The following is a 57,192-nucleotide window of genomic DNA, read 5'->3' as shown; positions in this document are numbered from 1 at the left end:
TGTAGCTCCGTCTCGTGGGCTCGGAGATGTGTATAAGAGACAGCCCTCCACCCCGCTGCACACCACCCCACCGCACACCGCACCATCGCGAACCCCTGGAGCACCGATGCCCCTCGTCGCCGGCGTGGACACCTCCACGCAGTCCTGCAAGATCGTCGTCCGCGACGCCGCCACCGGTGAGCTGGTCCGGTCCGGCTCGGCCAAGCACCCGGACGGGACCGAGATCGGTCCCGACCACTGGTGGACCGCGTTCACCGAGGCCGCCGACGCCGCGGGTGGTCTTGCCGACGTCGCCGCGATCGCCGTCGGCGGGCAGCAGCACGGCATGGTCGTGCTCGACGCCGAGGGCCAGGTGATCCGTGACGCGCTCCTGTGGAACGACACCCGTTCCGCGGACGCCGCCGAGGCGCTGATCTCCGAACTCGGTGACGGTGACCGTGCCGCGGGTGCGCAGCGCTGGGCGGACGCCGTCGGCTCCGTGCTCGTCGCGTCCCTCACCGTGACCAAGCTCCGCTGGCTGCACGACGCCGAACCGGAGAACGCCGCGAGGGTCGCGGCCGTCGCGCTCCCCCATGACTGGCTGTCCTGGCGCATCGCCGGCTACGGCCCGGCCGGCGACCCGAGCGCCCCTCTCGGCCCGGACCTGAACGCGCTGTTCACGGACCGCTCCGACGCGTCCGGTACCGGCTACTACGACGCTCAGGGCGCGGACGGCGCCGGCGAGTACCGGCCGGACCTGCTCCGCATGGCACTCGGCCGGGACGACGTCGTGCTGCCCCGCGTGCTCGGTCCCGCCGAGTCCGGCGGCGTCGCGCACCCGTCGGTGGCAGGGGCCGACGTCGAGGGTGGCGCCCTCCTCGGCCCCGGCGCCGGTGACAACGCGGGCGCCGCCCTCGGTGTCGGCATGACGACGGGCGACGTCGCGATCTCGATCGGCACGTCGGGCGTGGTCTCCGCGGTCGCGCCCCGGCGCACCGCCGACGGGTCCGGCGCGATCAACGGCTTCGCGGACGCCACCGGCAACGCGCTGATGCTCGCAGTCACCCTCAATGCCGCCCGCGTGCTCGACGCCGCCCGCGAGGTGCTCGACGCCGGCTTCGACGAGCTCGCCTCACTCGCCCTGCGGGCGCCCGCCGGATCGGACGGCTTGGTTCTCGTCCCCTACCTGGAGGGCGAGCGCACCCCCAACCGGCCCGACGCTACCGGGACGCTGCACGGCATCCGCCTGGCGACCTCCACCCGGCCGCACCTCGCGCGCGCCTACATCGAGGGCATGCTGTGCGGACTCGCGGACGGCCTGGACTCCCTGAAGGCGCAGGGTGTCCCCGTCGAGCGCGTGCTGCTGATCGGCGGCGCCGCCCAGTCCCCGGCCGTGCAGGAGATCGCGCCGCAGGTCCTCGGCCTGCCGATCGCGATCCCGGAACCGGGCGAGTATGTGGCCGACGGCGCGGCCCGCCAGGCGGCCTGGGTGCTCGCCGCGACCGGCACCGCTGCCGGCGCCGAGCACCCCGCGCCACCGGCCTGGTCGACGACGATCACCGCGACGCTGGACGCCGACCCGCGGCCGGTGATCCGGGAGCAGTACGCGGCGGTACGCGACCTGGTCTGACACCAGGAGCCATGCCTGACCGGGGAACTCCGGCGAGCGCGGCGCGTTCTCCGGCGACCGCATCCGTGCGGCGCCGGACGCGAGGACGGAGGAAGGTCACACCCGGACGTAGGTGGCTTCGAACGTCCACGCCGGGTCGGCCGACTCGCAGAACGCCTGGGCCCGGACGGCGAGCGAGCCGTCCGGGGCCCAGGCCAGGCGGAACCTCCAGGTGGCCAGGTCCTCGCCGTGCACCGCGCAGCGGACATCGAGGGTGGACGGGTCCGGGCAGCCGGCGGTGACGACGGCGGGATCGCCGCCGATCCGGGTACTGACGGGTCCGTCGAGCCGCAGCTCGACGGACCAGTCCGGCTCACGGTGGCCGGACGTGGCGCTCAGGCGGCCGACGCCGCCGCCGTGGCCGCCGTCGCCGAGCACCAGGGCGAGCTCCGCGGGACCAGGGCCGTCCATGACGTTCCGGTAGGTTCCGGCGACCACGGACGCCGGGGCACCCGCGCGGGCAGGTGGAGGTGCACCCGTCCCCCCGGACGTGTCGGCCTCCGCCCGGACACGACCCGGGGCCGGCCACTCGAGGCGAAGGCCGGACACACCACCGGCGGACGCGCCACCACCGGACACGCCACCATCGATCGCACCACCATCGATCGCACCACCGTCGATCGCGGCGGTGAGCGGGTCCACCAGCCGATCCATGACGTCGTCGAGCAGGCGCTGGTCTCCCCCGGTGCAGGCCTGGGCGTCGGCGGTGACGACGACGGCGAGGCCTCGCGCGGGGTCGCCGTACACGATCTGCCCGCCGAGCCCGAACATCAGCCAGCCGCCACGCGCCGGAAGCCACGTCTGGTACCCGTACCCGCCCCGGAGCGTCCCGCCCCAGGTCAGCTGGGTCGTGTCGGCCTGCGGGCGGAAGGTGTCGCGCAGGTGGCCCGCGGGGATCAGGCGAACGCCGTCGTGCACGCCGTCGGCGAGGAGCAGGTGAGCGAGACGCAGCAGGTCCCGCGGCGTGCAGATCAGGCCCGACCCGCCGTGGGAGATCCCGTCGGGTCCGGTGAGGAATCTCAGGTCCGGGCCGACACCGAGCGGGTCGGACAGGCGCGGGCGCAGATAGTCGGCGAGAGAGGCGCCGGACAGGCGCTCCACGAGCGCGGCGAGCGTGTAGGCGGCGGAGGTGTCGTAGGTGAACAACGTGCCCGGCGGGTGCGTCGGCGGCACACGGAAGTACGACGCGAGCCAGTCGCCCTCGGTCAGCCTGTAGGTGGTGGACCTGTGCGGGCCGCGCATCGTGAGCAGGTGCCGGATGGTGGTGGCCTCCAGCCACGGGTGCACCGGCGACATCTCGGGGAAGTGCGCCGTGATCGGGTCGTCGGCGCTCAGCGCGCCCTCCGCCTCCAGGAGCCCGACGGCCAGGCCCGTGACCGTCTTCGACACCGAGTACATGCGCTGCGGCACGTGGGGGCCACGCGGGGCGCAGGCGGCATGCGCGACGAGCTCGCCGCGGACGCTCACCTCGACGGTGTGCAGGGCGATATCCAGCGCGGCAGCCCTGCGCGCGACCAGGCCGACGGCCTCGGCGGCGACGGCCCTGGTGGACGGCGTCGGCCCGCCGCCGGCTCCCGTCCCGGCGGGCCGAGCGGTCGTGGTCATCCCTTCACCGACCCGATCAACGCGCCCTTGACGAAGAAGCGCTGGATGAACGGGTACACGATCAGCATCGGCAGCGTCGCCACGACGATCACCGCCATCTTCACCGACTGCGCGGGCGGCACCACGTCCACGGCCGACGCGTCGGCGTTCATGCCGCTCGCGACGATGACCACCTGACGCAGCAACACCTGGACGGGCCACTTCGACGAGTCGTTGATGTACAGGATCGCGTGCTGGTAGGTGTTCCAGTAGGCGACCGCGTAGAACAGGCCGATCGTCGCGATCGACGCCAGCGACAGCGGCAGCACGATCCGCAGGAACACACCGATGTCGGAGCAGCCGTCGATGCGCGCCGCCTCCTCCAGACTGTCGGGGATCGCCTGGAAGAAGCTGCGCATGATCACGAGGTTGAAGGCGTTGATCGCCACAGGGAGGATCAGCGACCACAGCGAGTCGATCAGGCCCAGGTGCTGCACCACCACGAACGTGGGGATCATGCCGCCGCTGAACAGCATCGTGAACACGACCAGGAAGTTGATCACCCGCCTCCCCCGCAGGTACCGCTTCGACAGCGCGTACGCCATGAACGAGGTGAGCAGCAGGCTCACGAACGTCCCGACCACGGTCACGAACACCGATACGCCCAGAGCCCGGAAGATCGTCCCCGTGGAGAGGATGTAGCGGTACGCGTCCAGCGTGAACGTCTCGGGGACGACGACGAACGGCTTGGTCGCCAGTTCCCCCGGCGTCGCGAGCGAGCTCCCGAGCACGTTGAGGAACGGCAGCACGCACAGCAGCGCGAACCCGGTCAGGACGACGGCGTTGACCACGCGGAAGACCCGCGTTCCCGTCGATGGGCGCCGGAACCCGCCGGTACGGAACCCGCCGGTGCGTGCCTCACGGTCGAGGCGCACCGTCGGCGCCGGGCCGGTGACGGTCATGTGATTCTCCCTACGTCGGTGGACCGGTCGCCACGGCGCGACACGAACAGGCCCGCACCGGCGAAGAAGAGGAACGCGACCGGGTACAGGATGAGCTGGCTCCCCACCAGGCAGACCAGGCCCGCCGCGGCAAGCAGCCAGCCGGTGGCCCGGCGCCCCGGGGCCCGCCGGGCGGCGAAGATCCCGGCGGTCCCGAGTGCGAGCACGCCCAGCAGCGTGAACCCGAACCAGGCTCCGAGCGTCCGGGCAGCCGTGTAGGGGTCACCGGCGGCGCTCAGGTCGAGGCCCGCATCCCGCAGAACGGGACCCAGGGCGCCGTCGAACGCGCTCCGGTCGATCCCGTTGACCACCACGGAGAACCCTCCGAGGAACACCCCGGACAGCACCATGCCGCACACGGTGATCCACACCTCGGCCGACCGGCCGGGCGGCGCCGGCTCCGCGGCCGTCGCCGTGTCGGCCACGGTCCCGTCAGCCGTCGTCGTCGGCCCTGCCATTGATCCTCACCCCCGACCGGCGCAGCGTGGGGCTCTCCTCCACGACGAGGCCCGGGCCGTCGCAGCCGTCCACGCGGAGCCGGCGGAGGTCGGAGTCGGCGACGTAGCCGAGGTGGAACCCTCGCCGTGCCATCAGCTCCACGCCGCCGGCCATCGCCGGATGATCCGGCTTCGGGTGGTCGGCGTACGAGACCACGACGTCGTCCAGCGTGAGCTCGGTGACCGGCTGTTCCGGCAGCCCGTACACGTGGGCGGCCGCGGCGTGCACGCCCCTGGCGGTGACATGGGCGACGTGGATGCGGCGGAACGACGGTGTCGAGTCGTCGACGGGGTGCGGATCCCGGTCGGCGACGTGCGGCTCCTTGCCGTCCGGGCCGCAGAAGTAGAACGGGTTGACCACCAGCGGGCACATCACGTCGCTCATGACGAGGTCGCTCACGCGCACGTCCTCGACCACGCCGCCGCGGCCGCGCCGCGCCTTGACCCGGATCCCCCGGTCGGTGCCCTGGAAGACGCAGGCGCTGATCACCACGTTCCGCACGCCCCCGCTCATCTCGCTGCCGATCACCACGCCGCCGTGACCGCGGACCATGGTGCAACCGGTGACGGTGACGTTCTCGCACGGCACCCGCTGCGGTGAGCGCTCCGTGCCGGACTTGATCGTGATGCAGTCGTCTCCCACGTCGATGTGGCACCCGCTGATCCGGACGTTGCGGCACGACTCCGGGTTGATGCCGTCCGTGTTCGGCGAGTCGGCCGGGTTGTGGATGCGCACCCCGGAGACGGACACGTCCTCGCACAGCAGCGGATGTACCGTCCACGACGGCGAGTTCCGCAGCGAGACGTCCCGGATCGTCACCCGCTCGCACTCGTGCAGCCCGATCAGGGTCGGCCGAGGGTGGTCGAGGTCCGCGGGAGAGTTCCGGAACGTGTCCCACCACGGTGCCCCTCCGCCGTCGATGGTGCCGAGGCCGGTGATCGCGACGTCGGTGGCGCCGTTCGCGTACAGGCAGGGTGAGTGCACGACGGCGGGCGCCCCCTCCCAGCGGGCCTCGACCGGCGGGTAGAGGGCCGGGTCGGGCACGAACTCCAGGCGCGCCCCGGACTCCAGGTGCAGCTCGACGTGGCTGCGCAGGCGCAGGGCGCCGGTGCGGTGCACCCCGGCCATGACGGTCACGGTGCCGCCGCCCGACCGGGCCGCGGCGTCGATCGCCTCCTGGATCACGGTGGTCTCGAGTGTGCCGCCGGCGGCGTGCACGGTGTCGTCGACCGTCATCGATCAGCCGTTCGCCTCGGCGTACGAGGCCGAGTACTCGTCGACGATCGCGTCCAGGCCCTGCCCGCGGAGGCTCTCGATCGTCGCCTCGTAGTCCGCCATCTCGATCTGTCCGGTGATGTACTGGTTGTAGGCGTCGTTGAGCTGCTGCTCGAGCGTGGACCACTGCCGGTCGAACGTCTCGGACGTGAGCGACTGTGCCGGGTTGGCGACCATGTACTCGGCGTTCTGGGCCATGAGCTCGTTGCCGAGGTTCACGTACTCGTCCGAGCTCTGGTACGTCGTGACCAGCTCCGACGGGCGGGACGAGCTGAAGGGCTGGACCTCCTGCTCCCACGCGGTCTGGTCGATGACGGTCACGACGCCGTCCGCGTCGGTCTCGAAGTGCTCCCCCTCGATGCCGTTCGTCATGAGCTCGAAGGCCTCAGGATCCATGAGCTTGTCGATGAACCCGAGCACGGCCCGCAGGTCGTCCTCGGTCTCGACCTCCGTGGTGGGGATCGCGAGCCAGCCGCCCATGCCGCCGTTGGTGTCGGACAGGATGCGGCGCGGGACGTCGTCGTACGTGATGTCGTTGACCAGGGCCCATTCCATCGGGGTGTCCGGGTCCGCGGAGCGTGCCAGCGCGTTGTAGTTCTTCGCCTCGAACAGGCCGGTGACGACGATGCCGCCCTTGCCCTGGGCGATGCCGTCCTGCTGGTTCTGCTTCTGGACGGTGACGAACTCCTGGTTGACCCAGCCGCCGGCGTACACGCCGCGGTACCACTCCATCGCCTCCTTGAAGGCGTCGGTGGTGGCGGCGGGGACCACCTGGCCGTCGTCGGTCACCTCGAACTGCTGGCCGGCGCCGAAGTAGCCCGCCAGGGAGCGGAACCCGACGCGGAAGCTCTCCTCGCGGTCGTAGAACCCGACCGTGTCGTCCTTGCCGTTGCCGTCCGGGTCGTCCTCCGTGAACGCGCGGGCGACCTCCGTGAGCTCGTCGATGGTGTGCGGCACCTCCAGGCCCAGGTTGTCCAGCCAGTCCTGGCGTACGACGACGCCGTAGCGCGCGGCGGGCTTCTGGTACGGGACTCCGTACAGCTCGCCGTCGATGCGTGCCGCGTCCAGCGTCGCGTCCGGGATCCGGGCGAGGTTCGGGAACTCGTCCAGGTAGTCCTCGACGTCCCAGAACATGCCCGAGGTCAGCGCGGACCGCACCTGGGTGTCGTCGATGACGGTCAGCGAGACGAGGTCGGCGAGCTCGCCCGAGGCGAGGGCCGCGTTCAGCTTCTCCTCCTTCGACGCGTCCGGCACCCACTGGAACTCGATGTCCATCCCGGTGTGCTCCTCCAGGGCCGTCTCGATGACGCCGCCCTTCTCCGGCGTCGTCGGGGTGTGAAGCATGGTCATCCAGGTCAGGCTGTCCTTCGGCCCACCGTCGCCGCCGTCGGCAGAGCTGCCGCACGCCGCCGTGGTGAGTGCCAGCGCGGTCGCCGTGGCCACCGCTGTTCCGATCCTGGCCTTGTTCATGGGGCCGTTCCTTCCGTGAGGTGAGGTGTTGCCGTGTGAGGGGTCGGGGGCGCCGGATCGTCGGATCCCGGGCCGCCGGATCCCGGGCCGTCGGATCCCGGGCTGTCAGGTCTCGGGCCGTCAGGTCTCGGGCCGTCAGGTCTCGGGCCGCCGGAACGCAGGGCCGTGCGGATGCCCGGGCCGCCGGGATGGCGGATGGTCTGGACCCGGAGCGGGGAACGGGGTGCGTCAGCGGCCGACTCGGCGGTCAGGCCGCGGAAGACCTGACGGGTCACGAGGCCCGTCGCGAACGCGGGGATGCCCACGCCGAACAGGACGAGCAGCGGCAGCGCGTACTGCCACAGCAGCCACGTGGTGAGGCCGACGACCGTCGCGCCCAGGACCGTCCGGTGCAGGGAGCCGAACCCGATCAGCAGGGCGGCGGCGAGCTGGCGGGGGACGGTCGGCAGGTCCGTGGCGGCCATCACGGGGTACACGTACGACGCCGTGACCGCGAGCACCGCGAGCGCGCCGAGGTTGGCGGCCCGCACGGACCAGTGCGGTGCGAGGAACAGGTTGCCGACGACGACGCCTCCGGCCGCCAGCAGGATCCAGGCCACGAGCGTGGAGCGCCAGGGCCGGTGGCGGGCATGCCGCCAGAACGCCCGGGCCACCGGGGGCGTCTCTCCACATCGCAGCCAGCGGTCCAGATAGGCGGCCAGGGCGTAGGAGGCGGGGCCGATGCCCAGGAGGCCGAGGCCGAGCAGCGTCGTCGCGAGCCACAGCAGGTTGAGGTACGCCACGCGGTAGACGGCCACGAGGAACGTGTTGATCCGGACAAAGCCTTCGAACGAGAACACGGTGCCCCCCGGCCGCTCTAGTAGACGCCTTCTTCGCCGAACCGCTTGGCCAGCCGGTTCGCCATGACCACGAGCAGCAGCCCGACCAGCCCCTTGAAGAGGCCGACGGCGGCCGCGTAGCTGAGCTGCCCGTTCTGGATGCCGGCGGTGTAGACGTAGGTGTCGAAGATCTCGCCGACCTGACGGTTCAGGGAGTTCATGACCAGGAACATGTGCTCGAAGCCGAGCTCCAGGAAGTCGCCGATGGCCAGGATGAACATGACGACGATCGTCGGGCGGATGGCGGGGAGCGTGACGTGCCAGGTCTGTCGCAGCCGGTTGGCGCCGTCGAGCTCGGCGGCCTCGTAGAGCTGGACGTCGACGGCCGTCATGGCGGCCAGGTAGACGATGGTTCCCCAGCCCGCGCCCTTCCAGATCTCCTGCCCCACGTACAACGGCCGCAGCCAGTCCGGGTCGGTGAGGAACGGGATCGGTTCACCGCCCGCGGCCACGACGAGGTTGTTGACGGAGCCGCCGTCGGTCGACAGCAGCACGTAGAAGATCGACGCGACGATCACCCACGACAGGAAGTGGGGCAGGTAGATCACCGACTGGACGGTGCGCCGGAAGGCACGGGTGCGCACCTCGTTGAGCAGCAGCGCCAGGACGATTGGCACGGGGAACGCGAACACGAGCAGCAACAGCGAGACCACGACGGTGTTGCGCAGCAGCACGAGGAAGGTGTCCTCGGTGAAGAGCCGCACGAAGTGGTCGAACCCGACCCACGGACTGCCGCCGATGCCCAGGAACGGCATGTAGTCCTGGAAGGCGATCACGAGCCCGCCCATGGGGGCGTACTTGAACAGGAGGAAGTAGAGGATGCCCGGGACGGCCATCAGGTAGAGGCCGTGGTGCCGCAGGAGCGGCGACCGGCGGCGCGGGCGCGGTGGAGCCGGCGCCGGTTCTGTCGCAACCACCATCGGCATGCGCCCTCCTGCTCGTCGTCGAGCTGACCACCGGTGACGCCGCGAAGGCGACGCCGGTAACCGGTTTCTCGGGAACGTACCCGACATCGGTGAAACGTCGCAAGAGGCCGGGCGGAATTTCTGGAAAGCGCTTGCTAGGGTGAGCCGGGCTGGCAGCCGCTCGGCTGCTGCCGTGCGGTCGGCCCATCCGCATCCACATCGACATCCGCATCGACATCCGCATCGACATCGACCCACCGCATCAGTGACGACGCGACGGAGGCACCGCCATGGCGGACTACGAGAACCCGGTGCTCGATGCCGACTGGCCGGACCCGGACGCGATCCGCGTCGGTGACGACTTCTGGATGGTCGCGTCGAGCTTCAACCGCGCGCCCGGGCTCCCGGTGCTGCACTCACGCGACCTCGTGGCATGGGAACACGTCGCCAACGCCCTGCCTGCCGTCCCCCCACGGGAGCACTACTCCTTGCCCCGGCACGGCTCCGGGGTCTGGGCACCGAGCCTGCGCTACCACGACGGGCGCTTCGTCATCGTCTACCCCGATCCCGACCACGGGATCTTCGTGCTCACCGCCGCCGACCCTCGCGGGCCGTGGTCCGACCCGTGGTGCCTGCTGCCCGGACGCGGGCTGATCGACCCGTGCCCCCTGTGGGACGACGACGGCCGCGCCTACCTCGTGCACGGCTGGGCCGCCAGCCGCGCGGGGATCAAGAACCGCCTCACCGTCGTGGAGGTCGACCCGGGGCTGCGGCGCGTCACGGGGACCCCTCGGATCGTGGTCGACGGCGACGCGCTGCCCGGTTTCGGCACCCTCGAAGGCCCCAAGCTGTACAAGCGCGACGGCTGGTACTGGATCTTCGCCCCTGCCGGAGGCGTGGCGACCGGATGGCAGACCGTGTTCCGGTCCCGATCCGTCTGGGGTCCGTACGAGCATCGCGTGGTGCTGGAACAGGGCGGGACACCGGTCAACGGACCGCATCAGGGCGCGTGGGTGGACGCGCCGGACGGCTCCGACTGGTTCCTCCACTTCCAGGACCGCGGGCCGTTCGGCCGGGTGGTGCATCTCCAGCCGATGACGTGGGACGGCGGCTGGCCGCAGATGGGCGAGGCGCTTGCGGTGGGGCCGGGCCCGGCGACGGGTGACGGCGAACCGGCGACGGACCCGGCGTCCGGACGTGGGCGCCCGGTGCTCCGGCATCCCGTGCCGCTGCCCGCGGTCGGCGCCGAGCAGCGCGAACCGGCTCGCAGCGACGACTTCTCCGCCCCGGGGCTCGCCACGCGCTGGCACTGGCAGGCCAACCCCGAACCGGCGTGGTGCGTGGCAGCGGGCGGCGGCTCGATCCACCTCCCCGCGCAGGTCGCCCCCCTCGGCAACCTGCGCGAGCAGGGCGCCGTGCTGTGCCAGCAGCTTCCGGGCCGCGCGAGCACCTGGACCACCCGCGTCACGCTCCGGGGCGAAGCGCCGGGGCTGCGTGCCGGGCTCGTCCTGCTCGGCCGCGAGTACGCCTGGACCGGCCTGCTCCGCACGCCCGCAGGCGTCGAGGTGGTGTGTGCACGAAGCGCTCCAGGAGGCCGGGAGGAGGCCCTCGGGCGCGCCCCCGCTCCAGCCACGACACTTGACCTGCGGATCGCCGTCGACGACGACGGCACGGCACGCTTCTCCTGGCGCGCCCGCTCGGGCGCGGACGCGCAGCGCGGCGGCGCATCCGGCCGCGCCACCAGCGGGGACGACTCCAGCGACAGCCACGAGGGCGGGCCCGGGAACGCAGCCGCCGGCGGCACGCCGACCGGCGACACGGTCGGCAGCGCAATACCCGGCAGCGGCGGGACCAGAGGCAGCGACGGGACGTGGCACGAGTTCTCGGCCCTGTGGACCGCGATGCAGGGGCACTGGATCGGGGCCGAGGCAGGCCTGTTCGCCAACGCCCCGCTCGGCGCACACGTCGCGGAGGGCGACGGCGCCACGTTCGGCCCCGTCGACGTCGTAGTCGCCGGCAGGAGCGCCTGAGGACGGCCGCGTGGACCTGTGCAGACCGTCAGCGGCTGCGAGCGCTACGACCGCCGCGCGTGGTGCCGCCGCCCTCCCGGTCACCACCGCCCGCTGCCACGATCAGGCGCGGCGGTAGGTGACGTGCCGGAAGCGGGTGCCCGACGTCGACGCCGTCCAGTCCCCCGTCGAGACCGGCCTCCAGGCCGCCGGGTCGACGGCGGGGGCGAACGTGTCGCCCTCCACGCGGAGGTCCACCTCGGTGATCTCCAGACGGTCCGCGATCCTCATCGCCTCCGTGTAGACGCGCGAACCGCCCATCACCCAGACCTGGTCCCCGCCGGGAGCGTCAGCGGCGAGCGCCAGGGCCTCGCCGAGTGTTCCCGCCACCTCGACCACCGTGGGCGGGGTGGTCGCGCCCTCACCGTGCGTGGGTACGGCCGCCATGCCGATCACCGCGCCGAAGCTGGTGATCACCACGTTGGTGCGCCGTGGCAGCGGTCGTTTCGGGAGGGACTCCCAGGTGAGGCGCCCCATCACGACAGGATGTCCGGAGGTGGTCGCCTTGAAGTGGGCGAAGTCCTCCGGGATGTGCCAGGGAATCGCTCCCTCGGCGCCGATCACGGGCCGGCTGGCGGCATCGTGAGCCTGTGCCCAGATCAGACCGATCATCACGGGTGCCTCTCGTCCTGGGCGGTCGCCGTCGTACGCACGAACCCGATCACGTTCAGACCGCGATCGGGGCCTTGATGCCCGGGTGGGAGACGTAGTCCAGGACCTGGATGTCCTCGTACTCGTAGTCGAAGATCGAGTCGCGGGGCGCGAGACGGAGAATCGGGTACGGGTAGGGGTCACGCGTGAGCTGCGTGGTGACCTGCTCGACATGGTTGTCGTAGATGTGGCAGTCGCCGCCCGTCCAGACGAAGTCGCCGGCGTCGAGCCCGGCCTGGGCCGCGACCATGTGGGTGAGCAGGGCGTACGAGGCGATGTTGAACGGCACGCCGAGGAACAGGTCCGCCGAGCGCTGGTAGAGCTGGCAGCTGAGCTTCCCGTCGGCGACGTAGAACTGGAACATCGCATGACAGGGCGGCAGGGCCATGTCGTCGACCTCGGCCGGGTTCCACGCGGTGACGATGTGGCGGCGCGAATCCGGGTTGGTGCGGATCTGGTCGACCACCTTGGCGATCTGGTCGATCTGCCCGCCCGACGGCGTGGGCCACGACCGCCACTGGACGCCGTAGACGGGGCCGAGCTCGCCGAACTCGTCGGCCCACTCGTCCCAGATGGTGACACCGTGCTTCTGCAGCCAACGCACGTTGGACTCGCCGCGCAGGAACCACAGGAGCTCGTACACGATCGACTTGAGATGCACCTTCTTGGTGGTGACCAGCGGGAAGCCCTGGGAGAGGTCGTACCGGAACTGCCGGCCGAAGACGCTCCGCGTCCCGGTGCCCGTGCGGTCGCTCTTGCGCGTGCCGGTGGCGAGCACGTCACGCAGCAGGTCCTCGTACGGGGTGGGGATCGCGCTCATGCCGCCCACCCTACGCGCCGCGCGCCGACCTCTGGCGGTGGGCCTCGTACAGCATCACCGTCGCGGCGCCGGCGGCGTTCAGGGAGCTGGCGGATCCTGCCATCGGGATGCTGACCGTCACGTCCGCGATGTCGCGCCACGTGTTCGAGAGTCCCGCGGTCTCGTTGCCGATCAGGAGGAGCACGGGCTGCGTCAGGTCGAACTCGGCGACGCCCGCGTCCCCGTGCTCGTCGGTCGCGACCACCGTCACCGGCACGCCACCGGAGCGCTGCGTCTCGACCCATGCGGCCACGTCCCTGGGCGACGCCGCGCGCACCACCGGCGTGGCGAAGAACGAGCCGGTCGAGGCGCGGACGGACTTCGGATCGTACGCATCCGCGGCGTGCCCTGTGGTGATCACACCGTGCGCCCCGAACGCGTCGGCCGAGCGGACGATCGATCCGATGTTCCCCGGCTGGGTCGGCCGGTCGAACACGACCCCGAGGAAGTCGTGCGGCACCGGGATGCGCTCCAGGTCGTCCGGGCGCATGGCGACCACCGCGAGGATCTCGGCCGTGCCGTCGGCCTTCTCGCTCAGTTCGGCGAGCAGCCCGGGCGCCATGGCGATCTGTTCCGCGGTCGGGTTTCCGGCGAGCAGGCCGCGTGCCCACGAGGACAGCGACCGCTCGGCGTCGTACAGCAGTGCTCGGATGTCCCACCCGAACTGGACGGCCATCGAGACGGGCCGGACACCCTGGACGATGAACTCCCCCGCACGGTGACGCTTGGTCCGGTTGTGCAACAGCGTCTGCAACACCTGGAACCGGGCGTTGCGTGAAGTGATCCGAGTAACAGCCACCATGCCTCCCAAGACGCGGCCACGGACCGCGCCGCCCAGACTACTGGGCGATCCCGGCAGCGCGGTGCCGACCCTGCGGGCAGGAGCCCTCCCCGGCTCAGGTCACTTCGTGAGGTCGGCGTCCTTCGCCTTCAGCTCCTTCAGGCGCTTCCCCCGGAACCTGAACCAGCCGATCAGGCCGGTCAGCCCGAGTGCCAGGACCCCGCCCACGACCGCACCGGCGGCCGAGGCACCCCGGAACGCCGGCGCGTCCACGTCCATGATGCGGTTGCCGGCGTGCGCCGCGTTCGACGAGCCGAGAGCCACCGCCATCGTCAGCAGGTTCGGGGCCGCGCACACGACGGCGAACACCAGCAGGGCCGTCCGGACGGCCCCGGACCGCTTGCCGGGCCACACGGCCAGCGCGAGCAGGACGACCGGCGCGGCCGTGAAGACGGCGCCGATCAGGAAGCCCCACCACGACCCCGCCGCGAACGAGCCGTCCACGGCGTTGCCGATCGTCTGCGCCCACCAGCGGGGCAGGAACGCCGCCAGGAACTGGTACACCAGCCACATCGCGATGATCAGGCCGACGGCCAGAGCCAGTCGCTTGACCCAGCCCCGCCAGTCCCGCCAGTCGTCGCCCGGCGCCCCCTCGGTGGCGCCGGCCCCCGGGGCGCCGCCGGGCCCCTCGGTTCCGCCGGGGCCACCGGTTCCGCCAGGGCCACCGGTTCCGCCAGGGCCCCGGCCGCCGTCCGCGGCCTTCTCCCCATGGTTCATACCACCGATCATCGGCCGGGAACGCCCTGGCCGCACGCCGCGTTGCACTTGGGGCGCGTCACGCCCGCCCGAGCGGTCCCCGAGCGCCGGACAGAGCGTCCCGACGCCGGCCGGGACGACTCACCCGGGAGCGACCCGTCGCCGTCCGGCACGGCGCCCCGCTGACATCTTCACGCGATGTCAGACACAGATGGAAGGATCAGACCATGAGCGAGACGATCGACCAGTCCACCGACGCCCCCGTGACCCCGTCACCCGCAGACCCCCTGTGGGTGGAGCGCAACGGCGTGCGGACCTACACCGGCTTCTCGGCGCGGGGCGCCCGCGTCGAGGTGGGCCCTGCCTCAGCAGGCGCCGTCTTCACCCCGGGCGAGCTGCTGAAGATCGCACTCGCCGCGTGCGCGGGCATGAGCAGTGACCGAGCCTTCGCCCGCCGTCTCGGGGACGACTACGCGACCACAATCCGCGTGGAGGACCCCAAGGACATGGCCGAGGATCGCTACCCCGTCCTCACGGAGAAGTTCGAGATCGACCTGAGCAGCCTTGACGACGCCGATCGCGAGAAGCTCCTCACCGTCGCCCAGCGCGCCATCGACAAGGCGTGCACGGTCGGCCGCACCCTGAAGGCCGGTGCCGACGTCGTGCCCGCAGAGTTCCACCAGCCCGGTCAGCAGGAGAGCTGACCACGGCGTCCCCCACCCAGCACCGCACGTCCCCGACACCTGCCGAGAGGACCGCATGGCCAAGGACGAGCAGCAGACGGACCGCACGCAGAGCCCCCCGGAAACCAGCACTGCCGACGAGACCGGCGCTCCCGGCAACGAGGTGCTCAAGCCCGACAACTCCATCGAGGTCACGCCCGCGGACTGGGTGAACTACCAGCCCAGCAGCCCGCTCGACCACCTGGTCGACAAGGCCGTGACGGTGCCGTCGGCGGCGATCCGCCGACATGTCGACAAGATCCGCGCACGGAACCCGCATGCCTCCCCGGCGGAGATCATCACTCTCCTGGAGAAGGAGTACCTGCGGGTCATCGAGACCACGGGCAGCGCGGTGGGCGCCGCGGCGGCCATCCCCGCCGTCGGCACGGCGACGAGCGCCGCGCTCTCCACGAGCGACGTCGCCACGTTCTTCGCGTCGTCGGCGGCGTTCTCCCTGGCCGTCGCGGACGTGCACGGCATCGACACGGAGGACGTGCCTCGTCGCCGGGCCCTGCTGCTGGCGACGGTTCTGGGCGACAAGGGCGCCCAGGACGTGGAGAACGCCATCGGAGGCTCGGGCGTCGCGTGGGGCAAGGTGCTGCTCACGAGCATGCCGCGCACCACCCTGACCCGCGTCAACAAGGCCCTGACCCACAAGTTCGTGCAGAAGCAGCTGGCCAAGCAGGGCAGCCTGCTGATCGGGCGCATCATGCCTTTCGGGATCGGTGCGGTGGTCGGCTGGTTCGGAGCACGCGCCCTGGGACACACGGTGATCGCGCAGTCCCGGATCGCGTTCGGCCCGCCGCCGGACCACTTCCCGCGCGTGATCGAGGACCGGCCCGCCACGAAGCGACTCGGTGTCAGGCGACGCCCCCGCCTGCGGGGAAAGAGCCGCAAGGAACTGGAGCAGTCCCTCCCCGACGAGTGAGAGTCCTGACGGTCCCGGAGTCCGCGGGCGGCGGAACGCGACAACAAGGGGCAGAAACTCTCTGTCGCGGCGGCGACCAGCTGAGAAACCTCCTACCCTCGATGTATGGCAGAACCGCGTGACACGGCGGAGAGGTCGGCACTGGCCCCGAACTACGACCCGCTCCCCGTCACGATCTCCCGCGCCCAGGGCGCCTATGTCTGGGACGTGGACGGTGACGCCTACCTCGACTTCCTCGCCGGGTACTCGGCGCTGAACTTCGGCCACCGGCATCAGGCACTGCTGTCGGCGGCGATCAGCCAGCTCAACCACCTGACGCTCACCTCGCGCGCGGTGCGGCACGAACTCCTCGAACCTTTCGCCCGCCGCCTGGCCGACGTCGTCGGGCCGCTGACCACGGGTGGTCCGGACAGCCTCGTCGTGCCGGCCGGCACCGGCGCGGAGGCGGTCGAGACCGCGATCAAGGCGGTGCGCAAGTGGGGGTACGACGTCAAGGGCGTCCCGGAGGACGAAGCGAACATCGTGGTCGCCTCCGGCAACTTCCACGGCCGGACGACCACGCTCTCCGGCCTCTCCGACGATCCCGTCGTCCGCGCGGGTTTCGGCCCGTTCACCCCCGGCTTCCGCACCGTCCCGTTCGGCGACGCCGACGCGGTCGCCGACACCATCGACGAGGCGACGGTCGCGGTCCTCATGGAACCGGTGCAGGGGGAGGCCGGCGTCGTCGTCCCCCCGGACGGCTTCTGGCCTCGCCTCCGCGAGCTGGCGGACCGGCGCGACGTCGTCCTCGTGGCCGACGAGGTCCAGTCCGGCCTGGGCCGCACCGGTCACATCCTGGCGTGCGAGCTGTGGGCCACCAGGCCCGACCTCGCGGTCCTCGGGAAGGCGCTGGGCGGGGGCATCGTCCCGTCCTCGGCCGTGGTCGGCCGGCGGGACGTGCTCGAGGTCCTCACCCCGGGCACTCACGGCTCGACGTTCGGCGGCAACCCGCTGGCATGCGCGATCGCGATCGCGGTGCTGGACCTCCTGGAGCCCGGCCAGTACCAGGCCCGGGCCGCGCAGCTGGGCGACGTGCTGCGCGACCACCTCCAGCGCCTGACGGACCAGGGTCTCCTGACCGGCTTCCGCGCGGCGGGCCTGTGGGCAGGCATCGACGTCGACCCCTCCCTCACCCCGGGCCGGGAGGACTCCGCACGGGCCGTGTGCGAGGAGCTCCTGGAGCGGGGCGTCCTCGCGCGCGAGACCCACGGCACGACGATCCGGTTCTCCCCGCCGCTGTCCATTGCGCGCCCGGAACTGACGCACGCCCTGAAGATCCTGGAGGTCTCCCTGAAGTCTCTCCGTGACCCCGCCGCGGACGAGCCACCCTCGGAGGAGTCCGCGCCGCGGCAGGACCCCGGTCCCGTGCCGTCGTATCCCGGCCCGGGCGACGAGCCGGAGGACGGCGCGGGACGCTGAGCCCTGCCCGGCGGACCGCTACTCGCCCGCGAACGCCTCGGCGGCCGCCAGCAGCACACAGGTCGCGACGCCCTCCATGGCCTCGGTGATCTCCGACAACGGAGGCATCGAGGGGGCCAGCCGGATGTTCTTGTCCTCCGGGTCGTTCCCGTAGGGGAAGGTCGCCCCGGCCGGAGTCAGCGCGATCCCCGCCTCCTTGGCCAGCCCCACGACCCGGGCGGCGGTACCAGGAACGACGTCGAGCGACACGAAGTACCCGCCCCGCGGGTCGGTCCACTCCCCCACCCCGTACTTCCCGAGCCGCTCGGCCAGGATCGAGGTGACCGCCCGGAACTTGGGCGCGAGGATCTCACGGTGCTTGCGCATGTGCTCCCGCACGCCGTCGGCGGACCCGAAGAACATGGCGTGGCGCAGGTGGTTCACCTTGTCCGGGCCGATCGACGCCTTCGCGAGGTGCTTCTTGTACCAGGCGATGTTCGCCGGCGAGGAGGCGAGGAACGACACACCGCCGCCCGCCCAGGTGATCTTGGACGTGGAGGCGTACATGACGACGCGGTCCGGGTTTCCGGCCTCGGCGGCCAGCCGGAGCACGGGGGCCGTGGGCGTCTCGACGTCGGTCAGGTGGTGCAGCGCGTAGGCGTTGTCCCACAGGATGCGGAAGTCGGGTGCGGCGGCCGGCATCTCCACCAGGGCGCGCGCCACGTCGTCGGACACGACCGAGCCGTCGGGGTTCGCATAGGTGGGGACCACCCACATGCCCTTGATCGTCGGGTCGTCGGCGACGAGCTCCGCCACGGCCTGGGCGTCGGGCCCGGTCTCGGTCATCGGCACGGTGATCATCTCGATCCCGAGCTCCTCGCACACGGAGAAGTGCCGGTCGTACCCGGGCACCGCGCAGATCCAGCGCACCGTCTCCTCGCGCGACCACGGTGCCGGCGACTCGGGGAACCCGAACAGCATCGCCCAGGCGACCGTGTCGTACATCATCGTCAGCGACGCGTTGCCACCGGCCAGCAACTGGTCGACCGGGACGTCCAGCAGCTGGGCGAAGATCGCCCGCAGCTCGGGCAGGCCGTCGAGTCCGCCGTAGTTGCGCACGTCCGTGCCCGACTCGCCGCGGGACCGCGTCCCCGGCAGAGCCAGCATCGGGTTCGACAGGTCGAGCTGCTCGGCCGACGGCTTGCCGCGAGTGAGATCGAGCTTCAGGCCCTTGGCCTGGAGCGCCGCGTAGGCCTCACGCAGCTCGGGAAGGGCCGCGGTGAGCGCGGCGGCGTTCGGGGACGACGTCGTAGTGGTCACCTCAAGAACCCTACGCGCCGTATCCCCGATGCGACATCATGTGATCCGACAGGACTCACGCCCCGCCGTGCTAGGCGACGGCAGGACCACGCCGTCCGGGCACTCGCACGCCGTCGGAGTCCACGCCGGGGACGACCACGGCGTGCGAGGCGACCGTTCGGCGCCCGCCCTCACTCGGTACCCGCCCTCACTCGTCGTCCTGGCAGTGTCGGTTGACCACCAGGACGGGGCAGGCGCTGTGGTGCAGAACCGCCTGACTCGTCGAGCCGAGCAGCAGGCCACGGAAGCCGCCACGGCCCCGCGACCCCACCACGACCAGATCCGCCGCCGTGGAGAACTCGGTGAGCAGTTCCGCGCCCGTACCGTCCAGGACGATGCGCCGGATGCTCATCCCGGGATGCAGGGCCTCGTGCTTGTCGACGATCGCGTCCAGTCCCGCCGACACGTCCGCGAGCACCTGCTCGTGGTCGATGTTGGACGGCAGCCACGCCAGCAACCCCGCCCCGGAACCCACCGGAACGCCGGCCACGGCGGACAGTTCCGCACCCCACGCCTGCGCCTGCTCGATGGCCTGCGTGAGCGCGGCCTCGGCCTGCGGCGACCCGTCCACGCCGACGACGATGCGCCGCACCTGCGGCAGGCCGTCGGGCCCGACCGTCGCGGCGGGTGCGATCTTCTCCGGCTCGAGAGCGGAACCCGCAACCGCGGAGCCCAGGACGGTCTCCTGCGCCCCCTCCTGGGACCACATGTCCTTCTTCTCCGAGGCCAGCGGAACCACCACGACCGGGCAGTGGGCGTGCGCGGGCAGCGCCGACGACACGGTGCCGAGCAACCGTTCCGTGAACCCGCCGCGCCCACGGGTGCCGACGACGGCCAGGCCGTGGTCCTCGGACAGCTCCACCAGCACGCCTGCCGCGTCGCCCGTGGCGACCGAGGTCGTGACCCGGGCGCCGGCCGCGACCGCACGCTCCTCCGCCTCGTCGAGAACCGCCTGCGCGCCCTCGGCCATCGACGTGTCGTCGAACGCGGCATAGCCGCCGTCGAGCGAGGCGGCGGTGAAGGAAGGGAGCGTATAGCTGCTCACGAGGTGCAGCGACCAGCCGACCTTGCCGGCCCAGGCCACCGCCCAGTCGAGCGCGTGCATGCTGGCGGCGGACCCGTCGACCCCCACCAGTACGACCTCGGGTCGAGTCATCTACGTCCTCCTCGTCGGAGCGTGCGGCGTCGCGCTCCAACGCTACAACGCCGAGCGGCCGCTCGGCGTTGTCAGGAGAGATCTCCGGAAAGCTCGGTACCGGATGTCAGTACCGGATGAACGTCGGGTTGCTCATCCAGATGGTGCGGAACTGGACCGTGCCACCCGGCTTCGGGGCGTCGATCATCGTGCTGCCGCCGGCATAGATGCCGATGTGACCCGGGGCGTAGATGAGGTCACCAGCGACGGCTGCGGAGGCCGACACGACGGTGCCCCCGGCGGCCTGCGCCGACGAGGAGTGCGGCAGCGAGATGCCCACCTGCGCGTACACGTAGGCGGTGAAGCCCGAGCAGTCGAAGCCACTGGGTGTGGTGCCGCCGGACAGGTAGGGGGTGCCCACGTAGCGCGACGCGATCGAGATGATCTCCGAGCCGTTCGCGGAGGCCGGGGCCGTCGTCGCGGGCGCGGCGGTCTCGGTGGCGGCAGCTGTGGTCGCCGCCGCGGCGGCCGCCGCCGCTGCCGCTTCCTCGGCCGCCGCCTCGGCGGCGAGCTGTGCCTGGTACTCCTCGTTCTCCGAGGCAGGGGTCACGGAGACGACGCCGGTCTCGGCGGCCATCTTGGCGTCGCGGGCGACGGTGACCACCGGGGCGGCTTCGACGACCTCGTGCGCCTCGTTGGCGAGTGCGCTCAGATCGAGCGTGCCGAGCTTGCTGTGGTCGTCCTTCACGGACTCGTTCGGGGCTGCCTGCGCGGCGGTGGCACCGAAGGTCGAGACGAGGATTCCGCCCGCGGCGGCCGCGACGGCCGTCCGGCGTCCGAGCTGGGAGTTCTGCACGAGATCGGTGAGCGAGGTCACTGGTCGGCGCGCGGCGCGATGGCGCCCGGCAGCAGTACGTGCGGTCACGAGTATCTCCAGGTGCGCCTGCGAGGTCAGCTGTCGGGTTCGGGTAGGAGCACGCCCGGCCGCGCGTCCAGACGACGACACGGCTTCACCCCTAGGACGCACCCTGGCGCCCATCAATGGGTCCCCCGCCCCTGCCATGCGGATCGTGGGGTTCCCCGGCCGGTGACAGGGTTCGGCGTCCGTCCGGAGGCCCGTCGGCGTTGAGCCATCGAGCCTGCTGAAAGTACCCCAGGGCCGACCGCCATGTCACGCTCCTGCAACGGAAATAGTCCCCACGGATCATCATCGTGACAGATTCCACACATCCGCGACACAGCCGGAGGCCTCCGGTCAGAGCCGCTCCACCACGTAGTCCACGCACGCGGTCAGGGCTGCGACGTCGTCGGGGTCGACCGCCGGATACATCCCCACACGCAGCTGGTTACGCCCCAGCTTGCGGTAGGCGAACACGTCCTGGATCCCGTTCTCCGACAGCGTCTCGATCACCGCGCCGGCGTCGATGCCACCGTCGAGGTCGATGGTGCCCACGACGGTGGAACGCTCCTGCGGGCCGGCCACGAAGGGCGTCGCCCAGTCACGGCCTTCTGCCCAGTCGTAGAGATTCCGGGCAGAGTCGGCACAGCGCCGCACCGCCCACTCCAGGCCGCCGTTGCCGAGCATCCACTCGAGCTGGTCGGCCAGCATGACCAGGGTCGCGACGGCGGGCGTGTTCAGCGTCTGGTCCTTGCGGGAGTTCTCGACCGCCGCGGTCAGGGAGAGGAACTCCGGGACCCAGCGTGCGCCCGATTCCAGCCGTGCGGCCCGCTCGATCGCGGCGGGAGAGAGAACGGCCAGCCAGAGACCGCCGTCGGACCCGAACGCCTTCTGCGGCGCGAAGTAGTAGGCGTCGGTCTGTGCCAGGTCCACGGGCAGCGCCCCCGCGCCCGAGGTCGCATCCGTGAGCAGCAGGGCACCCTCGTCGGCACCCTCGACACGCCGGACCGGCACCATGGCGCCCGTTGAGGTCTCGTTGTGCGGGGTCGCGTATACGTCGACGCCGTCGGCGGCCGTGAGGTGGGAGACCGTGCCCGGGGCGGCCTCGATCACCTGGGAGCCCTCCAGGAACGGCGCACGGGCCGTGGCCTGTGCGAACTTGGCGCCGAACTCGCCGAACGCCGCGTGCTGCGCACGGCGTTCCACGAGGCACAGCGTCGCCAGGTCCCAGAACGCCGTCGACCCGCCGTTGCCGAGCGCCACCTCGTACCCGTCCGGGGCGCTCAGGAGTTCCGTGACGCCGTCCCGGATCCGCCGCACCAGGTCCTTGACCGGGGGCCGGCGGTGGGAGGTTCCCAGCACGGCAGGAGTGTCGAGCAGACGCCGCACCTGCTCGACACGCACCTTGGAGGGGCCGGAGCCGAAGCGGCCGTCGGCGGGGAGCAGGTCGGCGGGGATCTTCAGGTCCATTCCTGAACTGTAGTTCGGGGCACCGGCCCGACCGTCGGACGTTCCACTTTCGCGGATAGGCTTGGTCCGGGGCTGCGGCAGAGAACATGGAGTTGACGTGACCGACCTGATCGACACCACCGAGATGTACCTCAAGACGATCTACGAGCTGGACGAGGAAGGCATCACGCCGCTGCGCGCACGGATCGCCGAGCGTCTGGGCCACTCCGGGCCCACGGTGTCGCAGACGGTCGCGCGCATGGAGCGTGACGGGCTCGTCGTCGTCACGGGCGACCGTCACCTCGAGCTGACCGAGACCGGCCAGCACAAGGCGATGCGAGTGATGCGCAAGCACCGCCTGGCGGAGCGGCTGCTCACCGACGTCATCAAGCTGGACTGGGAACACGTGCACGTCGAGGCATGCCGCTGGGAGCACGTGATGAGCGAGCTGGTGGAGGAGCGCCTGATCGGGCTGCTCGACCACCCTCACGTCGACCCGTACGGCAACCCGATCCCGGGCCTGACGGAGCTCGGGGAGAGCTTCGCCGAGCCGCGATACCTCGAGGGCGTGGCCGCGCTGCCCACACTGTTCGAGGCCGCGGCGAAGAAGGGGGCGCCCGGCCCGTCTTCGGCGACGCTGGCACGGATCGCGGAGCCGCTGCAGACCGACGTGAATCTGCTCGCCCGGCTGTCGGAGGCCGGCATCACTCCCGGCGCGCGTATCACACTCTCCTTGGAGGGCACCACCTACACGGTCGGCGCCGAGGGCTCCGAAACCGTGCTCGATCTTCCGGAGGATCTCGCAAAGCACCTGTTCGCCGCGATATAGCGGCCGCGACGGGGGCGTGTCGCCCACCGGACGCGACATCCACAACTGTGATGTGAATCACGGCGGGAGTGCGGTAGCGTGCCGCACTCCCGCCGCCTTGTGCCGCGAAACCGCGGCCGAGGCCTCTCCGAGTGATGTCATCGGGCGGTCGTTTTGATACGTTTTTACTCTTTGTGGTGAAAAGTTTCAGTAAGATGGGTCCTGACACCTATTGTCCGTTCGATGCATTATCTGTAACGTTGCGATAACGGCCCGCCCCCCAGATCTCCACGGGCCGGTCAGAGGGCTCTGCGTCGTCGCAGGGCCCGCGTCTGTCCCCCAGACGGACGGCCGCCACGAGGAAACTCCGAGAGGCCAATAACCGAACATGTCAATCACCGACCACTTCGCCTACGGGCTCATCACGCCCGCCCTGGCGTTCCTGCTGTCATGCACGGGCTGCGCCGTGGGCCTGTCCTGCACGTCCCGATCCCGGGCGGCGACCGGCCTGGCCCGCGCCACCTGGCTGAGCCTCGGGGCCGTCTCCATCGGCGGCACCGGCATCTGGGTCATGCACTTCGTCGCGATGCTCGGCTTCGCCCCCGACGGCGTGACCATCCGGTACGACATCCCGCTCACCCTGCTCAGCGCCGGGGTGGCGATCGTCGTCGTCGGCATCGGGCTCTTCGTCAACCAGATCGGTGGGCAGCGTCTGCCGAGCATGATGATCGGCGGGTTCCTGACCGGTGCAGGCGTCGCCACCATGCACTACATGGGCATGGCGGCCATGAAGATGAATGCCACGATGTCCTACAACGGCGCGTTCGTCGTAGCGTCCGTGATCATCGCCATCGTCGCGGCGACCGCCGCGCTCTGGTGCACCACGCACATCCGCGGCGCCGTCGCCACGGTCATCGCCACCGTCGTCATGGCCATCGCGGTGACAGGCATGCACTACACCGGAATGATGGGCGTCCGCCTGTCGGGCGGCACCGACGCGATCCCCAGCGGAGTCTCGACCGGCGAGCTTCTCGTGCCGCTCGTCATGGCCGTCTCCATCGTCACGCTGCTGCTGGTGCTCGTCGTCGGCCTCTGGCCGACCGAGTCCGAGCTGCGCGCTCAGGCCGAGTTCGAGGCGCGCCTGAAGGAGAGCCAGGACCGGGACGGCAACCGCTCCGCACAGGCGCCGACACTGGCTGCCACCACCGACGCGCTCCGAGCCGGCCATGGCGGCCTCCCGAGCACGGACGGCACCGCTCACGACGCCGCGGCCCGTGCCCCCCAGTCCCCCGTCCCGGCGGAGGCCGACCCCAGCAAGCTGCGACCGCGCTCGGTGCAGTTCCGCTGATCTCCACGCGACCCGCGGCCCTGCTCCCCGCTCGTGCGGCCGCGCGGGTCGGGTCGTCGCGTCTCTTCTCCTGGCCGGCACCCGCCGCGCCCTGAAGATCGGACATCCTCGATCGGGACTTGACATATCACCCCAGAACGCTCGAAGCTACGAGCCCCGCAAGACAAAGAGGTTCATCCCCCATGGGACGACGCCCGAACACCCCAGATCTGGAGCACGTCGCCCGACCGCCCGCCACCGCCCGGATAGTCGTTCCCCTGCTCTCCGTGGCCACAGCGGTAGCGCTGTCCGCCTGCTCGGTGACGTTCAACCCGGGTCCCGGTGAGGCAGCCTTCGAGGCCGGCAGCTGGCAGATCGGCGAGGCTGCCGGTTCAGCGCACCACACGGCGACACCTGGCACGTCGCAAGAATCGGAGGACGACTCCCGCCCCGTAAGTGTCTCGAGACACGCAGCATCGTTCGTCGAGGGGGTCGGGTCCAGCACGATCAAGGTCCGGCCCGCGCCCGAGAGGTCGCCGGACGCCGCGGACGGGCGTGGCGAGGATCCGCCGGCCGCGGGCGGCGGCGGGAGCGGAGGCGGCGGGGACGGCACGGTGTCCGCAGGGACCAACCTCAGCGATCCCGTGCAGTACGCCCGAGTCCTCGAGGCCGAGGTGAACCAGCGTCGCGAGGCTCACGGCGTGACCGCCCTGGCGCACGATGACTGCGCCTACGACATCGCGCTCGAACGTGCCGAGGCCCTGCGGGGCAAGGCGCTGGAGCACGCTCCCCTGGACCCGATCTTCGACCGCTGCCCCACCTCCACGGTCGGGGAGAACCTCGCCCGCGGTGGCTGGAGTCCCTCCGAGGCGGCCGACGGCTGGATGAACTCCGAGGGGCACCGCGCGAACATCCTGAACGCCGGCTTCACCCGGGGCGCCATCGCCTGCATCAGTGAGGAGTCGTCCTACGGGCCGGAGATGACCTGCGCCCACGTGTTCCTGGGCTGAGGCACCCACGGGGCTTCTGCCGCGCGGCGGGGACGCCGTGGGCGCCCCAGCCCCCAGGCGAAGCGGATCGGCGCCGCTGCCCTGCGGCCAGGCGCGGCCGGCGGTCGCCCTGCGATGACGTGTGGTCGGGGGTTTGGCGTGTGGTCGGTCAATCACTTGACCGACCACACGCCAAACCCCCGACCACGCGCACCTCCCAGGACCACGCTCCCGGCCAGGTGCCTCCGGGCGTCGAGCCAGTGCTACGGCCTCAGATGCCCAGGGCCGCGCCGATGGGCCCCTGAAGGAAGTAGACGAGGAACAGGACCGACGTCACCCAGAGCAGCGGGTGAACCTGCCGGGCCTTGCCGACCGCCAGCTTGATGACCACGTAGGTGACCACGGCGACGCCGATTCCCGCCGTGATCGAGTACGCGAAGGGCATGAGGATGATCCCGAGGAACGCCGGCACGGCGATCTCGAGGTTCTTCCAGTCGATCCCCGTGATCTGGACCACCATCAGCAGTCCCACGACCACGAGCGCGGGGGTGGCCGCCTCGTAGGGAACCATGGCGACGGCGGGCGAGAAGAACATCGTCAGCAGGAAGCAGATCCCGGTGACGACGGCGGCGAGTCCGGTCCGCGCACCGTCGCCCACGCCGGACGCCGACTCGATGTAGCTGGTGTTGGAGGACACCGAGCCCGCGCCACCCGCAGCGGCGCCGATCGAGTCGACGATCAGGATCCGCGTCGTGTTGGGCGGGTTGCCCTTCTCGTCCAGGAGACCTGCCTCCCCACCGATCGCCACCATCGTGCCCATCGTGTCGAAGAAGTCGGCGATGAGGAGCGTGAACACCAGCAGCAGGGCCGCCACGACACCGATCTTGGAGAACGAGCCGAACAGCGAGAACTGGCCGATCAGCGAGAGGTCCGGCAGCGAGGCCCAGGAGTCCGGCAGCGCCGGGACGTTCAGCCGCCAGCCCGTGGCGACGGGTTCCCCTGCCGCGTCGCGGGACCCGCCCGCCTGCACGATCGTCTCCAGGACCACGGCCAGCACGGTGCTGGTCACGATCCCGATGAGGATGGCGCCCTTGATCCTGCGCACCATGAGCACGACCGTCAGGAGCAGGCCGACGACGAACACGAGCAGCGGCCACGAGGCGAGTGATCCGCCGATCCCCAGTTCGACGGGTGTGGCCAGCGATGCCGGGATGCGCACGAACCCGGCGTCGACCAGGCCGATGAAGGCGATGAACAGGCCGATGCCGACACTGATCGCGACCTTCAGGTCGTGCGGTACGGCGTTGAACACGGCCTGCCGGAACCCGGTGAGCACGAGCACCAGGATGATGAGGCCCTCGAGAACCACGATTCCCATGGCGTCGGCCCAGGTCATACCTGGCAGCGCGGCCACCGAGTAGGCGACGACGGCGTTCAGGCCGAGTCCCGTCGCCAGCGCCATCGGGTAGTTCGCCACGGCACCCATGAGAATGCTCATCACGCCCGCCACGAGCGCGGTGGCCGCGGCGACGGCGGGAATGTTCGGCTCCGAACCACCACCGAGATAGTTGCCGGCGAAACCGTTGTCCTGGACCGTTCCGATGATCAGCGGGTTCAGGACCACGATGTAAGCCATCGTGAAGAAGGTGACGAGTCCGCCGCGAATCTCGGTCGCGACGGTGGAGCCGCGTTCGCTGATGCGGAAGTACCGGTCGAGCACTCCTCGTGCCGCCGGTGCCTGTGTGGTCGCCATGACGTGTCGATCCTCCGTGGTGCGTGTGTCGCGCAGTGCAGCCGGAATCTACGTCACGAATACTTCATTTGCGGTTCATGAAACAGACAAATCAGGCGAGATCCGCCATGTCTTCCGTCACGTCGTCAGCTCCGGCCTCGAACAGCACGTTGACCTTGCCGGGAGTCCGGGCAAAGCCGACGGCGGGCACCGCGGCGGACCGCGCCGCCCGCATGTCGGTCGCGGAGTCACCGATCATCACGGCGTCCGCCGCCGCCACCCCGATCCGGGTGAGCGCCCCGCGCACCATGAACGGGTTCGGCTTCATCAGGTCGGGCCGGCGGGGCGGCCGGCCGATCACGAGGTGAACGTACCCGGCGAGGTCGGACCGGTTCAGGTATGCCTCGATCGCCTCGGGCGCGTTGTTGCTGATGATGACCACCTGCTGCCCACGTCTCGCGGCGGTCTTCAGCATCTCGCGGGCCCCCGGGGTGATCTCGGACCTCGCGGCGGCGGCGACCTCGGCCTTGATGCAGGCGTCGTCGGTCATGCGGATGGCGACGCGGTCGAGGGTGCCGGCATGGCGCAGCACCTCGAGATGGTTCGTGGTCCTCGCGAGCGACGCGGGAACGGGAACGGCGGCGTTGAAGAGGCCTCGCCGAGCGGCATCGGCCGCCATGGCGGCGACGCTCGGCGGCATGAGAGCGGTGACCGGTCCGTCGAAGTCGAGCAGGATCGCCGATGCGGCCTTCACGATCTTCGATGCTTCAGGCATGCAAGGCAGTGTGTCAGATCAGTCCCGTTCGTGCAGGTTGGCGCCATGGGTGCGCTCCGGCCGCGCGGACGCCGGGCTCGTGCGCCGGGCGAGCGCGAGGCGCGCCGTGGACACGAGCGCGTCGAGGTCCGAACGCACCGTCCGGAACAGCAGGCGTGACAGCGCACCGGCGCAGCCCCCGAGGACCAGACCGAGCACCACGGTGACCCCGTCGGAGAGCCCGAGGAGCAGCGGAAGTGCTGCGACGGCCGCGACGGGGATCCCGAACAGGCATATCGCCCGCGCCGGGCCCACGAAGAACGAGCCGGCCGGGAATCCCGCGGCGCGTGCGGCGGCCACGGTCGCGACCGGCCAGAAGAGCGCCCACGCCACCGAGTTCATGACCGCCACGCCGAGGACCCCGAACGGCAGGCCGGCCAGGGAGACCGCGACCACCAGCGGCTGGGTCCACAGGTTGAACCGCAGCCCCTGCCGCGTCGCCCCGGCGGCGATGAAGATCCACTGCATCGTCTGCCCCAGCACGCGGCAGGTCGCCCCGAGCGCGAGGATCTGGATCACCACACCGGCCGTCTCCCACCCGGGTCCGAGCACCACCCTCACGAGCGGGCGCCCGAGCACGGCGAGCAGGAGGAAGACCGTCGCCGTGCCGTACGCGCCGAGCAGCAGCGCCCGCTGCGCGTACGCGCGCATCCGGGCAGGCCGGCCACGAAGCTTCGACAGCACCGGCACGACCACCTGCTGCATCCGATCGACGGTCAGGTTGATCGGGGTGACGATCAGCTGCTGGGCGCGGTCGAAGTTGCCGAGCGCGGCGGCCGGCACGCTCAGTCCCATGACCGGAACGATCACCTGACGCGATCCGTTCTTCAGCACGTTCATCCCGAGGATCCGCAGTCCGACGGCGAGCAGGCTCCTGACTTCCGCCAGGGCACCGGGCCGTCCCGGCAGCCATCGCCCCCCGACCACCACGAGAACGACCTGGAGAGCGACCGGCGCGAGCTGCTGTGTGAGGACGGCCTCGAGCCCGGCGCCCCGCACCGCCAGGAACACGGCCGCCCCCGTCCCGACGACGAGCGCCACGACCTCGGCGAAGAACAGCGTGGTGAACCGGAGCGACCGCATGAGCTGGGCCCGCGACTGCGTCGCCAGTCCGATCAGTACCGGGATGAGGGCCAGCCAGTGCGCGACGCCGACCAGCCGTTCGTCACCGTAGGCTCGCGCCAGCCAGCCGCCCGAGAGAAACAGCGCGGCGCCGAGCAGAAGGCCGAGCCCCACGTTCACGAGAAACAGCGTCGACTTCGCCGGCCGGCTCAGCGTCTCCGCCTGGGCCACGGCCATCGGAAGCCCGAACAGCACCACCGATACGGCGAACGTCGAGATGGCGGCGACGATCGCCACGAGGCCGAACGTGCCCGGATCGATCAGACGGGCAAGCACGATCAGGGCACCCATCCGAACCGCGACCATCAGCACTTGGCCGAGCAGCGTCACCGCACCGCCGCGCGCACCGATACGAGCGAGAGAAGCCTGTGTCATCGGGCACGCTCGTACACGCTGAAGTCCGGGCTGAACAGCGTCGGCCTCCCGGGGAAGTACATCGACCGCACGACGTCGTTGGATTCCGCGAACCGTTCGTAGAACGTCGCCGCCTCGTCCGGGTCCACCACCGGACCACTCCCCCGGAAGAGCTGTTCGACAAGACGCGTCAGCGGAAGGCGCAAGGGATTCACCCGGCCCAGAAGGAAGCGTGGCACGACGGTGTTGGCCGCGCCGAGCACCCGGATCCCCCGGGGACTGAGCGACGGGTTCGCCCGCCCTCCCGAGCGTCGCAGCGCCACCGGAAGCCGGGTGACGTCCGCGAAGTCGTCGAGGATGCTGCCACCGATCAACCGGTCCGGCTCGAAGGTGCGCACACGGAGGTTCGCCGCTCCGAAGACCGTCGCCCAGCGCGTGACGAGCCCCCCGTAGTCGAAGTAGCCCGGCTCCGCCGAGTCCTCGGACAGCGGGTTCGTCGGGGGCAGCCCCGCCTTCATCCTCGTGCTGTAAAGGCTCAGCGCCACCTCGTGCTGCGGACGCAGGTACAGGACCACGGTCACGTCGTCGCAGAACTCCGCGAGCAACTCCCGCAGGTCGCGAACCTCTGCGACCGTCCGCAGGCGGCTCTGGCAGTGTTCGCTGCTGAGCAGCACGGTGGCCGGCGGTTCACCGGAGGACAGCTCGCGGAGCAGTGCGCGGCGTACGGCGTGCCGGTGGGTCTCGACACGGGCCGGGGTCGTCAGCCCGGCAGCCCTGCGCAGGTCGTCGACGCGGTGCGGGTCGGCCGCGTACGTCGCCAGCCCCGTGTGGCTGATCCCGCGGCGAGTCCTGAGCGCACGGGGATACAGCACGCCGTGTCCGAGCAGTTCGGCGCTCTGGCGCTTCAGGGCCGTCTGCACGGCTGTGGTGCCGGTCTTCTCCGCACCGATGTGCAGCACGCAACGTGTACTGACCATGCTTGGATCCTCCGCAGCTCGACTCACGGCATGCCGGCACGACCGGCGCGGCGACGGAGCCGTCCGCTAGGCATCCACGCCGACGCCGACCCGCCGGTCCTCGAGGCGTGCGGCCGCTCGACGCCCGTTCACCCCGCGGATGCCGTCGATCAGCCCCCGGGTCGAGGAATACAGCTTCCGCACCCGGTCCGCCGGCTCCACCAGAACGGGTTTCGCCAGGAGCCGCAGGACTTCCGTGGCGCCTCGTCCGAACAGAAGCCTCGGCAACCCGGCGGCCGGCCGGCAGACGAGGATCCGGTTCCGCTGGACGTAGTAGTAGAAGTCCGCGCTGCGGCCCGCCGATGATCCCGAGGAGCCGCCCCGCAGGTGCCACACGCGCGCCTCGGGAAGGCAGGCCATCCTGAGGCCGAGGCCGCGCGCGCGGAGCGACAGGTCGACGTCCTCCCAGTACAGGAACAGGTCTTCGCGGAACCCTCCGAGCGCCGCCCAGGTCGCGTGGCTCATCAGCGGTGCCGCACCCGTGATGAACCGGGCCGGCAGCACCGCGGCCTCCGGCACCTCCTTCACGGGAAGGCCGAAAAGGGCGTGGGACACCGAACCGGACAGCGCGTCGGCGTCGCCGCCGGCGAACCACACCCGGAGGTCGTCCGGCGGTCCCATGGTGATCAGCGGGGAGACGATGTCGAGATCGCCCGCCTCCATGGCCTCGAGCAGGCGATCCGGGGCATCGGCGTCGGGCACCGTGTCCGGGTTGAGGATCCACAGGTGGTCCTCCTGCCCCCAGTCCGCGGACCTCACCGCGAGGTTGACAGCCGGTCCGAACCCGACGTTCGTCTCGTTGACCAGCAGGGTGACCCGGTCGTCGCCGGCCACCAGGTGCTCGAGTTCGCGGACCTCGTCAGCTCCCGAGGCGTTGTCCACGACGATGATTCGCGACAGCTTCTCGCTCGTGAGCCCGGCAAGGCAGCGCCTCAGGTGATGCACCGAATGGTAGTTGACAACAACGACGCTGATTCGCCCTTTGCGCACTCCCGCTCCTCATCCCATGAGCCTGCCGTTATCACCCGTGACGTCGCCGCCGGGACAGTCACGTTCGATACTGACACGAGATGGTAGGAAATGCGCGCGATCGCGGGAATGGCGCCAAGCGCGCATCCTGAGCACAGGAATTCCGCCGGAGAATGCCACACAGCGCATCGCCAGATGAAAGGATTTATATGGGTATATACGTTCTGGGGATGCATCGAAGTGGCACATCCGCCTATGCGCGGATGATCGGTCGCATGGTCGGCTACGAGCCGCGAGACCCCGAGATCCGGCGCACCAACAGGCTCGGGCAGTGGGAGGACATCCGGCTCCGCCGGGCGAACGACAAGATCCTGGCACTCGCGGGATGCGAGTGGTCCGCCCCGTCCGACTCCCTGCCGCACGCACTGGCCGCGGCCGCCGGAGACGAGGCCGGACGGACGGCGCTCTCGCGGCGGCTCCGGGGGCTGGGCAGTGAGCCCTGGGTCTGGAAGGACCCGCGCAACTGCCTCACGCTTCCGCTCTGGCTGGGACTGGACGCGAGTCCGGCGTCCTTCACCGTGACCGTGCGCCATCCGCTCGAGGTCGCCCGGTCCCTGCACGCGCGCAACGGGTTCCCGCTGCTGTACGGGGTCGCGCTGTGGGAGCGGTACAACCGCTCCATGATCGACGCCGTCGACGGGCGCGAGGCGTTGTTCATCTCGTTCGGCTCGCTGATGTCCGACGCCGCGAAGACTCTGGCCAGGACTCGTGAGTGGCTGGAGCGTTCCGGATACCCCATCCACGACCCGGACCCGTCCGACCACGTCGTGCGGGACCTCAGGCACGCGGCGGAGGACGACGATCCGGATGCGCTGACGAAGCTGGGTCTCTCGCCTGCCCAGGTACGTCTTTACCAGCGGCTCCTCGACCGGGACGGCGAGACGGGTCGTGTCGACGGCAGGCGGCTCCTCGACGAGGCGGAGACGCCGCTGACGTCGGCCCTCCTGGACACGCGGCGCCAGGTCCTGGAGGCGCACCACGCGATCTCCCCGACCGTCGGCGTGCGCCTGGCCCGGCGCACGCGCAGATGGGCCGGCCGGCTCGGGGAGCAGGTCGCCTCCGCGCGGCGCGAGCACGGCCTGGAAACCCCCCGCCGGCGGCCCGGCCCTGTGGACTCACGACAGACCGGGCCGCGTGAGACCGGGCCCGACCCACAGCCGTAGCCACCACCGCGAGCCTGACCGCCGACCGGGTCCGAGGCCCGCGGCCACCGGAGCCGCACCTCGGCCCCGGGCTCAGACCCCGATCGCCTCCCGCGTCCTTCCGACGACGTCGTGCAGCACACCGAAGTCGGCACGCTCGTCGCGCAGCCTGCTCGACGTCGACCGGCGGGCAAGCGTGAGCGCCTCGGGGCTGGGCTCCAGCTCGCACGTCTCGAGCAGGCCCTCGATGGTCTTCCCGGGATGTCGTGCCAGGTCCTCGTAGCGCACGATCTCGTCGATCTCGTCGTTGGACGCGAGGAGGGAGCGCATGCCCAGGGACCACTCGGTCGCAGCCTTCTCCCCCGGGCTCGGGGAGCGCTCGCCCGCAGCGCCCAGTGCCGCCTCCACCGCCGGGTCGGCCGGGACGAGCTCGGCGCGCATGTGGTCCCACTTGCTGTCGTTCACGCCCCACCAGTCCTGGCCACCGTGCGCGTTGCGCTCGTTCCAGGCCAGGACCGAGTTCACGAAGTCGTCCGGGCGGCGAACGATGGCCACGATCTTGCAGTCCGGGAACAAGGCCCGCAGGAACGGGACGCGGTAGGTCATCTCCGGGTACTTGTCGACCAGCCGGCGGGATCGCACCACCGACAGGAAGTAGCCGAACAGGCTCTCGGCACGGGCACGCACCTCGGGGGTGACGTCCTGCGCTCCGAGCCGGAACCGCCCGCGGGGCGCGTAGAAGCCGCTGACATCCTCGCCGCGCTGGACCATGTTCCAGATCAGCTTCGGCTCGTTCAGCCAGGCGACGTCACGGTGCGCGCTGAGCAGCCTGCTCAGGTGGGTCGTTCCCGACCTCCCGATGCCGACGACGAACACCGGCCGGTCCACCTCACGGATCCCGAGGCGCATACCCAGGTCGAGGTTGGCCCGGACCACCGGGTTGAACCACTGGCCGCGCACCACGGCGGGCCGTCCCTCGAAGAACACGTAGGCGGCCAGCCTCCGCAGCGCCGGCGGTAGCCCGGCCGTGGTCACGTACTCCCGGTCGATCTGCGCAATCACTTGTCGGATGCTCCTCGCTCGTCTCAGTTGGGAGATGCCACGGGCGGCCACGGAACCGGGCCGACCGTGCCGCCCGCCGAATCGGCCGGTCTGTCGTCGAGAGCCGTGCCCTCCGGAGCTGCGTCCTCCAGGACGATGCCGTCCAGGTCGGCCTCATCCAGATCGGCCTCATCCAGATCGGCCTCATCCAGATCGGCCTCATCCAGATCGGCCTCATCCAGATCGGCCTCATCCAGATCGGCCTCATCCAGATCGGCCTGATCCAGGTCGGCGTCATCCGGGTCGGCCTGGTCCAGGCCCACATAGTCCAGGCCCACGCGATCCAGGCTCACTCGATCCGGACCCGCATGATCGCGACCCGGGTCGCCCGGGCCCGCATGATCCCGAACTGCCTCGCCCGAGCCCGCGCCGCCCACCTCGGCCCCGCCCCGATCGGCCCCGTCCGCGTGGACCATGCGCCCTTCCCCGGACCAGGGCGCCGCGTACTCGCCCGGCATCGTCTCGTCGTGGGGGCCGCCGGCCTCCCGCACGACCTCCGTCGCCGACGCCGGCCGGTCTGCGGTCGGGTCCGTCACGGCCGCGGCCGTCGCCACGGTGGCGACCGCGCCGACCGCGCCGACCGCGCCGACCGTGGCGGACGCTCCCGCCCCGAGAACCGTCGCCTGCGCGGCCCGTTCACCGCCCCCGCGTTCCCTCCGGCGTGCGGCCTCGCGGCCGACGGCACGGCTGGCGGCGCGGTCGGCCGAATGCCGCTCCGGGGCACGGCTCCCCATGCCTGGGATCCGATGGCCCAGACCAACGGTTCGGTCGCCGAGATGGCCCGCGCGACGGACCAGGCCTGTGGCGTGCCTGCCCAGTCCTGCGATCCCCCGGGCCAGGAGGGCGCTCGACGCTTCCCGGTGGCTCGTGACAGCCGGGGAGTCACTCTCGTCGCTCGCGTAGTACTGGTACTGGTAGCGGGACCGCTCGGTGAGTTCGCTCCGGTTGAGGACCGTGCCGACCAGGTCGGCGTCGACCGTGGCGAGCGCCCGGGCCGCCTCCTGCACCTGCGTGGTGTGCGCGACTCCGGCGCCGACGACGAGGATGGCGCCGCCGGTCATCTTCGCGAGGATCGCTCCGTCGGTCACCGGCAGGAGCGGTGCCGAGTCGATGAGGACGACGTCGTACTCCTTGGTGAGGCGCTCGATCGTCCTGACCATCTGAACCGACCCCAGCAGCTCGCTCGGGTTCGGCGGGATCTGGCCCGACGGCAGGACGTGCAGGTTCTCGTTGCCCCAGGGCTGCATGGCCTCGGCGAGATCGACCTTGCCGATCAGTACCGTCGTCAGGCCTACGGACCCCTCCATCCCGAGGTAGCGCGAGATGCTCGGACGGCGCAGGTCACCGTCGACGACGGCAACCCGCGAGCCCGCGTCGGCCAGCGTGATCGCCAGGTTGATCGACGTCGTCGACTTCCCCTCCCCGGGGAGCGCCGAGACGACCACGAAGCATCGTGAGCCCGTACCGACCTCGAGGAACTGGAGGTTCGTCCGCAGCCGGCGGAAGGCCTCGGCGCGCCCGTTGAGCGGGCTGTCGGAGACGATCAGGGGCTTCCTGGGGGTCTCGGCGTCGAACGGGATCACGCCGATCACGGACGCACCGGCGATCGTCTCGACGTCGTCCGGGGTTCGGACACGGGTGTCGAGCACATCGCGCAGCACGGCGATGCCGACGCCCAGCACGAGGCCTGCCAGCAGCCCGAGGGCGATGTTCAGCACCGGGCGGGGTGAGGCCGGCACGCCCGGCACGGTCGCATCGCGGATCGTGCTGACCTCGACCGGGGAGGTGCTGCTGCCTTCCTCCGTCTCGAGCTCCGCCACCACGGTGGCCAGGCTGTCCGCGACGCCGTTCGCCACTCCCGCGGCGACCGTGGGGGACTCGTCCTCGACGGAGATGTCGATCAGGACGGTGCCCTTGGGCCGATCGGCCGACACCCGGGACGCGAGCGACGCCGGCGTGTCCGCGAGACCGAGTTCGTCGATCACGGGCTCCAGCACCCGGGGGCTGGTCACCAGTTCCGTGTAGGAGGTCACCTGCTCGGCCGAGAAGGCCCGGCCGGCGACGAGTGCGCTCACCGAGTCGTCCCCGCCCCGCACGGAGACGAAGACCTGTGAGGACGCCTGATACCGCGGCGCCGCCAGCACGGTCACCATCACGGCAAGCACGACGACGACCACCACGGTTGCCGCGATGGTCATCCAGTACTTGCGGAGAACGCCGAGATACTCAGCCAGTCCCATAAAGCCTCCGGGCCGGTACGGACAGAAGAATCCACGGAAAGAAGACACGGCCTGCGCGATGCGCCGAAAATCACCTGCCTCCCGCTTGGGAGCGTATCCCGACAAGTCCGGGATCGCGCGTCGGCAATGCACCCCGTGCTGACTCTGACTATCGTGGGCGGCATCGTCCGCTGACGCGAGGAAAGCACCGGAAATGACGCTCGTCGCATCACCCGTGAAGGAGATCTCGAGCGATCCGGAAATCAGCCCGAGAGCGAGCCGACTGGTCATCGCGTCGACGATGATCATGTTCGTCGGAATGCTGCTCGGCATGAAGATCACGGGGCGCTTCGCGCTCTCGAACGTCGCGCAGATCTCCGGCACGGTGCTGTTGTTCCTGGCATTTCCGCGACTGCTGCGCCCGAAGGATCTCGTCCTGCTCGGGCTGGGCCTCGTGTCGACGGCGGTCGCGGCGGCCGCCGTGGCTCTGCGGTACGACTACACGGCCTCCCCGTACCACATCGGGTACTTCCTGCTGGCCTCGCTCTACCTGGTGGGCGTCTACCGCGCCTGCCGGGAACGGTCGGCGGGTCCCGCATTCGGCGAGGGTGTCCGGCGCGCGGTGCCGATCTGCCTGGTGGTGCTGCTGGTGGCCGGCGTGCTCGAGATCGCGCGGGGCGCCCCCTTCCCGACCCTCGGGTTCGACGACAAGTCGCACGGCTCGGTGGCTGCCTGCTTCCTCGCCTTCGCCGCGTTGCGCTTCCTGCGCGGACCGCAGCAGATCGTCGTCGCCCTCGCCCTGTTCGGCATTGCGTTGATCACTCCGTCCCGCCTCCCCTTCACGTTCGCGCCGTTCCTCCTCCTGGCGCTCGTGCTCGCATACCGGCGGGTTCGGCGGACGGCGCGGGCGGCGTGGCAGGTCTACCTCTCCCACCTGGTGCTGGCTTCCGCGTTCGGCGTCCCCGTCGCAGTCGGGCTTCTCGCGGGTGACCGCTTCACCGCCGGCCTCGACCGTATGCTCGCCGACGACGGCGCCGCCGTGGCCTCCACCGAGAGCCACCTCGACCTGATCCTCGCCGGAGCCCAGCTCAAGGTCGAGAACATCTGGAACATGCTGTTCGGCATCACTCCCGGTGGGTTCGCGAGTGTCCTGACCGCCAGCGACATCGACCTGCGCCTGTACCGGCTGCCGTACACCGCGATCGCGGAGGGGACGGCACCGATGCACTCCAGCCTCGGATCGATCCTGCTCGAGTTCCCCCTGTGGGTGGCGATCGGGTTCGTCGTCGTCGCGGTGCACGCGTTCAGCCGCCTCCTGCACCGCAGGGAGCTGACCTTCGCCAGCTTCTTCGTGGCACTGATCGCTGCGACGACGTTCTACTCCAGCCACAACGAACTGTTCTTCGTGATGTGTCTCGCCACCGTGCTGGTCCTCGCCTACTGCCCCGAGCGGGACCTCCGCCGCCAGGCGAGCCCCGCCGGGTAGCCGGCCATCTTCGCCACGTCCCCCACCACCACCACGGCCGGGACCGCTGCCAGGAAACGGAGCGTGGCACGAACGCCGGGCGGGCGCCGTCGCCAGGCGCGCCGGAAGAACTTGGCGCAGTACCCGGCGAATCCGAGCACGAGCAGGGGGCGAACCACCGCGGGAAAGGGGCCGAGCACACCGGCGACGCCGGCCGCGTACGCTCCGTACCGCAGCGCGTGCCGCTTGGGCCACAGCCCCGCCTTCCCGTCGCCGCGGGCGTAGCGGTAGTACTGCTTCGCGTACGCTCGCCAGGTCTCTCGCGCCGACCAGCGCGCGACCGCCGCCGGCTGCAGGACGAACCGGAGTCCGGCACGCTTCATGGCCAGGTCGAACACCAGGTCCTCGCAGTAGTCGAGCCACTCCGGGTAGCCCTCGGCGGCCTGCCACGCCTCCCGGGTGATGAGCAGCGACCGGCTCGACGGGAGGAACTCGTCGGGGTCGATCTCGTCGAGCAGTGGCATGAGCACCGATGCGAACAGCCGCTCGTTCCGCGACCCCCAGGTCGGCTCGAAGAAACCGGAGACGACGTCGACGTCTTGCGTCCTGGCGGCGACCAGCGCGGCGAGCCATCCCGCGTCCAGGCAGGTCCCGGCGTCGGTCACGGCGATGAGCTGGTGCTGGGCCCGCTCGATCGCGAGGTTCCGGCCCCGGGAGATGTTGGCACCCGGTGCCTCGATCACGGTGACCTTCATTCCCGCGGTCTCGCCCCAGGCCTGCAGGACCGGAACGGTCGCGTCCGTCGATCCCCCGTCGACCACCACCAGCTCGTCGGGCGGCAGCGTCTGCGCCCGGAGCGAGGAGAGGAACGCCGGCAGACCACGCTCCTCGTTCAGCACCGTCATCACGAGGGAGACCATGGGGGTGGCGTCCAGCCTCCGCCCGGTCGCCGGGGACGATCCCACGCCGCTCACGCGCGCACCCCGATCATCGCGCCCGCCGAGTCGATCCGGTGCAGCTGATGGGCGCGCCGTCCCATCGGCAGGAGACAGTACGGATGCTTCCGGTAGAACCGCCAGGCGCTGGCCAGCTCGTGCTTCCACGCGTGCGGTGAGAAGCCTCGTCCCGTCTCACGGCCCCAGCCGTGCTGCCAGCGCACGTCGCCGTCGACCCGCACGCTCAGCCCCTGCTGCCAGGCCCGCACCCCCAGGTCGGCGTCCTCGTAGTAGACGAAGAACCCGTCGTCCCAGCCCGCCAGTGCGTCGAACGCGCGCCGGGTGACCGCGAGCGCCGCCCCCATCACCCAGACGACGTCGGCCAGTTCCCCGGGTCTCGCGAATCGCTGGTACCGCTCGTCGGGCAGGCGGAACAGGTGCTTGGCCTTCCTGCTGAGGAAGGGTGTCCCGCGCCCGTTCTCCTGAGGCGTCCCGTCCACGTTGACCAGTTGTGGGGCGATGATCCCGCCGTATCGGCGTGCGTCGCCCGCGAGCGCTGCGATCCCGTCCGCGGTGACCGTGACGTCCGGGTTGCAGAAGATCAGCACCTCGGCGTCGACCGATGCGGCGCCGAGGTTGTTCGCCGCCGAGAACCCCACGTTGGACGGCAGGGCCAGTACCTGAGCGCCCAGGTCCTCCGCGACACGCGCGGAGCCGTCGGACGAGGCGTTGTCGACGACCGTCCACGGGTACCGGCCGAACGGCCGGTTCCGCCAGAACTCCGTCAGCGCCCGAGCGCTGTTGTACGTCACCGTGATCAGGGCGACGTCGCCGTCAGTGCCCACAGGCATTCTCCTCGTGGTGTCCTCCGGCAGCGCCGAAGGCCGCCGGTCGTTGTCTTGGGGCGGTCTCAGTACGCCCCGCTCGGCATGAAGACCTCACGCGCCGTGCGCAGGATGATCCCCACGTCCCCGAGCAGGGACCAGTTCTCCACGTAGTACAGGTCCAGCCGCACGCTCTCGTCGACCGGAAGGTCGTTGCGGCCGCTCACCTGCCACAGGCCGGTCAGCCCGGGCTTGACGAACAGGCGGCGTTTCCACGCCTCGTCGTACTGCCGCACCTCGTGGGCCACCTGCGGACGGGGTCCCACGAGGCTCATCTCTCCCTTGAGTACGTTGATGAGCTGCGGGAACTCGTCGATCGAGTACTTGCGCAGGAATCGGCCCACCCGCGTCACGCGGGGATCGTTCCGCGGTTTGTAGAAGACACCGGCCTCCGTGCCGAGCGCCTCCGTGAGCCGGGCCTCGGCACCCGGGCGCATGGAACGCAGCTTGTACATCGTGAAGGGTTCGCCGTTCAGGCCGATGCGCTGCTGGCGGAAGAACGCCGGCCCTGGAGAGGTGAGCCGGACGAGCCCTGCGCAGACCGTCAGCGGCACCAGCACCACTGCCAGGATGACCGTGGCGCCGACGACGTCGAAGGCACGCTTGGCGGCGTGCTGGAGCCCGGTGTAGCCGGGGTGCGTCACCTGGACCATCGGCACTCCGTCGACCGGCGTGATGAGGAGCCGTGGTGCGGCGACATCGGCCAGCCCGGGCACCACGACGAGCTTCGCACCGGTGGACTCGAGATCCCAGGCGAGCTGCTTCAGCGCGCCGGGTGTGGCCTCCTCGTGCCCTGTCACCGCCACGGCGTCGGCCTCCGCCCTCGCTGCTGCCTTCGCTGCCTGCGCGACGGTGCCGAGCACCGGTACCCCGTCGAGCGGCGACGCCGATCCCACACCCCCGCGCACGCAGACGCCCACCACCTCGAACCCCGCACCGCTCGCGCGCTCGATCCGCCGCCCCAGGTCACGTACGGCCTCGTGCGACCCGACCAGCACGGTGCGCCGGCGGCACTCGCCCCGCCGCCGGAGCTCGTGCAGGCGCCGTCGCAGGAACCACCGCCCGAGCAGGACCAGCGCGAGCCCTACGGGAAGTGTCACCGCGACGTAGGAGCGCGCCAGGTCGAACTTCGCGACGAAACAGGCCACGGCCACGATGCCGAACAACCCGAACGAGGCCCGAACCACGCGCAGGTACTCCTCGTGGCCTGCCCCGATGACTTCCTGCCGCCGGGATCCGGACAGGCCGAGGGCGAGCAGCCAGCCCTCCACGAGCACGACGCTCACGAGGACGTACAGCCCGCCTCTCGGTTCGAGCAGGTCCACCTCGACGGCGCGGTCGAACCGCAGGAAGTACCCGAGTCCCACGCCGAGGCTCACCGCGAGCAGGTCGTACACCAGGGCTCGCATGGTGACGCCGTCCTGCCAGCGGGCAGCGGCACCGCGCCTCGGCCGGGGGATGTCGACGTGGAACTCGCCGGGCCGCCCGGCGTCGTCCGACGGTCCGGAGAACTGCTCCTCCAGCACCTGGGTCTCACGATCCAGGTCAGGAACCGGAACGGCTTTTCCTTCGATCGTCACGATCCACCCCGAGATCAATCGGCAGTCTCCGAGCCGTGCGCAGCGGCCCGGAGGTCGGCGCACGGCTCGGAGGGTTGACGTGAGGTCGGCCTGGTCTCACCAGGGCCGCGAGGGGGACACCGCAGGGTGCCCTCTCAGGGATCAGGCCTTGCGACGGGCCCGGCGGACCACCACGAGCGTCGCGGCGCCGACGAGCAGAAGGCCTCCGGCCACGGCCAGGTAGGGAAGCCCTGTCGCGCCCGTGGCCGCGAGGCCGTGCGGCGGCATCGGCAAGACGGTCAGGCTCGCGCGGTCGGCGCACTCGGTCCCGTCCGGATCTTTCAACATCAGTGTGTAGTCGCCCGGCTTCAGGCCGGTGAGGCGGACGACGGACACCGTGTCGACGGGGGCATTCATGCTCTCGCTGCGAACGACGTTGCCGCCCTCGTCAACGACCATGAGGGTCACCATCTCCTGCTGGACGGCCGTGTCGATCCCGGCGGCGGCCAGCAGGGCAGCCATGGTGGCCCGCCCGGCCACCATCGGGGTCGTGAGGGCGCCTCCGGCAGCCATGACCCGCGTGGGGCCTGCTTCGGTACCGGCCGCCTCGAATTCCGCCAGGAGTTCCTCGTCGCAGCTCACACGGACGGCGACGGTGGTGTTCTCCGGGACCGTTCCGTTGCTGAGTTCGATCGTGCACGGGTAGTCGTCCGGGCCGTACTGGTCGGCCATGGCGCTCGACGCGCCGACGGGCATACTGATGGCCGCGAGCGCAAAGGCGGCGGCGGTAATGCGTCGGAGCATTGATCTTTCCCCTGTGATTGCGTTCTGCTGCGTGAAGGTGCGTGGAGCACCTGACTTCGAGAACCGGCAATATGCCGCCGGTGACCCGATATTCGTCATTCAGCCGCGCCCGCGAGGTCGTCAGAGATCGTGATATCCGCGGGCCTGGGACCCGGAGTAACACGAAGAATGATGTCTCCGGACTGACGCTTCCCGGTGATCATGGCATAGGTCACAGACACTGTCTCGCCGGGAGAAAGGTCAATGTTTCGGGAAGCCACCGAGAATTCGCCCTGCTTCTTAGGGGTAAGTCCGACTTCCCGGCCGTTCGAATACGCACCGGATATCCGCCCGCCCGCCGGGGCGTATACCAGTGAGCGCAGCCGGATCTCGCCGTGCCTCTCCGCGTCGCTCCCGGCGAAGTAGTCCGGCATCGTCTCGACCCGGTCCCGCGGGACCGTCGACGTGTACGTCACGGTCACCTCGAGCTTCCGCGACCCGTCCCGGCGTTCGGCGACCACCGACGCGGCCACCTTCGTGTCGAGGTAGTACGCGACCTTGGACATGTCGATCCCCTGGACGAACACGCCCACCACCGGGGAGTCGTCCCGGACGCCCGTCAGGGAACCGTCGAGAACGGTCCCGGCCAGGCGCCGGTTCACCGCGTCGTCGCTCGACCACACCAGGATCCGGCCCTGGCGAGCGGCCTCGGCGAGCGCGGACACCATGTCCCCGCCGTCCCCACTGTCCAGGGCGGCGATCCTGGTGAACGCCTGCGTCGCGATCCGCGCGAAGATCTCGTCCTGCACGCGCGGGTCCGGGTACTCGAAGTACACGTCGTGCAGGAGGTACCCCGCCAGCTCGTCGGGGTCGATCCGCACGTTCTCGGCGACGTCGACAGCACCGCCGCCGTGCAGCAGAGCCGCCAGCGCGACCGGGTCGGCCGTGAGGACGCCGTCGACCTGGTCGCCCGTCTCGCGCAGCCACATCTGGCGGGCGAGCTCCGCCGCCCGCGGGAAGTCCGGTGTCATGGTCACGTTCTGCATCCACCGCCCGACCTCGCCGCGAGTGCCCAGCACCGACCGCTCGTCCTGGGTCAGAGGGAGGACCGGCTCGTCGTACGGGCCCAGCCGGCCACCCGGCAGCTGGTCCACGAGGGTCACCTCGCCGCCGGCGGCCCGAAGCACGAGCACGGTGCCCGCGATACCGCCGAGGGCGCGGGGCTCGGCCGGGTTCTGCACGAGCACCAGGTAGTTCCGCGGCCCGTCCGCCCCGAGCAGTGGTGGAAGCACGTCGACCGCCCGCGCGGCCGTGGCAGTGGTCGTGCGCAGGCCGTCGAGCTGCGCACGGAGCCGTTCGACGGCGTCGCCGACCGGCGGGAGCATCGCGCCGTCCAGCATCCCGACGCGGTCGGCCGCCAGCTCCACGGACCGGTCCGCACGCACGACCTCAGGCGCGACGCGCCGCAGTCGCTCCAGATCGATCCGGCCGCCGTCCGGAGCCAGGACCTGCGGATCCATGAGCTCCGCGCTGCGCGCGAGGTCCGGCAGCGCGCTGCGCGCGAGCTCGTCGACCACCTCGGTCATCGTCGCGATCGCCTCGGCCGTGGGCCCCACCCCCGGCAGCTCACGCGCCACGGACCAGTGCGGGCCGCTCGTGGCCTCGTTCGCCCGGCTCGCCTCGTCCTGAAGCCGGGCGAGCTGCCCGGCGAGGCCGTCGGACCGCCCCGCCAGAGCCTCGCCCTGCAAGGTGGTGATGCTCTCCGCCGCGTCGCTCAGCGCGGCCCGGGCCCGGAGGGCATCAGCGGCCACCCACGCCACGGTCAGCACGAGCAGCAGCAGCGCGGCGGCCGCCGTCCACAGTCCGAGGCGCAGGACCCGGAGTCGTCTCGCGCTCCAGAACGGCTCGCGCACCCGGGGTGGCCGGGTCCACCGCCCACCCGACGCGGGCACCGCCGGTGTCGCGGGCTCCGGCCCGGACCCAGGTTCCACGGCGAACCGCGTAGCATCCGCCCATTTATCGCCCCATCCCGGATGTGTCACAGGCCCCCCGCCCGGAATTCCGATCTCGATTCCTCCGTGCCAGCCGTCAGCATCAGACATTCAGGCGGATACCTCCGGCGGAATGCGTCGACGCGCGATACGTTACCGGCGGGTTCACGACGAGTCCTGCGCAAGAATGATCGCCTGTCCCGACGTCGTCGCGCGCCGTCGCGCGTGTCCACGCAAACCCCCGACGAAAAGGTCCGCGTCATGCCGTACAACGTACTCACGGTCTGCACCGGGAACATCTGCCGTTCCCCTGCCGCGGAGGCACTGCTGTCCAGCCACCTCGACGGCTCCGTGCGCGTGGCCAGCGCGGGAACGAGCGCCCTGGTCGGCAGTTCCGTTCCTGACGAGATGGCCCAGCTCGTGACGGCCGCCGGCGGTGACGTCGCCGGATTCACCGCCCGGCAGGCGACTCCCGCCATGATCCGGGAGTCCGACCTCGTGCTCGCCCTCACCACGCGCCACCGCGCGTGGGTGGTGGACCAGGTCCCGGCCGCCGTCCGCCGCACGCTCACGCTGCGCGAGCTCGGTCGCCTGGTGAGCACCATCCCGCCCGGAACCCTTGACCCGTCCGCACTGCCCGACGACGCGGCCCGCCTCACGGCGCTCCTCCCCCTGGCCCTGGACGAACGCCGTCGGCACGCCGGGAGGCAGCACGACGACGACGTCGTCGACCCGTACCGGCGCTCCAGGGCCGCCTACCGTGCCTCGTTCGACCAGATCGCCCAGGGGCTGGCTCCGATCCTGCACGCCGTCGGCCGGCGCACCGGGGCCGCGTGACGCCCGCTCCGCACCCGCGCGCCCGGAATCCTTAGACTGGTCCCGTGCCGACCATCGTTGAGCTCCTGGCGCATCCGGAGCGCCGTCGCCCCAGTCCACCGGCCCCGCGGGCGAACCTCGCCCGCATCCTCCTGGTCGGCATGGCGATCTGGGCGATCGCGCTGATCTGCACGCTCGTGATGGTCCTGGCCGGCGCCGGGGACTGGACCGCGGTCGCCGTCTGCGGCACCGGGCTCCTGCTGGGTGCTCCCGGGATCCTCTGGGCCCGCAGGCGCAAGAACTGAGACGGCCGCGACGCCGTCGCGACCAGGCCCGGCCACGACCGTCCCCGTCGCGACGTCAGGGTGTCCCCGTCGCGGTCAGTCCTCGGCGGTGACCGACTCGATCGCGGCGTCGTCGACCAGCGGAGCCTGGTCGGGCCAGTCACTGGAGCGCGACTCGACGTCGGTCTCCGAGTGCGCGCCGCAACCGTGGTCGAGCGAGACCACCTTGCCGTCGTCGGGCGACCACTCGTTCGCGCACACGCCGAACAGCTGGCCCATCTCACCCGCGAGAGGGATGAGGAAGCCGCAGCTCAGGCACTCGGACGTGGAGGCGACCGCACCCGCCGACGTCGGGCCGCGCGATCCCCGGTACCAGCGCTCGGCGGCGGCATCGCGGCCCTGCGGCGACAGCACCCGCGCCCGGGCGAGGGCGAGCTCGTCGATCGCGACCTCGTCGACCTCGGGATCGCCGGTCGGCGTGTACCCCGGTTCGAGGCGTGGGTCGTCGGCACGGAACGGCAGCACGTCCCCCGAGCCGATGTCACCCGGCCGCAGCCGTTCGGCCCACGGCGTCCAGGCCGGCGCGAGGATCGCCTCGTCCCCGGGCAGGAGCTCCACCTCGCACACCGTCGCGGTGCGGCTGCGCGGGACACGAGCCACGGTGACGGTCCAGTGCCAGCCGCGGTAGCCCTTCATCGTCGCCGCGAAGCGGTGGGACACCAGTCGGTCGGCCTCCAGCGCCGTGCCGAGGTGCTCGCCGACGTCCGCCGGATGCTCCGCGATGTCCTGGGCCGCGGCGCGCGCCAGCTCCACGGCTCCGTTGAGCACGGCGTCGCGGCTGGTCCGTGTGGTGCGTCGAGCGGTGGTCCGCCGAACTGGTGCTGTGGTCGTCACTGTGGGCCTCACGAGGTGGTCGGTCAGGCCGCGAAGTCGTCCGCGACCTTGCGCAGCATCTTCGCGATCTTCTCGGAGTTGGCGGGATAGCGCCCCTTGCGCAGGCTGTTCGCCGCCACGTCGAGCAGCTTGTGCAGGTCCTCGACGATCACGGCCATGTCCTCAGGAGGCGTGCGCTTGTTCTTGGCGACCGACGGAACCGTGGCGTCGAGGACGCGGACGGCCAGCGCCTGGGGCCCCTTGCGCCCGTCGGCGACGCCGAACTCGACCTTCGCCCCGGGACGGGGCACCACGCCCTCGGGCAGCGCCGAGGCGTGGAGGAACACCTCGCCGCCGTCATCGCTCCCGATGAAACCGAAGCCACGGTCGGCGTCGAACCACTTGACCTTGCCGGTGGGCACCTGAACCTTCTCCTGCTGTGCGGCGAGCGGGCTCGCCGTTACGGACTGGGGCGGTCGCAGCTCGTCGTCCGCGCACGCGTGTGAACTGCTGACCAGAGAACAAGGTTACCGGTCCCGCGCCGCGGGCGCCGCATCCAGGCCGCACGGGCCCGCAACTCCCGCGCCGAGCGGGCCACGACGCGCAACCTCCGCGGCCCCGTGGAGCCCGCGGAACGCCAAGGTTGGCCACGTAACATTGCCGAGATGGCCTCATCGCTCCACGAGGCGCCCGCATCGGCCACCCGGCGTTTCGCCGAGGACCTCCGCCAGCGCTCGGACACCGCGCTCGTCGCGTTGCTGCGCGCACGGGGTGACCTGGCCGTCCCGTCACCCGCCACGCTCCGCTCGCTCGCCGCCAGGGCATCGAGCCACACGTCCCTGGAACGCGCCCTGGCCCAGGTGGACGCTCTGGTGCTGCAGGTGGTGGAAGCGGTCACGGCCGTCGGCGAGCTGCGCCGTGCACAGGTCGCGCACGTCGTCGGCGCGGCGCACGGCGCGGAGGCTTCGTCAGCCGTGTCACAGCAGATCGACCAGGCTCTCGACGTCGCCCTGACGGCCGCCCTGGTGTGGGACGACGACGGGGTGCTGCGACCTTCCCCGGGACTCGAGGAGGTCTTCGGGCACTACCCGGCCGGGCTCGGTCCCGTCGTCCAGGACAGGGCGAGCGACACCGGGCAGGACCTGGCCGAACTCCTCCGCGAGACGCCGCCCGAGCAGCGCGCGGTCCTGGACGCGCTCGCCTGGGGGCCGCCCGCCGGCCGCGTCCCGCCCGGCGGCACCCGGCAACGCGCGGCCGTCGATGCCCTGGTGGCCCACGGCCTGTTGACGCGCGCCGACGCCCAGCACGTCCTCCTGACCCGGGAGGTGGGCCTTGCGCTGCGGGACGGCCGCACGCACCGCACGCCCGCGCTGCGCCCCGAGCCCGCCGGCCACGACGTCGCCGCGGAGACGGTCGCCGCCGAGTCCGCGAGCGCCGCCCTGGAGCTCGTCCGCCGGGTATCCGTGCTGAGGTCGGCATGGGCCGACGATCCGCCCCGGGTGCTGCGTTCCGGTGGCCTGGGCGTACGCGACCTCCGGCGGCTCGCCGCCGTGCTGGAGTGCGACGAGCCCGAAGCGGCGTTCGTCGCCGAGACCGCAGTTCAGGCGGGGCTGATCGGGGACGACGGAGAGGTTGAGCCGTCGTTCGTGGCGTTGGACGAGGTGTGGTCGGAACTGGACGACGCCGCCCGTTGGGCGGTGCTCGCACGCGCCTGGGCCGTCTCGCCCCGCACCCCGTGGCGGGTCGGGACGAGGGACGAGGGCGGGATGCTGCGGTCCGCGCTCTCGCCGGACCTGGAACGTGGGTGGGTGCCCCGGCTGCGCGGCGCCGTCCTGCGGGTCCTGGGCGGGAGCGCGCGAGCCTTGTCGCCCGACGACGTCGTCGCGGCGCTCACCTGGGAGGCTCCCCGCAACGCCCCGCCGGAGACCGCGGTGCGCGGCCTGCTGTCCGAGGCGGCCTCGCTGGGCGTGACGGGTGCCGGCGCGATGTCGCCACCGGGACGGGCCGTCCTGGCGGCGATGCACCGCGACCCGGTGGCTGCGTCCGGTGCGGCGTCGCGCGAGCGCGGCGACCGGGCCGGGGCGGGCGGCGACCGGGCCGGGCACCGGCCCCCGCCGGCTTCCGGCGCCGATCCTCTCGCCGAGGCGTTGCGCGCCGTGCTGCCCGAGGAGGTCGACGAGATGCTGTTGCAGGGTGACCTCACGGGCGTCGTCCCCGGGAGGCCGTCACGGGCGCTGGCGAGCCTGGTCGAGTTCGCGGCGGACACCGAGTCGCGCGGGGCGGCCACGACGGTGCGGTTCTCGGCGGCGTCGGTGACCCGCGCGCTGGACCGCGGACGTTCGGCCGAGGATCTGCTGGCGGCTCTCGCCCGGCACTCACCCGTCCCGGTGCCGCAGCCGCTGGAGTACCTGGTGCGGGACACGGCCCGGCGGCACGGCGCGGTCCGGGTGGGGGTGGCGTCGTCGTACCTGCGCGCCGCGGACGAGGCGACACTCGCCGGGCTGGAGCGGGATCCCGCCCTCGCGCATCTCGGGCTCTTCCGTCTCGCGCCGACGGTCCTGGCGGCGACGGCGCCACCCGCGCTGCTGCACGAGACGTTGCGTGAGAGGGGCATCGTCTCGGCGTTGGAGGGGCCGGACCGCAAGGTTCTCGACGTGCGGCACCGCCGCGAGGGCCACGGGCCGGGAAGGCCCGCGCCGAGCGGCGCGGCCTCCCGTGCGGGACGCGGCAGGGGCGCCTCCGTGACGGGTCCGCCCGTCCGCTCGGAACCCGATCTGTCCGCGCTGGTGGCGGAGTTGCGCGTCGGCGGGCATGCGACCACCCCGGCAAGCCCCCGTTCCCGCGACGGCATGGAGTCCCCTTCCTCGCCGGCGTCGGACACGGACTCGGGAACACAACCACACGCCGACGGGTTGGCTCTGCTGCGTGAGGCCGTGCGGGACGGCCTGCTGGTCCGGGTCGACATGGTCGGCGCGGCCGGGAAGCTGGAGCAGCGCACCCTGCGCCCACTGCGTCTGGAGGGCGGGCGGTTGCGCGCCCTCGATCCGGCCCGTGACGCGGAGCTCACGGTGGCGGTGCACAGGATCGCGCGTGTCGCCGCGCCGGACGACGCCTCGTAGGAACCACGCCGGATGAGCACGCTCGGTGGCGCATGACGCGCCGTAGCACGACAGAAGGAGAACGCCCATGGCCGACGGCCCCCTGATCGTCCAGAGCGACAAGTCGCTCCTGCTGGAGGTGGACCACCCCCGGGCTGCTGCCGCGCGCCGTGCGATCGCGCCGTTCGCCGAGCTGGAGCGCGCCCCCGAGCACATCCACACCTACCGGCTGACCTCCCTGGGGCTGTGGAACGCGCGTGCGGCCGGGCACGACGCCGAGCAGGTGGTCGACACCCTCATCGAGTTCTCCCGCTATCCGGTTCCTCACGCTCTGCTGATCGACGTCGCGGAAGTCATGGCGCGGTACGGCCGCCTCCAGCTCACGACTCACCCGACCCACGGCCTGCTGCTCACCGCCACCGACAAGGCCGTGCTGACGGAGGTGTTGCGCAGCAAGCGGACCTCCGGTCTCGTCGGGGAGCGGATCGACGAGCTGAGTGTGGTCGTGCACCCCTCGCAGCGCGGCCATCTCAAGCAGGTGCTGGTCAAGCTCGGCTGGCCGGCCGAGGACCTCGCGGGATACGTCGACGGCGAGGCGCACCCGATCGCCCTGACGCCCCTCACCACGCCCCGGTCCGCGGGCGAGGAACCGAGCGAGTGGGCTCCGCGGCCCTACCAGTCGCAGGCCGTGGAAGGGTTCTGGCACGGCGGGTCGGGCGTGGTGGTGCTGCCGTGCGGCGCGGGCAAGACGATCGTGGGCGCGGGCGCGATGGCGAGGTCCGGGACGACGACGCTCATCCTGGTGACCAACACGGTCAGCGCCCGGCAGTGGCGCGACGAGCTGGTACGGCGCACGACGCTGACCGAGGACGAGATCGGTGAGTACTCGGGCGCGAAGAAGGAGATCAAGCCGGTCACGATCGCCACCTACCAGGTGCTCACGACGAAGCGGAAGGGCGTGTACACGCACCTGGAGCTGCTCGACGCCCGCGACTGGGGCCTCGTCCTCTACGACGAGGTGCACCTGCTCCCGGCACCGATCTTCCGGATGACCGCGGACCTCCAGGCGCGGCGTCGCCTGGGCCTCACCGCCACGCTGGTCCGGGAGGACGGCAAGGAGGACGAGGTGTTCAGCCTGATCGGCCCCAAGCGGTTCGACGCGCCGTGGAAGGACATCGAGGCGCAGGGCTACATCGCGCCGGCGGACTGCGTCGAGGTGCGGCTCACGCTTCCTGAGTCGGAACGCATGACGTACGCGACGGCCGAGCCGGAGGACAAGTACCGGCTGGCGGCCTCCGTCCCCGGGAAGAACCGTGTGGTGGAGGCACTGGTCGCGCAGCACCCTGACGACCAGGTGCTCGTGATCGGCCAGTACGTGGACCAGTTGGAGGAGCTGGCCGCGCACCTGGGCGCACCGCTCATCACGGGGTCGACCACGGTCCGGGAGCGGCAGAAGCTCTTCGCCGCGTTCCGCGACCGCGAGATCTCCCGCCTGGTGGTGTCGAAGGTCGCCAACTTCTCGGTCGACCTGCCGGAGGCGTCGGTGGCGATCCAGGTGTCGGGAGCGTTCGGGTCGCGGCAGGAGGAGGCTCAGCGACTGGGCAGGATCATGCGTCCCAAGCAGGACGGGCGCACGGCCCACTTCTACGCCGTCGTCGCCCGTGACACGGTGGATCAGGACTTCGCGGCCCACCGCCAGCGGTTCCTGGCGGAGCAGGGGTACGCGTACCGCATCATGGACGCCGAGGATCTCCCGGCGGTGTGACCGGAACACGGGCCGGGCCTCGTCACGGGGCCTCGTGCACCCGCACGGATCCCGCTTATCACCTTGTCTGATTTGCGGGCTTCCCGACACGGGGCGACCATCTTGTCGTGACCCAGTCCCCCGCTGCCCCAATTCATCCGGTTCCGGATGACGACGCCGGTACGCCGTCGTCACGGCACACCGTCCTCGCGGGCGTGATCGCCGGTGGTGTCCTCATCGGCCTGTTCAGCGCGGCCTTCGCCATCAGTGGGGCGACGCTGCGGGAACGCGCCGAGGCCGACGTCGTCGGCTCCGACCACGACGCGTCCCTCGCCTCCGATCCCGCACCGACCGGCACCCAGCTCCTGTCCGCCAAGGTCCAGGCGGCGACGATGCAGGACATCCTGCCGTCGGCGATGCCGATCCTCGTCGACGCCCCCGTCACCGACGAGGCCGGTGTCCTCTCCCCCGAGGAGTACGCGCGGGTGTCCGACGCCGTCTCGGCGGTCGAGGAGGAGACCACACTGCGGCTCTTCGTCGTGTACCTCGAGACGTTCGACGGCATCGCGCCGGAGGACTGGGCCGACGCCACGGCCACGAAATCGGGCCTCATGCCCGAGGAACTGCTCCTCGCCATCGCGACCGCGGACCACGTCCAGGGCCTGTCGGTCGACGTCAACGGGCCCGTCTCGAGCCGTGACCACAAGGCGATCATCGCCGCCGCGCGGCACGCCGTGAACGACGGCGCCTGGGTCGACGCCGCCACCGACGCCGCGGACGCGGCGATCGCCACCCGCGACGACGGCGCGTCGGCCTGGTGGAAGGCTCTCGCGCTGCTGGTCGTCGTCGCGATCGGCGCCGCCCTCGCGGCCGGCTGGTGGTACGTGCGCCATCGGCGACCTGCGCGCCGGCAGCTCGCGGAGGCACACGCCGGCCCGGACGACCGGGCCGTCCTGGCAGCTCAGGAAGGCCTGGGCACGGAGGACGGCGGGCATGACCTCCCCGACGCCGCTCCGCGAGGCGTTCCGGAGCCCGTCGGCGCGGTGGCCCTCGCTGCCGGGGAGCCCGCAGCCTCCGCGCACGTGGCCGCGACGACCACGGTCCCCGCAGCGGAGACGGTTGCCCCGGACCTGGCGCCCGCACCGATCCTGCCCGCCCGGACCACGCCCGCACCGACACCACCGGCTCGGTCCCTGCCGGATCGCGCAGTACCGGATCGCGCAGTGCCCGATCGCGCAGTGCCCTCTTCGAGGGTTCCTGCCCCGGCGACGATGTCGGCCGGCGGTGGCAGGTCCGCCGGCCTGGTCGGTCCGACGGACCTGACCGACGACTACCTGACCGACGACGACCTGACCGACGACGACCTGGGTGCCCAGGTCGACGGCGCGCTCGTCACCCTTGACGACGCGCTGCGCACCTCGGCACAGGAACTCGAGCTGGCGCGGGCGCGGGCACGCGACGGAGCCGTCCACGATCTCGAGATCGTTCTCGCCGACGCGACCGAGATGACCCGGGACGCGTTCACCCGGCGCGCCGCGCTGCAGGCCGCGGACGAGGACACGTGGCGGGACGTCGCCCGAGAGGCCCTGCGGAGCTGCGCCGAGGCGTCGAAGCTGCTCGACTCCGGGACCGTGCCGCTGGAGGATTCCCGCCGGCTGAAGGCCCGCGCGAACCGCCTCCTCAACGAGTCCTGGCAGCGGGCGGGCGAGTTCGACCGGCGGATCGAGCAGGCCCGCGAGCAGCTTCCCGAACTCGCCGGCATCTTCCCCGCGGACGCCGTCGCGCCGGTGGCCGACAACGTCGAACTCGCCGATCAGCTCGTCACGGACGCCCGCCGGGCGATCGACACGGGCCGCGCCGCCGGCGCGAAGCGCGACCGCGCGTTCGCCGCCGCGGCCGCCCGCAGCGCGCAGAACGCTCTGGGCCTCGCGGAACGGCTCCTGAACGAGGTGGACTCCGCCCGCGCCGACCTCGACGGTGCCATGACCCGGCTCGACAAGGCGGTGACGTCACTCGCCGGGGACGTGGCCGACGCCGAACGCGTCGCCGGTGGCGACCCGCAGGCGGCGATGGCCCGGACCACGGCACGTGCGGCGCTCAAGCAGGTCGAGATCTCACGCGAGGACGCCGACCCGTTCACGCTGCTGGCGCGGATCGCCGCGGCCGAGGGAGCCCTGGACCGCGCACTTGCCCGCCACCGGGAGCCCTCGGAGGTCAACGCGCGCGCCGCCGCGCTGGTGCGCGACACGCTCAGCAGGCTCGACGTGCGACTCCGCCAGCTCGATGCGCTGATCACCACGCGGCGCGCCGTCGTCGGCCCCGACGCACGGATGCACCGGTCGGAGGCCGCACGTCTGACGGACGAGGCGCGTGATGCGCGGGCACGGTCGGACGCCGCCGCCGCGCTGGACCTCGCGCGCCGCGCCGACGCGCAGGCCTCCCAGGCTCTCACCGCCGCCAGGCGGGACGCCGCGGCCGACGACGTGCCGACAGGCATGCCGCTGGCCGGGATCAACCTCACGCTCGACGGACGGCGCGGGCACGGCGCCGGGAGCGGTGCCCGGGGCGGCCTGCTGGGCCTGCTGACGCGGTCACCGGGTCACGTGCGCACCGGCGGCATCGGTGGAGGGTTCGGGGGCGGCGGCTTCGGGTCCGGCCGGACGGTCTGAGCCGGCTCCCTGTCAGGGTCGCTCAGCCACCGGCCCGGACCGCGGCCACGAAGGCGTCCGCCAGGCCGTCGCCGAACCCGGCGGCGGCCTCGGCATGCTCCTCGATGTCGGCGACCACGGCCACGGCGTCGACATCGCCGCACTGGGCGGCCCAGCGCGCCGCGAGTTCGGTGCCCGCCTCGGGATGGAACTGCACGCCGAGCGCCGACCCCCAGCGGAATGCCTGGTAGGGGTACATGTCGCTGGAGGCCAGCCAGGTGGCGTCGCCCGGCAGCTCGACGATGGCGTCGGCGTGCATGCTCACCGCGCGCGTGACGGCGACGGCGTCGGCGCCCGCGGCGGGCGACGGGCCGGAGGGCGACGCGAGCGCCGGACCGGTCACCGGGTCGTCGAGCGCGGCGGCGCGCCAGGCGATGGCAGCCGCGCCCGCCTCGCGCCCGGGCGGTGCCGAAACCTGCACCGACCCGCCGCCCGCAACGGCAAGGAGCTGCCCGCCGAGGCAGATGCCGAGCGTTGGGACGCCGGACCGTGCGGCATCGGCGAGCAGGTCACGGACGGCGGGCAGCCAGGGCGCGTCCTCGTCGGAGTAGGCCGACATGGTCCCGCCGAGCACGACGAGGGCGTCACCGACGTCGTCCGTGGCGGGAATGGGTTCCCCCGCGAACGCCAGGACGAGACGCACACCGGCGCCGAGCCGTGCGGCGAAGCGGTCCATGGGGACATCACGGTCGTTCTGGATCACGGTGATCCGCGGCGCGGCGGCGAGGGCCACAGGGCTGTCGGAAGGCTCAGAGGCAAGCACGATCGCTCAAAGTACAGGCACGGCTACGCTTGGTCCATGTCCGTTCCGTCAGCGCAGGCTTCGCCGCGTCGCACCTATCTCATCGTCGACGGCGAGAACATCGACGCGACCCTCGGGATGAACGTCCTGAACCGCAGGCCCGCGCCGGACGAGCGGCCCCGCTGGGACCGCATCTCCGCCTTCGCGCAGAAGGTCTGGTCACAGGACGTCGTGCCGCTGTTCTTCCTCAACGCGACGTCGGGTCAGATGCCGATGCCGTTCGTCCAGGCACTGCTCGCCATGGGGTACCGGCCCATCCCGCTCGCCGCACAGGGCGGGGAGAAGGTGGTCGACGTCGGCATCCAGCGCACGCTGGAGGCGTTGCGCGACCGTCCGGGCGACGTGCTGCTGGCCAGTCACGACGGCGACTTCCTGCCGCAGGTCGAGGATCTCCTGGACGACGAGGACCGGCGTGTGGGCCTGCTCGGCTTCCGGGAGTTCGTCAACGCGCGCCTCGCCGAGCTGGAGGAGCACGGTCTGCACATGTATGACCTGGAGGGCGACGCCGACGCGTTCACGACCCTCCTGCCACGCGTGCGGATCATCCCGATCGAGGAGTTCGACCCGGTCAAGTACCTCTGACGCGGGCGACTCCGAGCGCGGACAACTCCGAGCGCTGACGACCCCCAGGCCGCCTGCTCCCTCGCCCGCTCCGGAGGCAGGCACCTCCGGGGCGGCGGGGCGCAGCGGGCGCCGTCAGTTGTTCTCCGCTGCCAGCGCCGCCTGCTTCTTGCGCAGCCGGTGAAGCTCCGCGTCGAGGTTCTGTCGTGCCGGTTCCTCCCAGGCCGCCCCCATCGGGGAGCAGAACAGCGACTCGCGCGCCAGGAGCTTCGACACGATGTTGATGCGTGCGGTCAGGTAGTCGGGCAGCGGAATGTGCTCGTACTCCGCACGTACGGAGGCGGTGTACTCCTTGTAGCGCTGAGGTTCGGCGGCGAGCATCGCCAGATCGGCGTCGTTGAGCACGCAGGCATCGAAGTCCGTGAGCTTCGGCGCATGCCGCAGCAGCCCGTTGACCAGGTTCGCCACCCTGTCGGCGGATTCGGCCGGCACACCGAGCCCGGTCAGCTCCTCACGCGCCAGCTCGGCGCTGGCGGAGGTCTGCTCACCGCCCCGGGACGCGTAGGCGGCCTTCGACGCGGCGTCGAACACCGCACCGTGGTACCAGGCGGCCAGCCGCACGACGTCGGGCGAGTGCGTCTCCTCGGCGAGCTCGTCCACACGGTGCAGTACCGCCCCGAGATGCCGCAGGTCATGGAAGTGCCGGTCCGGACCGGACCAGCGTTCGACGAGGTCCTCCCCCGCCTGTTCGATCTCCTGGACGTCGGCTGTCGCACCGATCCCGGCGGCGCTCCGCACGAACGAGGAGATATACCACTCCGGCGCCATGACGCCCATGCGATCAAGACCTTCGGTTCGGTGACACGTTTCCGGCGGCCAGGTGTGGCTGCCCTCTTCCTTCAGCCTATTACCGCGTGCACCGTGCGGGGTACGCCCCGGAGGCACGTGTTCCTCGGCCGCGCCGTCACGCGGCGGGGGACCGAACGTCCTCCAGGCCGGGGAGGGTGACGCGAACCGTCAGACCGCCTCCGGGTGTCGGCGTCACATCGATGGCGCCGTCGTGCGCGTCCACGATCGCCGCGACGATCGCCAGCCCGAGCCCCGAGCCGCCGGAGGAGCGGTTGCGGGAGGAGTCGGCGCGGTAGAACCGCTCGAACATCCGCTCCGCGTGCTCCCCGGTCACGCCCGGACCATGGTCCCGCACCTCGATCACCGCCTCGCCGTCCGGTCCACGGCCGACGGCGATCTCCGCCGGCGAACCGGCGGGCGTGTGCTGTGCGACGTTCCCGATGAGGTTGGTGAGGACCTGCCGCAGCCTGCCGCCGTCCCCCTCGGTCATCACCGGGCCGGCGACCCCTCGGTCGGGGCCGGAGAGGCCGCGTGCAGCGGCGTCGCCTGGCTGCGTGTCCTCCTCGTCGACGCCGCCCAGGCCGACGACGCGGACCTCACGCGACGGGTCGAGGGCGTGCAGGTCCTGCGCTCCCTCCTGGGCGAGGTCGGTGACGTCGACCGGCGCGTGCGCCAACGGGCGCCCCTCGTCGAGGCGTGCGAGCACGAGGAGGTCGTTGACGAGTGTGCCCATTCGTCGGGCGGCGTCCTCGACGCGGTTCATCGTGTCGGCCACGCGCTCACCGTCGGGGCCGTCGGGACCGTCCAGCGCACCCATCCGGTACAGCTCCCCGTATCCGCGGATGGTGGCGAGCGGGGTGCGCAGCTCGTGCGACGCGTCGGACACGAACTGCCGCATCCGCGTCTCGGAGGCCTCACGCGCGGAGAAGGCGGTCTCGATCTGGGCCAGCATCGAGTTCAGCGACTCGGCCAGTGATCCCACCTCGGTGGACGGCGGTGGGGCCGGCACGCGCCGGGACAGATCCCCGGCGGCGATGGACGCCGCGGCCGTCTCGATCTCCCGCAGCTGCCGCAGGGAGCGCCCGATCATCAGCCAGGCGAGGACGAGACCCAGGAGCACGATGCCGAGACCCGCCAGTACGAGAGTGCGTGACAGGATCTCCAGTGCGGCGTCGACCTTTCCGAGCGGCAGTGCCACGAAGGCGGTCTCCGGCGCGCTCACGTCCGTGGTGTTGGCGTTCACGAACGGGTAGACGCGCCACCTCGTCGCCTCCTCCGACCCCCAGACGGCACGCACGGTGAACGGCTGACCCGCACGCTGCGCCACCTCGTCGTACGTCAGATCGGGGATGTCGGGATAGCCGAAGGTCTCGACGCTGGCGTCGGTGCGGACCGGCTTGACGTTGCCGCTGGCGTACCGGTACTCGACGTAGTAGTCGCTCGGCAGGCCGTTCGCGCTCTGCAGGGACGGGGCCACGGAGACGAGCGCGGGGGCCTTCAGCTTCAGCTGGTCGTCCACCTGGCCCACGAGGTACTGGCCGACGATGCCGCGTGCAAGCAGGCCGGTGACGATCAGTCCTGCGACGACCAGGAACGCCGTGATCGCCACGAGCCGGTCACGCAGGGGGATCGCCGCGATCCAGTCGGCGGCCCACCTGACGATGCCGCCCGGAGCGTCCTGGACCGCCTCGGGCCGGCGTTCCCCGGACCCGGCGAGCGACGTGTCGTCGGCAGGTCCGGCCTGGTCGTCCGGTTCCGTGGGCGGGCGTGACACGTCGAACGCCACGCGGCCCGGCGCGGGCGCGGGCGCACCTCCACGCGGCGGAGATCCGCCGGGGGCGAAGGGCTGTCTCTTATACACATCTGACGCTGCCGACGATAAGG

General features: G+C 71.4%; 48 protein-coding genes and 1 riboswitch. Of the genes, 16 read left to right on the top strand and 32 right to left on the bottom strand.

What is annotated here, in order from left to right; genetic code table 11:
• Positions 1-106: 106 nt before the first annotated feature.
• Entirely contained in the window at positions 107-1,609 is a 1,503-nt protein-coding gene (locus HGK34_RS14940; RefSeq protein WP_201848789.1) for an FGGY family carbohydrate kinase, read from the top strand.
• A 96-nt stretch (positions 1,610-1,705) separates the two neighbouring features.
• On the opposite strand, the gene HGK34_RS14935 is transcribed toward HGK34_RS14940, so the two are convergent.
• The 7 genes from HGK34_RS14935 to HGK34_RS14905 are packed head-to-tail and all read right to left on the bottom strand — an operon-like array spanning position 1,706 to position 9,280.
• A complete protein-coding gene (locus HGK34_RS14935) occupies positions 1,706-3,253 on the bottom strand; it encodes a serine hydrolase domain-containing protein (protein ID WP_201848787.1) in 1,548 nt (515 codons plus the stop codon).
• Positions 3,250-4,194 (bottom strand): carbohydrate ABC transporter permease, encoded by a 945-nt coding sequence (locus tag HGK34_RS14930; protein WP_201848785.1) that lies wholly within the window; start codon positions 4,192-4,194, stop codon positions 3,250-3,252. Before HGK34_RS14930 ends, HGK34_RS14935 begins: the two co-directional genes overlap by 4 nt.
• A complete protein-coding gene (locus HGK34_RS14925; protein ID WP_201848783.1) occupies positions 4,191-4,691 on the bottom strand; it encodes a hypothetical protein in 501 nt (166 codons plus the stop codon). The genes HGK34_RS14930 and HGK34_RS14925 overlap by 4 nt, the downstream gene beginning before the upstream one ends.
• The gene (locus tag HGK34_RS14920; RefSeq protein ID WP_201848781.1) at positions 4,666-5,967 is read right to left on the bottom strand and encodes a glycoside hydrolase family 28 protein; all 1,302 of its coding nucleotides are present in this window, start codon (positions 5,965-5,967) and stop codon (positions 4,666-4,668) included. Before HGK34_RS14920 ends, HGK34_RS14925 begins: the two co-directional genes overlap by 26 nt.
• Positions 5,968-5,970: 3 nt before the next feature.
• The gene (locus tag HGK34_RS14915; RefSeq protein WP_201848779.1) at positions 5,971-7,476 is read right to left on the bottom strand and encodes an extracellular solute-binding protein; all 1,506 of its coding nucleotides are present in this window, start codon (positions 7,474-7,476) and stop codon (positions 5,971-5,973) included.
• Positions 7,473-8,315 (bottom strand): YesL family protein, encoded by an 843-nt coding sequence (locus tag HGK34_RS14910; protein ID WP_201848777.1) that lies wholly within the window; start codon positions 8,313-8,315, stop codon positions 7,473-7,475. The genes HGK34_RS14915 and HGK34_RS14910 overlap by 4 nt, the downstream gene beginning before the upstream one ends.
• 17 nt (positions 8,316-8,332) lie before the next feature.
• Positions 8,333-9,280: an ABC transporter permease gene (locus HGK34_RS14905; protein ID WP_201848775.1), complete on the bottom strand. Its 948-nt coding sequence runs from the start codon at positions 9,278-9,280 to the stop codon at positions 8,333-8,335.
• A 269-nt stretch (positions 9,281-9,549) separates the two neighbouring features.
• On the opposite strand from HGK34_RS14905, the gene HGK34_RS14900 reads away from it, so the two are divergent.
• Complete coding sequence (locus tag HGK34_RS14900; RefSeq protein WP_201848773.1) at positions 9,550-11,289, top strand: glycoside hydrolase family 43 protein; 1,740 nt, start codon at positions 9,550-9,552, stop codon at positions 11,287-11,289.
• A gap of 102 nt (positions 11,290-11,391) precedes the next feature.
• Here the strand turns inward: HGK34_RS14900 and HGK34_RS14895 are convergent, their stop codons facing one another.
• The 4 genes from HGK34_RS14895 to HGK34_RS14880 all read right to left on the bottom strand — a co-directional run bounded on the left by HGK34_RS14895 (position 11,392) and on the right by HGK34_RS14880 (position 14,396).
• Positions 11,392-11,940 carry a dihydrofolate reductase gene (locus HGK34_RS14895; protein ID WP_201848771.1) on the bottom strand — a complete coding sequence of 183 codons (549 nt, stop codon included), beginning with the start codon at positions 11,938-11,940 and terminating at the stop codon, positions 11,392-11,394.
• Between the two features lie 55 nt (positions 11,941-11,995).
• Positions 11,996-12,799 (bottom strand): thymidylate synthase, encoded by an 804-nt coding sequence (locus HGK34_RS14890; RefSeq protein WP_201848769.1) that lies wholly within the window; start codon positions 12,797-12,799, stop codon positions 11,996-11,998.
• Between the two features lie 10 nt (positions 12,800-12,809).
• Positions 12,810-13,637, bottom strand: coding sequence for a TrmH family RNA methyltransferase (locus HGK34_RS14885; RefSeq protein WP_307815979.1), 828 nt, complete (start codon positions 13,635-13,637; stop codon positions 12,810-12,812).
• 102 nt (positions 13,638-13,739) lie between these two features.
• Positions 13,740-14,396, bottom strand: a complete 657-nt coding sequence (locus HGK34_RS14880; RefSeq protein ID WP_201848765.1) for a hypothetical protein — start codon at positions 14,394-14,396, stop codon at positions 13,740-13,742.
• A gap of 206 nt (positions 14,397-14,602) precedes the next feature.
• Here HGK34_RS14880 and HGK34_RS14875 point away from each other — a divergent pair, with 206 nt between their 5' ends.
• From HGK34_RS14875 to rocD, 3 genes are all read left to right on the top strand, one after another.
• On the top strand, positions 14,603-15,079 hold the full coding sequence (locus HGK34_RS14875) for an OsmC family protein (RefSeq protein ID WP_201848763.1): 477 nt from the start codon (positions 14,603-14,605) through the stop codon (positions 15,077-15,079).
• A 55-nt stretch (positions 15,080-15,134) separates the two neighbouring features.
• Positions 15,135-16,025, top strand: coding sequence for a hypothetical protein (locus HGK34_RS14870; RefSeq protein WP_244666779.1), 891 nt, complete (start codon positions 15,135-15,137; stop codon positions 16,023-16,025).
• Between the two features lie 105 nt (positions 16,026-16,130).
• Entirely contained in the window at positions 16,131-17,483 is a 1,353-nt protein-coding gene (rocD, locus tag HGK34_RS14865) for an ornithine--oxo-acid transaminase (RefSeq protein ID WP_201848761.1), read from the top strand.
• An 18-nt stretch (positions 17,484-17,501) separates the two neighbouring features.
• Here the strand turns inward: rocD and HGK34_RS14860 are convergent, their stop codons facing one another.
• The 4 genes from HGK34_RS14860 to serC form a co-directional block, all read right to left on the bottom strand.
• Positions 17,502-18,782 carry an aspartate aminotransferase type Ic gene (locus HGK34_RS14860; RefSeq protein ID WP_201848759.1) on the bottom strand — a complete coding sequence of 427 codons (1,281 nt, stop codon included), beginning with the start codon at positions 18,780-18,782 and terminating at the stop codon, positions 17,502-17,504.
• 187 nt (positions 18,783-18,969) lie between these two features.
• Positions 18,970-19,977: a universal stress protein gene (locus HGK34_RS14855; RefSeq protein ID WP_201848757.1), complete on the bottom strand. Its 1,008-nt coding sequence runs from the start codon at positions 19,975-19,977 to the stop codon at positions 18,970-18,972.
• Positions 19,978-20,083: 106 nt separating this feature from the next.
• The gene (locus tag HGK34_RS14850) at positions 20,084-20,881 is read right to left on the bottom strand and encodes a C40 family peptidase (RefSeq protein ID WP_307815978.1); all 798 of its coding nucleotides are present in this window, start codon (positions 20,879-20,881) and stop codon (positions 20,084-20,086) included.
• 1 nt (position 20,882) lies between these two features.
• Positions 20,883-21,069, bottom strand: a riboswitch (cyclic di-AMP (ydaO/yuaA leader).
• A gap of 142 nt (positions 21,070-21,211) precedes the next feature.
• The gene (gene serC / locus HGK34_RS14845) at positions 21,212-22,324 is read right to left on the bottom strand and encodes a phosphoserine transaminase (protein WP_201848753.1); all 1,113 of its coding nucleotides are present in this window, start codon (positions 22,322-22,324) and stop codon (positions 21,212-21,214) included.
• A gap of 97 nt (positions 22,325-22,421) precedes the next feature.
• On the opposite strand from serC, the gene HGK34_RS14840 reads away from it, so the two are divergent.
• From HGK34_RS14840 to HGK34_RS14830, 3 genes are all read left to right on the top strand, one after another.
• Positions 22,422-23,132, top strand: a complete 711-nt coding sequence (locus HGK34_RS14840) for an iron-dependent transcriptional repressor DtxR (protein WP_201848751.1) — start codon at positions 22,422-22,424, stop codon at positions 23,130-23,132.
• Positions 23,133-23,499: 367 nt separating this feature from the next.
• Positions 23,500-24,459: an MHYT domain-containing protein gene (locus HGK34_RS14835; RefSeq protein ID WP_207193472.1), complete on the top strand. Its 960-nt coding sequence runs from the start codon at positions 23,500-23,502 to the stop codon at positions 24,457-24,459.
• Between the two features lie 182 nt (positions 24,460-24,641).
• Positions 24,642-25,448 carry a CAP domain-containing protein gene (locus HGK34_RS14830; RefSeq protein WP_201848749.1) on the top strand — a complete coding sequence of 269 codons (807 nt, stop codon included), beginning with the start codon at positions 24,642-24,644 and terminating at the stop codon, positions 25,446-25,448.
• 250 nt (positions 25,449-25,698) lie between these two features.
• On the opposite strand, the gene HGK34_RS14825 is transcribed toward HGK34_RS14830, so the two are convergent.
• The 5 genes from HGK34_RS14825 to HGK34_RS14805 all read right to left on the bottom strand — a co-directional run bounded on the left by HGK34_RS14825 (position 25,699) and on the right by HGK34_RS14805 (position 31,455).
• Complete coding sequence (locus tag HGK34_RS14825; protein ID WP_201848747.1) at positions 25,699-27,180, bottom strand: NCS2 family permease; 1,482 nt, start codon at positions 27,178-27,180, stop codon at positions 25,699-25,701.
• A gap of 91 nt (positions 27,181-27,271) precedes the next feature.
• Positions 27,272-27,934, bottom strand: coding sequence for an HAD family hydrolase (locus HGK34_RS14820; RefSeq protein ID WP_201848745.1), 663 nt, complete (start codon positions 27,932-27,934; stop codon positions 27,272-27,274).
• 18 nt (positions 27,935-27,952) lie between these two features.
• Complete coding sequence (locus tag HGK34_RS14815; protein ID WP_201848743.1) at positions 27,953-29,470, bottom strand: oligosaccharide flippase family protein; 1,518 nt, start codon at positions 29,468-29,470, stop codon at positions 27,953-27,955.
• Entirely contained in the window at positions 29,467-30,426 is a 960-nt protein-coding gene (locus HGK34_RS14810; protein ID WP_201848741.1) for a hypothetical protein, read from the bottom strand. Before HGK34_RS14810 ends, HGK34_RS14815 begins: the two co-directional genes overlap by 4 nt.
• 66 nt (positions 30,427-30,492) lie before the next feature.
• Positions 30,493-31,455 carry a glycosyltransferase family 2 protein gene (locus HGK34_RS14805; protein ID WP_307815977.1) on the bottom strand — a complete coding sequence of 321 codons (963 nt, stop codon included), beginning with the start codon at positions 31,453-31,455 and terminating at the stop codon, positions 30,493-30,495.
• A gap of 209 nt (positions 31,456-31,664) precedes the next feature.
• Here HGK34_RS14805 and HGK34_RS14800 point away from each other — a divergent pair, with 209 nt between their 5' ends.
• A complete protein-coding gene (locus HGK34_RS14800) occupies positions 31,665-32,657 on the top strand; it encodes a sulfotransferase family protein (protein ID WP_201848736.1) in 993 nt (330 codons plus the stop codon).
• 72 nt (positions 32,658-32,729) lie between these two features.
• Here HGK34_RS14800 and HGK34_RS14795 read toward each other — a convergent pair whose 3' ends face one another.
• Positions 32,730-33,698, bottom strand: coding sequence for a sulfotransferase family protein (locus HGK34_RS14795; RefSeq protein WP_201848734.1), 969 nt, complete (start codon positions 33,696-33,698; stop codon positions 32,730-32,732).
• Positions 33,699-33,721: 23 nt separating this feature from the next.
• Entirely contained in the window at positions 33,722-35,977 is a 2,256-nt protein-coding gene (locus tag HGK34_RS14790; protein ID WP_201848732.1) for a polysaccharide biosynthesis tyrosine autokinase, read from the bottom strand.
• Between the two features lie 193 nt (positions 35,978-36,170).
• Here HGK34_RS14790 and HGK34_RS14785 point away from each other — a divergent pair, with 193 nt between their 5' ends.
• A complete protein-coding gene (locus HGK34_RS14785; RefSeq protein ID WP_201848730.1) occupies positions 36,171-37,442 on the top strand; it encodes a hypothetical protein in 1,272 nt (423 codons plus the stop codon).
• Here the strand turns inward: HGK34_RS14785 and HGK34_RS14780 are convergent.
• From HGK34_RS14780 to HGK34_RS14760, 5 genes are all read right to left on the bottom strand, one after another.
• Positions 37,394-38,395 (bottom strand): glycosyltransferase, encoded by a 1,002-nt coding sequence (locus tag HGK34_RS14780; protein ID WP_201848728.1) that lies wholly within the window; start codon positions 38,393-38,395, stop codon positions 37,394-37,396. The genes HGK34_RS14785 and HGK34_RS14780 overlap by 49 nt on opposite strands.
• Positions 38,392-39,201: a glycosyltransferase family 2 protein gene (locus tag HGK34_RS14775; RefSeq protein WP_201848726.1), complete on the bottom strand. Its 810-nt coding sequence runs from the start codon at positions 39,199-39,201 to the stop codon at positions 38,392-38,394. Before HGK34_RS14775 ends, HGK34_RS14780 begins: the two co-directional genes overlap by 4 nt.
• Before the next feature lie 65 nt (positions 39,202-39,266).
• Positions 39,267-40,820 (bottom strand): sugar transferase, encoded by a 1,554-nt coding sequence (locus HGK34_RS14770; RefSeq protein WP_201848724.1) that lies wholly within the window; start codon positions 40,818-40,820, stop codon positions 39,267-39,269.
• Positions 40,821-40,961: 141 nt separating this feature from the next.
• Positions 40,962-41,603, bottom strand: a complete 642-nt coding sequence (locus tag HGK34_RS14765) for an LPXTG cell wall anchor domain-containing protein (protein ID WP_201848721.1) — start codon at positions 41,601-41,603, stop codon at positions 40,962-40,964.
• Positions 41,604-41,698: 95 nt separating this feature from the next.
• Positions 41,699-43,573: a DUF4012 domain-containing protein gene (locus HGK34_RS14760; protein WP_201848719.1), complete on the bottom strand. Its 1,875-nt coding sequence runs from the start codon at positions 43,571-43,573 to the stop codon at positions 41,699-41,701.
• Positions 43,574-43,834: 261 nt separating this feature from the next.
• Between HGK34_RS14760 and HGK34_RS14755 the strand changes: the two genes are divergently transcribed.
• Complete coding sequence (locus HGK34_RS14755) at positions 43,835-44,410, top strand: arsenate reductase/protein-tyrosine-phosphatase family protein (RefSeq protein ID WP_201848717.1); 576 nt, start codon at positions 43,835-43,837, stop codon at positions 44,408-44,410.
• 44 nt (positions 44,411-44,454) lie between these two features.
• Positions 44,455-44,694 carry a DUF2530 domain-containing protein gene (locus HGK34_RS14750; protein ID WP_201848715.1) on the top strand — a complete coding sequence of 80 codons (240 nt, stop codon included), beginning with the start codon at positions 44,455-44,457 and terminating at the stop codon, positions 44,692-44,694.
• 75 nt (positions 44,695-44,769) lie between these two features.
• On the opposite strand, the gene HGK34_RS14745 is transcribed toward HGK34_RS14750, so the two are convergent.
• Together HGK34_RS14745 and HGK34_RS14740 are read right to left on the bottom strand one after the other, a co-directional pair.
• The gene (locus HGK34_RS14745) at positions 44,770-45,567 is read right to left on the bottom strand and encodes a DUF3027 domain-containing protein (protein ID WP_201848713.1); all 798 of its coding nucleotides are present in this window, start codon (positions 45,565-45,567) and stop codon (positions 44,770-44,772) included.
• A gap of 23 nt (positions 45,568-45,590) precedes the next feature.
• Positions 45,591-45,968, bottom strand: a complete 378-nt coding sequence (locus HGK34_RS14740; protein WP_201848711.1) for a cold-shock protein — start codon at positions 45,966-45,968, stop codon at positions 45,591-45,593.
• Between the two features lie 243 nt (positions 45,969-46,211).
• Between HGK34_RS14740 and HGK34_RS14735 the strand changes: the two genes are divergently transcribed.
• The 3 genes from HGK34_RS14735 to HGK34_RS14725 all read left to right on the top strand — a co-directional run bounded on the left by HGK34_RS14735 (position 46,212) and on the right by HGK34_RS14725 (position 53,057).
• The gene (locus HGK34_RS14735) at positions 46,212-48,665 is read left to right on the top strand and encodes a helicase-associated domain-containing protein (RefSeq protein ID WP_201848709.1); all 2,454 of its coding nucleotides are present in this window, start codon (positions 46,212-46,214) and stop codon (positions 48,663-48,665) included.
• A 67-nt stretch (positions 48,666-48,732) separates the two neighbouring features.
• The gene (locus tag HGK34_RS14730) at positions 48,733-50,409 is read left to right on the top strand and encodes a DNA repair helicase XPB (protein ID WP_201848707.1); all 1,677 of its coding nucleotides are present in this window, start codon (positions 48,733-48,735) and stop codon (positions 50,407-50,409) included.
• Positions 50,410-50,516: 107 nt separating this feature from the next.
• Positions 50,517-53,057 carry a TPM domain-containing protein gene (locus HGK34_RS14725; RefSeq protein ID WP_201848705.1) on the top strand — a complete coding sequence of 847 codons (2,541 nt, stop codon included), beginning with the start codon at positions 50,517-50,519 and terminating at the stop codon, positions 53,055-53,057.
• A gap of 22 nt (positions 53,058-53,079) precedes the next feature.
• Here the strand turns inward: HGK34_RS14725 and HGK34_RS14720 are convergent, their stop codons facing one another.
• Positions 53,080-53,859, bottom strand: a complete 780-nt coding sequence (locus HGK34_RS14720; protein WP_307815976.1) for a type 1 glutamine amidotransferase — start codon at positions 53,857-53,859, stop codon at positions 53,080-53,082.
• Positions 53,860-53,895: 36 nt separating this feature from the next.
• On the opposite strand from HGK34_RS14720, the gene HGK34_RS14715 reads away from it, so the two are divergent.
• The gene (locus HGK34_RS14715; RefSeq protein ID WP_201848703.1) at positions 53,896-54,480 is read left to right on the top strand and encodes an NYN domain-containing protein; all 585 of its coding nucleotides are present in this window, start codon (positions 53,896-53,898) and stop codon (positions 54,478-54,480) included.
• 114 nt (positions 54,481-54,594) lie between these two features.
• Here the strand turns inward: HGK34_RS14715 and HGK34_RS14710 are convergent, their stop codons facing one another.
• Positions 54,595-55,296: an HD domain-containing protein gene (locus HGK34_RS14710; protein WP_201848701.1), complete on the bottom strand. Its 702-nt coding sequence runs from the start codon at positions 55,294-55,296 to the stop codon at positions 54,595-54,597.
• 127 nt (positions 55,297-55,423) lie between these two features.
• Positions 55,424-57,082 (bottom strand): sensor histidine kinase, encoded by a 1,659-nt coding sequence (locus tag HGK34_RS14705; protein ID WP_307815975.1) that lies wholly within the window; start codon positions 57,080-57,082, stop codon positions 55,424-55,426.
• Positions 57,083-57,192 lie beyond the last annotated feature (110 nt).

The sequence above is a fragment of the Myceligenerans indicum genome (assembly GCF_016742955.1).
In the GTDB taxonomy this organism is placed as follows: Bacteria; Actinomycetota; Actinomycetes; order Actinomycetales; family Cellulomonadaceae; genus Myceligenerans; species Myceligenerans indicum.
Note: the sequence above shows the minus strand (reverse complement) of the source record. Positions and strands in the feature narration are given on the sequence as shown.

What these genes read in the sequence shown, in the direction of transcription:
- HGK34_RS14900 (WP_201848773.1), top strand. Translation starts at nt 9,550, where the DNA reads ATGGCGGACTACGAGAACCCGGTGCTCGATGCCGACTGGCCGGACCCG.
- serC (WP_201848753.1), bottom strand. Translation starts at nt 22,324, where the DNA reads ATGGACCTGAAGATCCCCGCCGACCTGCTCCCCGCCGACGGCCGCTTC.
- HGK34_RS14765 (WP_201848721.1), bottom strand. Translation starts at nt 41,603, where the DNA reads ATGCTCCGACGCATTACCGCCGCCGCCTTTGCGCTCGCGGCCATCAGT.
- HGK34_RS14800 (WP_201848736.1), top strand. Translation starts at nt 31,665, where the DNA reads ATGCATCGAAGTGGCACATCCGCCTATGCGCGGATGATCGGTCGCATG.
- HGK34_RS14785 (WP_201848730.1), top strand. Translation starts at nt 36,171, where the DNA reads ATGACGCTCGTCGCATCACCCGTGAAGGAGATCTCGAGCGATCCGGAA.
- HGK34_RS14870 (WP_244666779.1), top strand. Translation starts at nt 15,135, where the DNA reads ATGGCCAAGGACGAGCAGCAGACGGACCGCACGCAGAGCCCCCCGGAA.
- rocD (WP_201848761.1), top strand. Translation starts at nt 16,131, where the DNA reads ATGGCAGAACCGCGTGACACGGCGGAGAGGTCGGCACTGGCCCCGAAC.
- HGK34_RS14890 (WP_201848769.1), bottom strand. Translation starts at nt 12,799, where the DNA reads ATGAGCGCGATCCCCACCCCGTACGAGGACCTGCTGCGTGACGTGCTC.
- HGK34_RS14930 (WP_201848785.1), bottom strand. Translation starts at nt 4,194, where the DNA reads ATGACCGTCACCGGCCCGGCGCCGACGGTGCGCCTCGACCGTGAGGCA.
- HGK34_RS14825 (WP_201848747.1), bottom strand. Translation starts at nt 27,180, where the DNA reads ATGGCGACCACACAGGCACCGGCGGCACGAGGAGTGCTCGACCGGTAC.
- HGK34_RS14710 (WP_201848701.1), bottom strand. Translation starts at nt 55,296, where the DNA reads ATGGGCGTCATGGCGCCGGAGTGGTATATCTCCTCGTTCGTGCGGAGC.
- HGK34_RS14790 (WP_201848732.1), bottom strand. Translation starts at nt 35,977, where the DNA reads ATGGGACTGGCTGAGTATCTCGGCGTTCTCCGCAAGTACTGGATGACC.
- HGK34_RS14810 (WP_201848741.1), bottom strand. Translation starts at nt 30,426, where the DNA reads ATGGTCAGTACACGTTGCGTGCTGCACATCGGTGCGGAGAAGACCGGC.
- HGK34_RS14830 (WP_201848749.1), top strand. Translation starts at nt 24,642, where the DNA reads ATGGGACGACGCCCGAACACCCCAGATCTGGAGCACGTCGCCCGACCG.
- HGK34_RS14730 (WP_201848707.1), top strand. Translation starts at nt 48,733, where the DNA reads ATGGCCGACGGCCCCCTGATCGTCCAGAGCGACAAGTCGCTCCTGCTG.
- HGK34_RS14920 (WP_201848781.1), bottom strand. Translation starts at nt 5,967, where the DNA reads ATGACGGTCGACGACACCGTGCACGCCGCCGGCGGCACACTCGAGACC.
- HGK34_RS14915 (WP_201848779.1), bottom strand. Translation starts at nt 7,476, where the DNA reads ATGAACAAGGCCAGGATCGGAACAGCGGTGGCCACGGCGACCGCGCTG.
- HGK34_RS14715 (WP_201848703.1), top strand. Translation starts at nt 53,896, where the DNA reads ATGTCCGTTCCGTCAGCGCAGGCTTCGCCGCGTCGCACCTATCTCATC.
- HGK34_RS14875 (WP_201848763.1), top strand. Translation starts at nt 14,603, where the DNA reads ATGAGCGAGACGATCGACCAGTCCACCGACGCCCCCGTGACCCCGTCA.
- HGK34_RS14880 (WP_201848765.1), bottom strand. Translation starts at nt 14,396, where the DNA reads ATGAACCATGGGGAGAAGGCCGCGGACGGCGGCCGGGGCCCTGGCGGA.
- HGK34_RS14935 (WP_201848787.1), bottom strand. Translation starts at nt 3,253, where the DNA reads ATGACCACGACCGCTCGGCCCGCCGGGACGGGAGCCGGCGGCGGGCCG.
- HGK34_RS14815 (WP_201848743.1), bottom strand. Translation starts at nt 29,470, where the DNA reads ATGACACAGGCTTCTCTCGCTCGTATCGGTGCGCGCGGCGGTGCGGTG.
- HGK34_RS14755 (WP_201848717.1), top strand. Translation starts at nt 43,835, where the DNA reads ATGCCGTACAACGTACTCACGGTCTGCACCGGGAACATCTGCCGTTCC.
- HGK34_RS14735 (WP_201848709.1), top strand. Translation starts at nt 46,212, where the DNA reads ATGGCCTCATCGCTCCACGAGGCGCCCGCATCGGCCACCCGGCGTTTC.
- HGK34_RS14835 (WP_207193472.1), top strand. Translation starts at nt 23,500, where the DNA reads ATGTCAATCACCGACCACTTCGCCTACGGGCTCATCACGCCCGCCCTG.
- HGK34_RS14895 (WP_201848771.1), bottom strand. Translation starts at nt 11,940, where the DNA reads ATGATCGGTCTGATCTGGGCACAGGCTCACGATGCCGCCAGCCGGCCC.
- HGK34_RS14855 (WP_201848757.1), bottom strand. Translation starts at nt 19,977, where the DNA reads ATGACTCGACCCGAGGTCGTACTGGTGGGGGTCGACGGGTCCGCCGCC.
- HGK34_RS14820 (WP_201848745.1), bottom strand. Translation starts at nt 27,934, where the DNA reads ATGCCTGAAGCATCGAAGATCGTGAAGGCCGCATCGGCGATCCTGCTC.
- HGK34_RS14905 (WP_201848775.1), bottom strand. Translation starts at nt 9,280, where the DNA reads ATGCCGATGGTGGTTGCGACAGAACCGGCGCCGGCTCCACCGCGCCCG.
- HGK34_RS14940 (WP_201848789.1), top strand. Translation starts at nt 107, where the DNA reads ATGCCCCTCGTCGCCGGCGTGGACACCTCCACGCAGTCCTGCAAGATC.
- HGK34_RS14925 (WP_201848783.1), bottom strand. Translation starts at nt 4,691, where the DNA reads ATGGCAGGGCCGACGACGACGGCTGACGGGACCGTGGCCGACACGGCG.